The following is a 55354-nucleotide window of genomic DNA, read 5'->3' as shown; positions in this document are numbered from 1 at the left end:
CACGAATGAGGGTGATGTCGCTTTCGCTCACGCCATGGCGAACCAGGGCATCAACGGCACCGCTCACCAGGCTTTCGACAACGAAGCTGTTGAACCGGCCAACTACCAGAGCATAGCGGCCTTTGGGGGCGATGAAGGTACCTTCGATGGTCTTCAGGGTCATTGGCATGTCTCGTATTAAAGAGCCAGGGCGCCCAGTTGGCGCCCTTGAGGGATAGAGTTACCGCGAATCCAGCACTGCAATCGGCAGGGCTTTATTCGGAGGGCACGTATTCTACAACTTCCAGATCGAAACCGGATATCGCATTGAACTTCATCGGCGAGCTCATCAGGCGCATTTTGCGCACGCCCAGGTCACGCAGGATCTGCGAACCGGCACCGACGATGCTGTAGGTGGTCGGTTTTTTCACCGGCGCCTGCTCCGAGGTTTCACGGATATGGGCCAGCACCGAGTCACCATCCAGTGGGTGCCCGAGCAACAGCACCACGCCGCTGCCGGCCTCTGCTACCGCGCTCATCGCCGCGCGCAGGCTCCAGCGCCCGGGCTGCTTGACCATCAGCAGGTCGCGCAACGGGTCCATGTTGTGCACACGCACCAGGGTCGGTTCTTCGGCGCAAATGGTGCCCAGGGTCAGGGCCATGTGCACATCGCCTTCCACCGAGTCACGGTAGGTCACCAGGTTGAAATGGCCCAGTTCGCTGTCCAGTGGCTGCTCGGCAATCCGCTGAACGGTACGTTCGTGGATCATCCGGTAATGGATCAGGTCGGCAATGGTGCCGATCTTGATGTTGTGCTCGGCAGCAAAGGTTTCCAGCTCGGCGCGACGGGACATGGTGCCATCGTCGTTCATCACCTCGCAGATCACCCCGGCCGGCTCGAAACCGGCCATGCGCGCGAGGTCGCAGGCCGCTTCGGTGTGCCCGGCACGCGCCAGGGTTCCGCCCGGCTGGGCCATCAGCGGGAAGATATGCCCCGGGCTGACGATATCTTCAGCCTTGGCGTCCTTGGCCGAGGCGGCCTGAACGGTACGCGCACGGTCGGCCGCGGAAATACCGGTGGTCACGCCTTCGGTGGCTTCGATGGACACGGTGAACTTGGTGCCAAAGCCGGAGCCATTGCGCGGCGCCATCAGCGGCAGCTTGAGCAGCTCGCAGCGCTCGCGGCTCATAGGCATGCAGATCAGGCCACGGGCGTGCTTGGCCATGAAGTTGATGTGCTCGGCCTTGCAGCACTCGGCGGCCATGATGACGTCGCCTTCGTTCTCGCGGTCTTCGTCATCCATCAAGATGACCATCTTGCCTTGGCGAATGTCTTCGACCAGTTCTTCAATCGTGTTGAGCGCCACGGGGCACCCCCTTTGCGTCAGGATTTGAGGTAGCCGTTGGCGGCCAGAAAACTTTCGGTGATGCCGCCCGCGCTCGGCTCCGCGGCCTTGTCACCGAGCAGCAGGCGCTCCAGGTAACGTGCCAGCAGGTCGACTTCGAGGTTCACCTGCCGGCCCGGCCGGTAGTCGGCCATGATGGTTTCGGACAGGGTATGGGGAACGATGGTCAGCTCGAACTCGGCGCCATTGACCGCGTTCACCGTCAGGCTGGTGCCGTCGACGGTGATCGAACCCTTGTGGGCGATGTATTTGGCCAGGTCCTTGGGCGCACGGACGCGGAACTGGATGGCCCGGGCGTTTTCTTCCCGGGCCACGATTTCACCGACACCATCGACATGGCCGCTGACCAGGTGCCCACCCAGGCGGGTAGTCGGCGTCAGGGCTTTTTCCAGGTTGACCCGGCTGCCGGTCTTGAGCTGATGAAAAGCGGTGCAGTCCAGCGTTTCACGGCTGACATCGGCCCAGAAGCCGTCGCCCGGCAACTCCACCGCCGTCAGGCAAACGCCATTGACCGCGATACTGTCACCCAGTTTGACGTCGCCCAGGTCGAGCTTGCCGGTTTCGACATAAACCCGCACATCTCCGCCTTTTGGGGTCAATGCGCGAATCGTGCCGATGGATTCGATAATGCCGGTGAACATAAAGTCCTCCTCGAGAACAGGACCTGCACAGGGTGCAGGCCGCAAATTATAGGCCGGGGGCCGGATCAGGTACCGCGATGACTCGCCAGTCGGCACCCACCGCACGCATCTCGACAATTTTCAAACGCGGTGCTTCGCTCATCTGATTCAACGGCCAGTCGAGCAATGGCCGCGCGCTCGACCCCAGGAACTGGCCGGCGACAAAAATCTGGTACTCGTCCACCAGGCCCTGGCGTGCAAAGGCACCGGCCAGGCGCGGGCCGGCTTCAACCAGCACCTCGTTGATGCCACGCCCCGCCAGCTCGACCAAGAGCTTGCGCAGGTCGACATGACCATTGCTGCCGGACACCGCCAGCAGCTCATGCCCGTCCTCCTGGTAGCGCTCACGGGCGGTCGCCGCGGCGCACGTCGCAACCAGCGCCGGGCCGGCCCGGAAGAACGGTGCATCGAGCGGCACCCGCAGCCGCCCGTCGATCAGCAGGCGCAAGGGCGGACGCTGTTCGGCCAGGGCCGTCAATTCGGCGCCCAGGCCCAACTCGTCGGGACGTACGGTCAGCCGTGCCTGATCCGTCAGCACCGTATCGGCGCCCGTAATCACCACACTGGAGCGGGCGCGCAGGCGCTGCACCGCCGAACGCGCCGCCGGCCCGGTAATCCACTGGCTTTCGCCACTGGCCATGGCCGTGCGTCCATCCAGGCTCATGGCCAGCTTGACCCGGACAAAGGGCAGGCCGTGCTCCATGCGCTTGAGAAAGCCCTGATTGAGCAGGCGCGCTTCGCTTTCCAGCACGCCGCTGTGCACCGCGATCCCCGCATCGAGCAAGCGCAACAGGCCACGTCCGGCCACTTGCGGGTTGGGGTCGCGCATGGCAACCACCACACGCGCCACTCCGGCCTGGACCAGCGCCTCGGCGCACGGCGGCGTACGGCCGAAATGGCTGCAGGGTTCCAGGGTCACGTAGACCGTCGCATCGCGAGCCAACTCACCGGCCTGGCGCAAGGCGTGGACTTCGGCATGGGGTTCGCCGGCGCGCACGTGCCAGCCTTCGCCAATCACCCGGCCATCACGCACGATCACGCAGCCGACACGCGGGTTCGGATGGGTGGAATACAGGCCTTTACGTGCCAGTTCGAGGGCACGGGCCATGTAATGGGCATCAAGCACGAGTTGTTCGTTGGACAGGCTCATTCCTTGGCTGGCTCACGGGCCAGGCGATCGATTTCTTCGCGGAATTCGTTGAGATCCTGGAAGCGCCGGTAGACCGAGGCAAAACGGATATAGGCCACTTCATCGAGTTTTTGCAGCTCGCCCATCACCAATTCGCCAACCACCAGCGACTTGACCTCGCGCTCGCCGGTGGCCCGCAGTTTGTGCTTGATATGCGCCAGCGCCGCTTCCAGGCGCTCGACGCTGACCGGGCGTTTTTCCAGCGCGCGCTGCATGCCCGCACGCAGTTTTTCTTCATCGAAAGGCTGCCGGCTGCCGTCCTGTTTGATCAGGCGTGGCAACACCAGTTCGGCCGTTTCAAAGGTCGTGAAACGTTCGCCGCAGGCCAGGCATTCACGCCGGCGGCGGACCTGTTCGCCCTCGGCGACCAGGCGCGAATCGATGACTTTGGTGTCGTTGGCACCGCAGAAGGGACAGTGCATGGTGGCAGGCAACAAAAAAAGGGAGGGCCATGTTAGCGCATCCCGGTCGCAAGACAAGCCATGGGGTTTGCGGTATACAGTCGCCCGTCTACCTTTTACCCATGCCGACACACCGAATTCTGCCTTGCTGGAGCCGCTTCATGTCCGTACGACCGCTTGTTTTGCTCGGCCTCGCCGGCCTGCTTGGCGCTTGCAGCAGCGAAGCGCCCAAGGCACCCCAGGCACCTGCCACCCAACAGCAATCGAAAAAAACAGCCAGTTCCCAAATCGAACTGGGGCCTCTGCCCGCCTTTCAGCGTGAGCTCAGTGGCAGCCTGGTCGGCGTACCGGCCGGGGCTGAAGCCGAACTGGCACTGCTGGTGATCGACAGCCGGGGCCGTCCGCAGCAACTGCTGGCCAGCAGCAAGCTCAATGGCACGGGGCAGGCCCTACCCATGCGCCTGCGCTTCAACCCCGAAGCCTTCCCCGCCGGCGCGCGGGTAGAACTGCGTGGCCGCGCCAGCCAGTCCGGGCAGTTGATCCTGCATCTGCCGGCCGTGGTCATTACCCAGCCAACGACCCAGGCCCTGGGCCCGCTGCAATTTGAAAAAGCCCCATGAATGCACCGCTCGACCTGCAACACGCCCTGAGCCAACTGCTTGGCGATGCTCAACTGCGCGCCTGCCCATTACCGGGGACCGAGCTGCAGCTCTGGCTGATTGACGCCGACAATATGGACCGCGCCTTCAGCCCGGAAGAAACCCGACGGATCCTCCACGAGCCGCCCTACTGGAGTTTCTGCTGGGCCAGCGGCCTGGCCCTGGCACGCTTTCTGGCCGAGCGACCGCAATGGGTCGCCGGCAAACGCGTCCTGGACTTTGGCGCAGGCTCCGGTGTGGCGGCGATTGCCGCGGCCAAGGCCGGTGCGCTTGAAGTAGTGGCCTGCGACCTCGACCCACTGGCCTTGGACGCTTGCCGGGCGAATGCCCAGCTCAATGCTGTACACCTGGGCTACAGCGCCGACTTCTTTGCCGAGGAGGATCGCTTCGACCTGATCCTGGTGGCTGACGTCCTCTACGACCGCGAAAACCTGCCGCTGCTTGACCGTTTTCTCAGCCGCGGGCGCGAAGCGTTGGTGGCCGACTCCCGGGTCAAGGATTTCCGCCATCCACTGTACCGCCAGCTGGAAACGCTCGAAGCCCTGACCCTGCCCGACCTGGCAGAACCCCATGAATTTCGCCAGGTCAGCCTCTATCACGCCACGCGATAAACCTGCGCCACACGCCGACTCGGCAAAGTGCCTGGCAGCCTTTATAGTTGGCGCATTCAACGCTCTTCGAGATTTCCGATGACTCAGAACACGCCGTATATCTTCGACGCCAGCAGCGCCAATTTCGACCAGTTGGTGATCGAGAACTCTTTCCACAAACCCGTGCTGGTGGACTTCTGGGCCGAGTGGTGCGCGCCGTGCAAGGCGCTGATGCCCCTGCTGCAACAGATCGCCGAGAGCTATCAAGGCGAACTGCTGCTGGCCAAGGTCGATTGCGAGGCTGAACAGGATATCGTCGCGCGCTTCGGCATTCGTAGCCTGCCGACCGTGGTGCTGTTCAAGGACGGCCAGCCGGTCGACGGTTTTGCCGGTGCCCAGCCCGAGTCCGCAATCCGCGCCCTGCTCGAACCCCATGTGCAGATGCCACCACCGGCAGCAGCCGACCCGCTGGAGCAGGCACAGCACCTGTTTGGCGAAGGCCAGATCGCCCAGGCCGAAGCGCTGCTCAAGGCGTTGCTGGGGGAAGACAACAGCAATGCCCAGGCACTGATTCTCTATGCGCGCTGCCTGGCCGAACGCGGCGAACTGGACGAAGCCCAGAGCGTGCTCGAAGCGGTCAAAGGCGACGAACACAAAGCCGCACTGGCCGGTGCCAAGGCCCAACTGACCTTTCTGCGCCTGGCCGGCGAGCTGCCGGACGCCGCCGATCTCAAGAGCCGCCTGGCCCAGGATCCGCAAGACGATGAAGCGGTGTATCAACTGGCGATCCAGCAATTGGCCCGCCAGCAATACGACGCGGCCCTGGACGCCCTGCTCAAGCTGTTTATCCGCAACCGCAGCTACGGCGAAGGCTTGCCGCACAAGACCCTGCTCCAGGTCTTCGAACTGCTGGGCAACGACCATCCGCTGGTGACCACGTACCGGCGCAAGCTGTTCGCCGCGCTCTACTAACGACTCACGCCCCACACCTGCAGGAGCGAACCCGTTCGCACCTGCAACGGGAGGCGCAGGTCTATTCGATCCAGCTGTACAGCGGCGTGTCCCCACCGTTCACGACCTTGACCTCGGCGCTATGGCGCAGGCGCACCAACAAGCGCTTGCCGGCCACCGCATTGCCGGTCAAACCTTCCAACTGCGCCAGCAGCTCCGGACCACTGAGCTGGCCAGCCTGGCGCAACAGATCCTTGGCCAACTGCCACAGCGCATCGTCCTGATTCACCGGACGCACCACCGCAGGCGCACTCACCGGCTTCTCAACCTGTAGCTGGGCACCCAGTCGTGCCCAATCCGCATCGTCAAGCTCCAGGGTCAAATCCACCGGCCAGTCACCAATACTTCCACGAATTCGCAACATTGCTCTGCTCCCGCGATTTTCCGACGAGCATGCTCCCATGCGGCTTGCACAACGCCAAGCAGAGGGGCACACTCTCGCGCCTTACGTTATAAGATTACATAACACTTAATCCCGTATCGGAGTCTCGTCATGCGCCGCCTGCTTCTTGCCTTGCCGTTCACCCTGCTCCCGCTGGCTGCCAGCCAGGCCGCCGAGCCGTCGCAACACGCTCACGATCACGACGCCGAGCACGCCAGCCTGGGGGCTCACGAACACGGCGTGGCGCGCCTGAATGCGGTGCTGGAGGGCGACACCCTGGAGTTGGAGCTGCAAAGCCCGGCGATGAACCTGGTGGGTTTCGAGCATGCCGCCAGCACCCCTGCCGACCAGGCCAAGGTCAGCGCCGTGCGCGCCCAGCTTGAACAACCCTTCAGCCTGTTCGGTCTGCCCAAGGCCGCTGGTTGCACGCTGGCCAACCTGGAACTGGAAAGCCCGCTGTTTGGCGACAAGCCCGAGCCCGACCACGACCACGACCACGACCACGCCAAGGGTGAAGGCGAGCATCACCACCAGCACAGTGAAATCCATGCCCACTATCAGTTCACTTGCGCCACCCCCGAGGCGTTGAAAAATCTGGATATGGGCCCACTGTTCAAGACCTTCCCCGCCACCCAGAAAATTCAGGTACAACTGATCGCCCCCAAGGGTCAGCAAGGGCTCGATGCCACGCCCGCAGCCGCAACGCTGACCTTCTGATCGACGCCGTCGACAGGCTGGACACGGCCCACCGGCCTTCGGGTTCCCATAAACCCGTGAGCGCGGTACGGTCGATCGCAGCCTGACGACAGCGGCTACAACCCTGCTCCTAATTGCGTGAATTCCATGACCCAAGCCCTTATCGAACTCTGCGACCTTGGCTTCAACTGGCCCGGGCATCCACCTCTACTGGATATCCCGGCCTTTGCGCTGGAGCCCGGCGAGACGCTGTTTCTCAAGGGCCCGAGCGGCAGCGGCAAAACCACGCTCCTGGGTCTGCTCGGCGGCGTACAAAAGCCCACCCGAGGCAGTATTCGCCTGCTGGGCCAGGAGTTGAGCGAGCTATCGGCCAGCGCCCGGGATCACTTTCGCGTCGACCACACCGGCTACATCTTCCAGCAATTCAATCTGCTGCCCTTTCTCTCGGTACGGGAGAACGTCACGCTGCCCTGCCACTTTTCCAAGCTGCGCGCCGCCCGGGCGATCCAGCGCCATACCAGCATCGAACAGGCGGCCATCACCCTGCTCGCCCATCTGGGCCTCAAGGACCCGGCGTTGCTGGAGCGACGCGCCGACTCACTGTCCATCGGCCAGCAGCAACGGGTCGCAGCGGCTCGCGCACTCATCGGCCAGCCGGAGCTGGTGATCGCCGACGAACCGACCTCCGCCCTCGATGCCGATGCCCGCGAAGCGTTTATCCAGTTGCTGTTCAGCGAATGCCGCGAGGCTGGCGCCAGCCTGTTGTTTGTCAGCCATGACCAGAGCCTGGCCCCGCTGTTCGACCGCCATGTGTCCCTGGCCGAACTCAACCGCGCGACCGCGCCTGTGGAGGTTTGAGATGTACCTGCTGCGACTGGCCCTCGCCAGCCTGGCCAACCGCCGCTTCACCGCGATGCTCACTGCCCTGGCCATTGCCCTGTCGGTCTGTCTGCTGCTGGCCGTCGAGCGCGTGCGCACCGAAGCCCGCGCCAGTTTCGCCAGCACCGTCAGCGGCACCGATCTGATTGTCGGCGCCCGTGCCGGGTCGGTGAACCTGCTGCTGTATTCGGTCTTTCGGATCGGCAATGCGACCAACAATATTCGCTGGGACAGCTTCGAGCATTTCGCCCAAAACCCGAAGGTGAAATGGGCCATCCCGATTTCCCTCGGCGACTCCCATCGCGGCTACCGCGTGATGGGCACCAGCGCCGCTTACTTCGAGCACTACCGATACGGTCGTCAGCAACCGCTGCACATCGCCAGCGGTCGGGCCTTCGCCAGCGATCCCTTTGAGGTGGTCCTGGGGGCCGAAGTCGCCGATGCCTTGCACTACAAACTGGGCGACAAACTGGTCCTGGCCCATGGCGTGGCGGCGATCAGCCTGGTCAAGCACGACGACAAGCCCTTCACCGTGGTTGGCATTCTCCAGCGCACCGGTACGCCGGTAGACCGCACCCTGCATATCAGCCTGGGCGGCATGGAAGCCATCCATGTCGACTGGCACAACGGTGTACCGGCGCGCGGGGCCGGCCGGGTCAGCGCCGACCAGGCGCGCAATATGGACCTCACGCCCCAGGCCATAACCGCCTTTATGCTGGGCCTGAACAGCAAGATCGCGACCTTCGCCCTGCAGCGCGAGATCAACGAGTTCCGCGGCGAGCCGATGCAGGCGATCCTGCCCGGGGTCGCGCTGCAGGAGCTTTGGAGCCTGATGGGCACGGCAGAGAAAGCCCTGTTCGTGGTCTCGCTGTTTGTCGTGTTGACCGGCCTGATCGGCATGCTCACCGCAATCCTGACCAGCCTCAATGAACGGCGCCGGGAAATGGCGATCCTGCGCTCCGTTGGCGCCCGCCCCTGGCATATCGCGACCCTGCTGATACTCGAAGCCTTTGCCCTGGCCCTGGCCGGAGCAGTGGCAGGGCTGGTGCTGCTGTATCTGGGTATCGCTCTGGCCCAGGGGTATGTCCAGGCAAACTATGGGCTGTACCTGCCACTGAGCTGGCCAAGCGAGTATGAATGGACGCTGCTCGGCGCTATCCTCGGCGCCGCCCTGCTGATGGGCTGCGTGCCCGCTTGGCGCGCCTATCGCCAATCCCTGGCCGATGGTCTGTCGATTCGCCTGTGAGGAAAGCGCTTATGTCGCGCCTGTTGTATGCGTTGTTACTGGTGGTCGCCCTGCCGCTGCAAGCGGCCGAGGCACTGCGGGACCTGGTCTGGCAGGAAATGATTCCGCCGGATGCAGTGGTGCAGGAGCCGCAGATGGCCCCCTTGCACGACCTGTCGAAACTCGGCGACACCCTGAGCGCCGAGTCGGCACCCGCCGCCCAGCAGGACCAGCCCGATGCCCCAGTGGTCAAGAGCCTCGACGGCCAGCGTGTGCGCCTGCCCGGCTATATCGTGCCGCTGGAAGTCAACGAGGCCGGACGCACCACCGAATTTCTGCTGGTGCCCTACTTCGGCGCCTGCATCCACGTACCACCACCGCCCTCCAACCAGATCGTCCATGTCACCAGTGAAGTCGGGGTCAAACTCGAAGAGCTGTACCAGCCGTACTGGATCGAAGGGGCACTGCAGGTCAAGGCCATCAGCAGTGATATCGCCGATGCGGGGTACCAGATGGACGCTGAAAAAATCTATGCCTATGAACTGCCTGACTGAGGTCGTGGCTCGCCAAATAGCCATATTCCAAAAAAGTTCCATTGTTTTAAGGTAGCAATTGGACTTCCATTGAGCTGAGTCAAAGAGAGGGACAAGACGCTCACTAACATTGGACACAGCCAACTTGAACCGTCCTTTGGAGCCTTCCATGCATAAGTCCCTGCTTAGCGCATCCCTCTTCGCGCTCGCACTCGCCGCCCCACTCGCCCAGGCCCACGAAGCCGGCGATATCCTGATCCGGGCCGGTGCCATCACCGTCAACCCGAAAGCTGACAGCTCCCACGTCAAGGTAGACCGCGGCAACCTGGCCGGCATGGACCTGGAAGGCAAGGCGACCATGAGCAGCGACACGCAGCTGGGTCTGAACTTTGCCTACATGCTGACCAACCATATCGGTATCGAACTGCTCGCCGCTACGCCGTTCGAACATGACGTGAAGGTCAAAGGCAGTATCCTGCCTCAGGCCAATGGCAAGCTCGGTACCCTCAAGCACCTGCCGCCAACCCTGAGCGTGGTGTACTACCCTCTGGACGCCAAATCCGCCTTCCAGCCCTACGTCGGCGCCGGCATCAACTACACTTGGATCTTCGACGAACACGTCGGTAGCGAAGCCAAGGCCAACGGCTTCAACAACTTCCGGGCGAAAAACTCCTGGGGTATGGCCTGGCAGATCGGTGCGGACTACATGCTGACCGACAACATCATGGTCAACGCCCAGGCACGCTACATCGATATCGATACCCGCGCCTACGTGGACAACAGCATCGTGGGCACCGGCACCCGTGCCAAGGTCAACGTCGACGTCGATCCATGGGTCTACATGGTCGGCCTGGGCTACAAGTTCTAAGTCCACGCCCACAAAAAAGGCGCCTTTCGAGGCGCCTTTTTCATGTCTGCAAAAAACCTAACGGCCCAGTAGCCGCGCCAGCCCTTCACGCATCGGCGTCTGCCGGGTAAAGCTGAAGCGCTGCAACAGCCGCTGATTATTGGCACGCGAGTGACGGATATCCCCAGCCCGCGGCGGCGCATGGCTGACTGGCGGCAAACTGCCGAGCACAGCTTTGAGCGCGTCCAACATCTGCAGCAGGGTGGTGGCCTGGTTCAGGCCGACATTCACCGCGCCCACTTCCAGTTGCGGTGTTTCGATAGCCTGGATCAGCAGGTCCACCAGGTCTTCGACATAGACAAAATCACGAGTCTGCTCTCCGTCGCCAAATACCGTGATCGGTAGGCCTTGCAGAGCGCGCTCGCAGAAAATGCTGATCACCCCGGAATACGGCGAGGACGGATCCTGGCGCGGACCGAAGATATTGAAGAAGCGAAAGATCGCCGGCTCCAGCCCATGCTCGCGCCGGTAGAAGTCCAGATAGTACTCACTGGCCAGCTTGTCCGATGCGTAGGGCGTCAAGGGTGCCTTGGGCGTGTCTTCATCGATCGACTCGCCTTCGCCGTTGTTGCCGTAGACCGCCGCGCTGGAGGCGAACAATACCCGACGTACGCCGGCCTGGCGCATGGCCTCACAAACATTCAGGGTGCCGATGAAGTTACTTTGATGGGTGCGAACCGGGTCGTCGACCGAAGCCTGCACCGACGCCACCGCTGCCAGATGGGCAACCGCCTGGCAGCCCTGCATGGCGCGTGCAACCAACGCGGCATCGGCTACATCGCCTTCGATCAGTTCGATCCGTGGATTGGCCAGCGGCAAGTTGGCGCGCTGACCGGTGGACAGATCATCCAGCACCCGCACCGCATACCCCTTGGCCAACAGTGCGTCGACCAGGTGGGAACCGATAAAACCGGCGCCGCCGGTCACCAGAATAGGAGCATCAACCATGGCGATAAAATCTATCCAGTAAGCCCGGGAGCGCCGCGCGCCAGGCACGCGGCTTGATCCCGAAGGTATGTAGAATTTTCTTGCAGGCCAGCACCGCATGCTGAGGTTCTTCGCCAGCATCGGGACGAGCCGCATGCGCCTGGGGGGTCGGCGCCTCGACAGCCAGCTCGCGCAGGCTGCGGGCTTCGGTGAGGATCGCCTGGCCGAGTGCCAGCGGCGTGGTCGCCTCGTGTCCTGCGTAGTGGTACGTGCCCCACAGCGGCGCACCGCAATCGAGTTGCTTGAGCACGGAGATAATCACTCGGGCTGCATCGTCGACGGGCGTTGGATTACCCCGCCGGTCATCCGCCAGCAGCAGTTCCTGCGCCTGCTCGGCCCGCGCTAGGAAGCGCCCGAGGGAACCTTCGGCACTCTCATCGAGCAGCCAGCCGAAACGCAGCAGCACGTGTTGTGGACAGATGGCGCGCACACTCTGCTCGATGCGCCATAGCGCCTGCCCCCGCAACCCGAGCGGCACCGGCTCATCCTTCTCGCTGTAGGCGGTCGCGCGCGAACCATCGAAGACCCGATAGCTCGAAGGCTGAAGCAAAATGATGTTGTGGTGCTGGCAGAGTTCGGCAAGCCGTTCAACGGCACGCTCCTGCCCGGCAAGACGGGTTTCGCTGACGGCTTCGGCCTGGAACCAGTCGAAGTAGTAGGCGAGATTGATCAGGGCATCGGGACGGGTGTCGTCGAGCAATTGCGTGAGGCTCGCGGCGTCCCAGCCGTCTTGCGGCGGACGCGGTGCGAGGAAACCGATGTCTTCCTCTGCACCCAGGCGAATCAGCGCCTGCCCGAGGGCATTCCCGCCGCCCAGTAACATAAGGCGCATTCGCATAGATTCAGCAGGCCCAGTCTGTTTGCAACGATGAGTAGTAACGCGAAGACCCGAGGCCTTTGCGGTGGCTAATGCCGGAATCGTTGCATTTTGCGGGTTTAGTGCGCAATCGTCACTTAGAAACTTCACGCCGCCCGCGTAGCCGTGGGGGGGGCGAGGCCCGTTCAGGGCACTGGCCCGCGCGCCGCCTGACGAACCGCCCCTCAAGGCGTGACAGGTCTGGGCGGCGGCGCAGGTTGTGGATAGTTTTGTGCGAACTGCACGTTGTCGTGCCCATCCACCCGTTTTTTCAGGCGTTCATTGAATGCCCGGCCCACTGCATATTGCCCACCGGAGACCGTACGGACCTGCGCCGTCAACAGCACGCCATTGAGGTCCATGCGCTCGACCCCAAAGATCTCGAGCGGTCCCTGCAGACTGTGCTTGAGCAACGCGTCTTCACGAATCGACTGCCCGGTCTCGCGGATCAACAGCAGCGCCTGGTCAATATCGGTTTCATAAGTGAACTGCACCGCGAAATAGGCAAAGGCAAATTGCCGCGACTGGTTGGTGACCGCCTTGATCTGGCCGAACGGTACCGAGTGCACGAAGCCCTTGCCGTCGCGCAGGCGCAGGGTGCGGATGGTCAGGCTCTCGACCGTACCTGCGTGGCCGGAGTCGAGGACCACCCAATCGCCAATGGAAATGGTGTCCTCGATAATGATGAACAACCCGGTAATCACATCCTGGACCAACTGCTGCGACCCAAAGCCGATTGCCAGCCCGACCACCCCGGCACCCGCGAGCAGCGGCCCGACATTGATCCCCAGATTGGCCATGGTGGTGATCACACAGATCACCACCAGCACGATCTTGATCGCGTTGCGCAGCAGCGGCAGGATGGTTTTGGCGCGCAGGCTCGGTTGGCGCAAGCCTCGGCGCGTGGCCGGCGGCTTCAGGGCCTGCTGGATCGCCGTGTCGAGTACCACCCAGAGCAGCCAGGTGGCCAGTAGGATCAGGCCGATGCGGCTGAGCGAATCGCTAATTGCCCGCCCGACCGTATTTTCCAGGGCGAACTGATACAGCGAAAAACCCCAGATGCGCCCCAGTATTTCAATGAATACCAGCGCCAGCACCATGCGCAGCAACCCATGGCACACTCCCAACAAGCGCTCCTTGTACGCACTGCTGCGCTGTACCTCCGCCGCGCTGCGGGACTGGAACACATGCTGGAAAACCGTACTGAGAAACACCGCGGCCACCAGTAATACCGTCGTCAGCAATGCCCCCCTCAAGGCCTTCTGACTGTCTTCGCCCGCGCCGATCAAGCTGACCACCGAGACCAGCACCATCAACAGAATCGGCCAATACCAGAGCCCGGAAAAAACCCGCAGGGACTCCTGCAAAGCCGGCTGCTTCAAACGCTGATCCAGCGAGCGGTTGCGAATCAGGTGCGCCACCGGCCGACGCAGCTTGAACACCAGCACCCCGAACAGCACCGAGGCAAACAAGCCGGCCAGTACCGCCACACTACTGGTGATATTACCGCCCAACTGGCGAGCGATCTGCGGGCTGGTCAGGGCATCACTCAAGGCCGCCAGAAAGCCGATCAGGAACAGCGGCAGCGGGATATAAGCACGAATCAGCCGAATGGCCACGCGCTTGTGCCCCTGGTCGAGCAGCGCACTCAGGCACAACAGCAACGCCGTGGTGAAAATACCGCTGCTGGTGGCATACGCCAGACACAAGGCCAGCGCCCGGCCCACGGAGCTCTGCAAGAACTGGCTGGCATACAGCGTCACCGGCAGACTGATCACCGCCGGCAGCAGATAAGGCAATACATAGCCGACTATCGAGGCGCAACGCGCACGGGAGCGGAGCCAAGAGCCGTGGCAGGCGCGCTTGCCCAGCCACCGCCCCGACAGCATCAACAGCGCAAAACAGCCCGCCCATATGGCCGAGAGCAATAGAAAGTCCCCGGCAACCCGCCACGGCGAGCGCTCGGCGGTCTGGTTGACCAATTGATCGACCTCACTGGCCGCCCGATCGGCGCGTAACCGCCAGGTATCGAGCAGACGCTCGTCGACATCGAGCTGCTGCTGGAGCTGCTCCAGGGTCGAACTCAGCGCCCCCAGCAAGCCGCCCTGCACGATTGGCTCGGCCTTGGCCGGTGCGGTTGCCTCTGCGGCCTGCGCCCCACCGGCCAAGCTGCAGAGCAGCACAAGGGCCGCCATCGCTGTCTTGAGATCGAACAAAACCCTGAACCTCTCTACGCCTACCTGTAAGGCACTGAGTGCCAACAGTTCGACAAAGTTCGCTTTTCACCCTCGCCCTTGCAGGAATGAAGTTGCCCACGCGCCTTGAGAGCAACTGCCGCGCCTGAAAAAAAGGCAAAAAAAACGGAACCTGAGAGGTTCCGTTCTTGATGACACCGTTCGGCCAGGGCCTAGAACGGAATATCGTCGTCGAAGCTGTCGAAGTCAGCGGCTGGCTGTGGAGCCGCCTGCTGTGGTGCCGGGCGCGATTCACGCTGAGGCTGCTGCGAAGGCTGAGGACGCGACTGCTGTGGGCGTGGCGCGGAGTAGGAGTTACCGCCGCCCTGCTGGCCTTGCTGATCGCCCTGTGGACGGCCGCCCAACAACTGCATGGTGCCTTGCATGTCGACCACGATTTCAGTGGTGTAACGCTTGATACCGTCTTTTTCCCATTCGCGGGTCTGCAGCTTGCCTTCGATGTAAACCTGCGAACCTTTGCGCAGATACTCGCCGGCGATTTCCGCAACCTTGCCGAACATCGATACACGGTGCCACTCGGTCTTTTCGACTTTCTGACCAGTTTGCTTGTCAGTCCATTGTTCGCTGGTCGCCAGACTCAGGTTGGTCACGGCGTTGCCGTTAGGCAGGTAGCGAACTTCTGGATCCTGGCCGCATGTACCGACCAATATGACTTTGTTAACCCCACGGGCCATAACGTTCTCCTAGGCTTCGCACGTCTGCGGCGCTGGATTGTTGACCAGCTGCTCGAGCGTCGCGCGATCCAATAGTTCGGTGTCCAATTTGATATAGATGGCGGCCTCCTCGGCCACCACCACTGCATCCGTGACTCCCTCGACTGCCTTCAGGCGCTCGATCAGCCCGGCTTCGCGTATCGCTTCAGGCGACAACGGCAAGCGCAGGCTCGTCACATAGGGAGGTTCACGCATGGTAACAGCAAAGCCCAACCACAGGGCAGCGAGTCCGGCACATCCCAGGAACACAACCGACAAACCGCCATGCTGGAACAGCCATCCGCCCAGAATGCCACCCAATGCCGAACCCAGGAACTGGCTAGTGGAGTACACCCCCATCGCCGTCCCCTTGCCGCCGGCCGGTGAAACCTTGCTGATGAGCGACGGCAGCGAAGCCTCCAGCAGGTTGAACGCAGTGAAGAACACCACGGTACCGATCACCAGCGCTCGCAGGCTGTCGCCGAACTCCCAGAAGAATAGCTCAGTGAGCAGCAGCGTAATGACCGCGCCGAGCAAAACTTGTTTCATCTTGCGTTTCTTCTCGCCATAGATAATGAAAGGAATCATGGCAAAGAAGGAAATCAACAAGGCAGTAAGGTAGACCCACCAGTGCTGCTCTTTCGGCAACCCGGCCTTTTCGACCAGGGCCAACGGCAACGCGACAAAGCTCGACATCAACATCGCATGGAGTACGAAGATCCCCAGGTCCAGACGCAGCAGATCAGGATGCTTGAGTGTCGGCAACAGCGCCTGGCGGGCCACACCGGACTCGCGATGCTGCAAGGGGCCAGTGGCGCGCGGCACCATAAAGGCCACGATCAGGATCCCCACCAGCGCCATCCCCCCGGTCGCCAGAAACAACCCCGACAGGCCAAAGCTGCGGGTCAGCAGCGGCCCTACGACCATGGCCACGGCAAAGGACAAGCCAATGGTCACGCCAATCATGGCCATGGCCTTGGTGCGATGTTGCTCACGCGTCAGATCCGAAAGCAGCGCCATCACCGCGGCGGAAATCGCCCCGGCACCTTGCAGGACTCGCCCGGCGATGACGCCCCAGATCGAGTCGGACTGAGCCGCTAGCAGGCTGCCGGCGGCGAAGATGATCAGGCCCAGATAAATAACCGGGCGCCGGCCGATACGATCGGAGATCATCCCGAATGGAATCTGGAACAGCGCCTGGGTCAGGCCATAAGCGCCAATCGCCAGGCCGATCAGGGCCGGGGTCGCTCCGGCAAGATCCATCCCATAGGTCGCCAGCACCGGCAACACCATGAACATGCCAAGCATACGGAATGCGAACACCAGGGCCAGACCGCTTGCTGCGCGGGTCTCGCCGCTACTCATGCGTTCGCTGTGGGGATCGTGCATGGAAAAACCTCGTGTGAACCGGCGGCGATTCTACCAGTCCCATCGATTGACGGGGTATAGGGTGACGCTTTGCCGCGCAACTGGACGGCAAGGCCATTAACGGCTATTTCGATAGTGTGCATCCATCCAGTATTTAGTCTTATACTCCTACGTTTTACGCCCGCCGAGCGAGGCCGCTGTGGACAAGATCCTGATACGTGGGGCACGGACCCACAACCTGAAGAACATCGACCTGACCCTGCCGCGGGACAAGCTGATCGTCATCACCGGCCTCTCCGGCTCCGGCAAGTCATCGCTGGCCTTCGATACCCTGTATGCAGAAGGCCAGCGACGCTATGTCGAATCCCTTTCGGCCTATGCGCGCCAGTTCCTTTCCATGATGGAAAAGCCCGATGTCGACACCATCGAGGGCCTGTCGCCAGCGATCTCCATCGAACAGAAATCGACCTCGCACAACCCGCGCTCGACCGTCGGCACTATCACCGAAATCTACGACTACCTGCGCCTGCTCTATGCGCGGGTCGGTACGCCGCGCTGCCCAGACCACGATATCCCCCTGGAGGCCCAGACCGTCAGTCAGATGGTCGACCTGGTGCTGGCGCAACCTGAGGGCAGCAAACTGATGCTGCTGGCGCCGGTCATCCGCGAGCGCAAGGGTGAGCACCTGTCGGTATTCGAGGAGCTGCGCGCCCAGGGTTTCGTACGCGCCCGTGTCGACGGCAAGCTGTGCGAGCTCGATGAGTTGCCCAAGCTGGATAAACAGAAGAAGCACTCGATCGATGTCGTGGTCGACCGCTTCAAGGTCCGCGCGGACCTGCAGCAGCGTCTGGCCGAATCCTTCGAGACAGCGCTGAAGCTGGCCGATGGCATTGCCCTGGTTGCACCGATGGACGACGAGCCCGGCGAAGAAATCATCTTCTCCGCGCGCTTTGCCTGTCCAATCTGCGGTCACGCCATCAGCGAGCTGGAACCCAAGCTGTTCTCCTTCAACAATCCGGCCGGCGCCTGTCCGACCTGCGACGGGCTGGGGGTTAAGCAGTTCTTTGATATCAAGCGCCTGGTCAATGGCGAACTGACCCTCGCCGAAGGCGCGATTCGTGGCTGGGACCGGCGCAATGTCTATTACTTCCAGATGCTCGGCTCGCTGGCCGCGCACTACGATTTCAGCCTGGAAGTGCCATTCAACCAACTGCCGGCCGACCAGCAGAAAGTCATTCTCCACGGCAGCGGTAGCCAGAACGTCGACTTCCGCTACCTCAATGACCGCGGCGATATCGTCAAGCGCTCCCATCCCTTCGAAGGGATCGTGCCCAACCTGGAGCGACGCTATCGGGAAACCGAGTCGGCCAGTGTTCGCGAAGAGCTGGCCAAATTCCTCAGCACCCAGCCGTGCCCGGACTGCCGCGGCACGCGTTTGCGTCGCGAGGCCCGGCATGTTTGGGTTGGCGAAAAGACTTTACCCGCGGTTACCAGCCTGCCGATTGGCGATGCGACCCTGTACTTCGGCACGCTGAAACTGACCGGTCGACGCGGCGAAATTGCCGACAAGATCCTCAAGGAAATTCGCGAACGCCTGCAATTCCTGGTCAATGTCGGTCTCGATTACCTGACACTGGATCGCAGTGCGGACACCCTGTCTGGCGGCGAAGCCCAGCGTATTCGCCTGGCCAGCCAGATTGGCGCGGGATTGGTCGGGGTCATGTACATCCTCGACGAACCGTCCATCGGCCTGCACCAGCGGGACAACGACCGCCTGCTGGGCACACTCAAGCACCTGCGCGATATCGGCAATACCGTGATTGTCGTTGAGCACGACGAAGATGCCATTCGCCTGGCCGACTATGTCGTCGACATCGGTCCGGGCGCGGGCGTCCACGGCGGCCGGATCGTTGCCGAAGGCACCGCTGCCGAAGTCATGGCCCACCCTGACTCACTGACTGGCAAGTACCTCTCCGGACGAGTGAAAATCGTCGTGCCGGCCAAGCGCACCCCACGCAACAAGAAACTGTCGCTGACGCTCAAGGGCGCCCGGGGCAACAACCTGCGCAATGTCGACCTGGAGATACCACTTGGCTTGCTGACCTGCGTTACCGGTGTTTCCGGCTCGGGCAAGTCGACGCTGATCAACAACACCCTGTTCCCACTCGCCGCCACCGCCCTCAATGGTGCGACCACACTGGAAGCTGCGACCCACGACAGCATCAATGGCCTGCAGCATTTGGACAAGGTGGTCGATATCGACCAGAGCCCCATCGGCCGCACACCGCGTTCGAACCCGGCGACCTATACAGGGCTGTTCACACCGATCCGTGAGCTGTTCGCTGGCGTACCGGAATCGCGCTCGCGGGGCTACGGGCCAGGGCGTTTCTCGTTCAACGTCAAGGGCGGGCGCTGTGAAGCCTGCCAGGGCGACGGCCTGATCAAGGTCGAGATGCACTTCCTGCCGGATATCTACGTACCCTGCGATGTCTGCAAGAGCAAGCGCTATAACCGCGAAACGCTGGAGATCAAGTACAAGGGCAAGAACATCCACGAAACCCTCGAAATGACGATCGAGGAAGCTCGGGTGTTCTTCGATGCCGTTCCGGCACTGGCGCGCAAACTGCAAACGCTCATGGATGTAGGGCTTTCCTATATCAAGCTGGGTCAATCGGCGACCACCCTGTCAGGTGGTGAAGCGCAACGGGTGAAGCTGTCACGCGAGTTGTCCAAACGCGATACCGGCAAGACCCTGTACATCCTCGATGAGCCCACCACGGGCCTGCACTTCGCCGATATCCAGCAATTGCTCGATGTGCTCCATCGCCTGCGTGATCACGGCAATACCGTGGTGGTGATCGAACACAATCTGGATGTGATCAAGACTGCTGACTGGCTGGTGGATCTGGGCCCTGAAGGCGGCTCCAAGGGCGGCCAGATCATCGCGGTGGGTACACCCGAGCAGGTTGCGGAAATGCCGCAGTCGCATACCGGCCACTACCTCAAGCCGTTGCTGACTCGCGACCGAGCGTAATGCCCAAGAAAAAGCCCCTGCCATTGTAAAATGGCAGGGGCTTTTTCGTAGGTTCTGAAAAGCCTATCGGCAGCTAGCGCCGCCTGGATACGATCAGAACTGCGATTGCAGGTAGTTCTGTAAACCGATCGATTTGATCAATCCCAGCTGTTTTTCCAGCCAGTAGGTGTGATCCTCTTCGGTATCGGCCAGCTGCACACGCAGGATGTCGCGGCTGATGTAGTCCTTATGCAGTTCGCAAAGCTCGATACCCTTGCACAGCGCTGCACGAACCTTGTATTCGAGACGCAAATCCGCAGCGAGCATCTCAGGCACGGTGGTGCCGCTGTCGACATCGTCGGGACGCATGCGCGGCGTGCCTTCGAGCATCAGGATCCGCCGCATCAGGGCATCAGCGTGTTGCGCTTCTTCTTCCATTTCGTGGTTGATACGCTCGTAGAGCTTGCTGAAGCCCCAGTCCTCGTACATCCGCGAATGGATGAAATATTGGTCACGAGCCGCCAGTTCACCAGTCAGCAACGTGTTGAGATATTCGATTACGTCCGGGTGACCTTGCATCGCCCTCACCTCCCTACTTCAAAGTCGATAGTTTGAACCAAGCTGACCGAGAGGTCACCCGCGCAACGCAATAAAAATGAAGAATTTCAGAGAAAAGTGGGTTAAATAACGCAAAAACCGCCCAATTGAGGGCGGTTCTGCTTATCGTTTAGACTTAGTTACGCTGTACACCCAGCGCCTTGGCAACACCCTCACCGTAAGCCGGATCAGCCTTGTAGAAATGCTCCAGTTGACGCTGCACGACCTGCGGCGTCACTCCAGCCATTGCACCGGCAATATTGCCGATCAGCAGGGCTTTTTGCTCGTCAGTCATCAGGCGGAACAACGCCCCGGCATGGCTGTAGTAGTCCGTATCTTCGCGATGATCATAGCGATCAGCCGAGCCACTCAGAGCCAATGCTGGCTCAGCGTACTGCGGCGCCTGCTTGGGAGCATCGGCATAGCTGTTCGGCTCATAGTTGGGCGCAGCGCCGCCGTTGCTGCCAAAGGCCATTGAGCCGTCACGCTGATAGCTGTTAACCGGGCTACGCGGCGCATTGACCGGCAGTTGCTGGTGATTGGTGCCGATACGGTAGCGGTGTGCATCCGCGTAAGCGAAAACCCGCCCTTGCAGCATACGGTCTGGCGACAAGCCCACGCCTGGCACCATATTGCTCGGTCCAAAAGCGGCCTGCTCAACTTCAGCGAAGTAGTTGAGCGGGTTGCGATTAAGCTCCAACTCGCCAATCTCAATCAGTGGAAACTCCTTCTGCGACCAGGTCTTGGTCACGTCAAACGGATTTTCGTAATGAGCCGCGGCCTGGGCCTCGGTCATGATCTGGATGCAGACACGCCATTTCGGAAAATCACCGCGCTCGATCGCCTCGAACAAGTCGCGCTGAGCGTAATCGGGATCAGTGCCAGCCAGACGCGCAGCATCGGCCGGCGCCAGGTTCTTGATGCCCTGCTGGGTCTTGTAGTGCCACTTCACCCAATGCCGCTCGCCCTTGGCGTTGACCAGGCTGTAGGTATGGCTACCGAAGCCGTGCATATGCCGATAGCCATCGGGAATGCCACGGTCGGAAAACAGTATGGTGACCTGGTGCAGCGCCTCTGGTGAGTGCGACCAGAAATCCCACATCATCTGCGCACTTTTCAGGTTGCTCTGGGGCAAACGTTTTTGGGTGTGGATAAAATCCGGAAATTTCAGTGGGTCACGGATAAAAAAGACAGGCGTGTTATTACCCACAATGTCCCAGTTGCCTTCCTCGGTATAGAACTTCAAGGCGAACCCACGGGGATCACGCTCGGTATCTGCCGAGCCGCGCTCGCCGCCGACCGTGGAGAAACGCAGAAAGGTAGGCGTCTGCTTGCCGACCGAATCAAACAGCTTGGCGCTGGAGTAGCCAGTGATGTCCCTGGTGACGGTAAACGTACCGTAGGCCCCCGAACCCTTCGCGTGAACGCGACGCTCCGGAATATTTTCCCGGTTGAAGTGTGCAAGCTTCTCGATCAGGTGGAAATCGTCGAGCAACAACGGACCGCGCGGGCCGGCCGAACGGGAGTTCTGGTTATCAGCGACTGGAGCGCCGCTGGCGGTCGTCAGGGTTTTATTCTCGGTCATATTTTCCTTCCTCTTCAGGCTCTATTCGAAAATGCCGCTTAATCGGCTTGGAAGGAGTATTGGCCAGAATAATTCCATTTAAAAATTCATTAACTATCTTCAACCGATAGAAATTTACTAATGCACAAGACACAAAAAACCGGGCACTAGGCCCGGTTCTTTGTTTCAGACTGACGTCTTACTCAGCGGATACTGCTTCACCGCCGACAGGACGATCAACCAGCTCAACGTACGCCATAGGAGCGTTGTCACCAGCGCGGAAACCGCACTTGAGGATGCGCAGGTAGCCACCCTCACGGGTAGCGTAACGCTTGCCCAGGTCGTTGAAGAGCTTACCAACGATAGCTTTCGAACGAGTACGGTCGAAAGCCAGACGGCGGTTAGCCAGGCTGTCTGTCTTGGCCAAAGTAATCAGCGGCTCAGCAACGCGGCGCAGTTCTTTAGCTTTCGGCAGTGTAGTTTTGATCAGCTCGTGCTCGAACAGCGACACCGCCATGTTCTGGAACATAGCCTTGCGGTGCGAGCTGGTACGGCTCAGGTGACGACCACTTTTACGATGACGCATGGTTCATTCCTTACCAAACTCACGTTCGGTGATTACGACGATCAGGCAGTCGCCTTGTCGTCCTTCTTAAGACTTGCAGGCGGCCAGTTGTCGAGGCGCATGCCGAGGGACAGACCGCGGGAGGCCAGTACGTCCTTGATTTCAGTCAAGGATTTCTTGCCCAGGTTCGGAGTCTTCAACAGTTCTACTTCGGTGCGCTGAATCAGATCGCCGATGTAGTAAATGTTTTCCGCCTTAAGGCAGTTAGCCGAACGTACAGTCAGTTCCAGATCGTCAACCGGGCGAAGCAGGATCGGATCGATCTCGTCTTCCTGCTCGATTACCACAGGCTCGCTATCACCTTTGAGGTCGACGAACGCAGCCAACTGCTGTTGCAGAATGGTTGCAGCACGACGGATGGCCTCTTCAGGATCCAGGGTACCGTTGGTTTCCAGATCAATTACCAGCTTGTCCAGGTTGGTACGCTGCTCGACACGGGCGTTTTCCACCACGTATGCGATACGGCGAACCGGGCTGAACGAAGAGTCGAGCTGCAAGCGACCAATGCTGCGGCTTTCGTCTTCATCGCTCTGACGCGAGTCTGCTGGTTCATAACCACGACCACGAGCTACGGTGAGCTTCATGTTCAAGGCGCCGTTAGACGCCAGGTTAGCGATTACGTGATCGGGATTAACGATCTCGACATCATGATCCAGCTGAATATCGGCAGCGGTAACCACCCCCGAACCCTTCTTCGACAAGGTCAGCGTAACTTCGTCACGGCCGTGCAGCTTGATAGCCAGACCTTTAAGGTTCAACAGGATTTCAATGACGTCTTCCTGTACACCTTCGATGGCGCTGTACTCGTGGAGCACACCGTCAATCTCGGCCTCGACTACTGCACAGCCTGGCATTGAGGACAACAGGATGCGGCGCAGCGCGTTGCCCAGGGTGTGGCCAAAACCACGCTCGAGAGGCTCGAGGGTAATTTTGGCGCGGGTTGGACTGACAACCTGCACATCAATGTGGCGGGGTGTCAGGAACTCATTTACCGAAATCTGCATGGATGCACCTATTTTCTAGCCCTTACTTGGAGTAGAGCTCGACAATCAGGCTTTCGTTGATGTCGGCGGAGAGGTCACTGCGAGCTGGAACGTTCTTGAAAACGCCCGACTTCTTCTCAGTGTCCACTTCTACCCATTCTACGCGGCCACGCTGGGCACACAGATCGAGAGCCTGGACAATGCGCAGTTGATTCTTTGCCTTCTCACGAATAGCAACCACGTCACCAGCACGAACCTGGTAGGACGGGACGTTTACGGTTTTGCCGTTAACGCTGATCGACTTGTGCGATACCAGCTGACGGGATTCGGCACGAGTAGAGCCAAAACCCATACGGTATACAACGTTGTCCAGACGGCATTCGAGCAGTTGCAGCAGGTTTTCACCGGTTGCACCTTTCTTGCCAGCAGCTTCTTTGTAGTAGCCGCTGAACTGACGCTCAAGAACGCCATAAATACGACGGACCTTCTGCTTTTCACGCAGTTGGGTGCCGTAGTCGGATTGGCGACCGCGGCGTTGGCCGTGGATACCAGGGGCAGCTTCGATATTGCACTTCGATTCGATAGCGCGGACGCCACTCTTCAGAAAGAGATCGGTGCCTTCACGACGTGCCAGTTTGCATTTTGGACCAATGTAACGAGCCATTCTTTACAGTCTCCTGGATTACACGCGGCGCTTCTTCGGCGGACGGCACCCGTTGTGCGGGATTGGCGTCACGTCGGTGATGCTGGCGATCTTATAGCCACAGCCGTTCAAAGCACGGACAGCGGACTCACGACCTGGACCTGGGCCCTTGACGTTAACGTCGAGGTTTTTCAGGCCATATTCCAGCGCAGCTTGACCAGCACGTTCAGCAGCTACTTGAGCAGCGAACGGGGTGGACTTGCGGGAACCGCGGAAACCCGAACCACCGGAGGTTGCCCAAGAAAGCGCGTTACCCTGACGGTCGGTGATGGTCACGATGGTGTTGTTGAAAGACGCGTGGATGTGGGCGATGCCATCAACCACTGTCTTTTTAATCTTTTTACGAGGACGAGCAGCAGGTTTTGCCATGACTAAATTCCTGTCGATTCGCTGGTGCGATTACTTGCGGATCGGCTTACGCGGACCTTTACGGGTACGCGCGTTGGTCTTGGTACGCTGACCGCGTACTGGAAGACCACGACGATGGCGGAGACCGCGATAGCAGCCCAGATCCATCAAGCGCTTGATTTTCATGTTGATTTCGCGACGCAGGTCACCTTCAGTGGTGAACTTAGCCACTTCGCTACGCAGCTGTTCAATTTGCTCGTCGCTCAGATCTTTGATCTTCACGGCTGGGTTTACCCCAGTGTCTGCACAGATCTTCTGTGCAGTAGTGCGACCAACACCATAGATGTAGGTCAGCGAGATAACAGTATGCTTGTTATCTGGAATGTTAACGCCTGCAATACGGGCCATTCAGTGGGACTCCAATTGACAGCTACCTACGCCCCGGAAGCCAAGAAATAGGGCGCGAGATAATATCGCTGTAATAACAAATAATCAACCCAGCAGCGCACTAGCTGCTGGGCTTGAAGCACAGATCACACTCAGCCTTGGCGCTGTTTGTGACGCGGTTCCGCGCTGCAAATTACTCGAACAACACCTTCGCGGCGAATAATTTTGCAGTTACGGCACAGCTTTTTCACCGATGCACGAACTTTCATCACCAACTCCTCGAACCTTATGGGAACTTCAGCGCAGCATTCCGCTGCCGTAGCCCTTCAGGTTGGCTTTCTTCATCAGGGATTCGTACTGGTGCGAAACGAGGTGCGATTGTACTTGGGACATGAAGTCCATAACAACCACGACCACGATCAGCAACGAGGTCCCGCCAAGGTAGAACGGAACGTTTGCAGCAACCACCAGGAACTGGGGCAGCAAGCACACGGCCGTCATATAAAGAGCACCGAACATGGTCAAGCGGGTCAGAACGCCATCAATGTAGCGCGCCGACTGCTCACCTGGACGGATGCCCGGAATAAAGGCACCGGACTTCTTCAGGTTTTCCGCTACGTCTTTCGGATTGAACATCAACGCCGTATAGAAGAAGCAGAAGAAAATAATCCCTGCACTAAACAGCAGAATATTCAACGGCTGACCAGGAGCGATCGACTGCGAGAGGTCCTGCAACCAGCCCATACCTTCAGACTGACCAAACCAGGCGCCCAGCGAAGCCGGGAACAGCAAAATGCTGCTCGCGAAAATGGCAGGAATAACGCCCGCCATGTTCACCTTCAACGGCAAGTGGCTAGTCTGCGCAGCAAAAACCTTACGACCCTGCTGACGCTTGGCGTAGTGAACAGCAATACGACGCTGACCACGCTCAATGAACACCACAAAACCGATAATCGCTACTGCCAGCAAACCGATGGCAACCAGGGCGAAGATATTGATATCCCCCTGACGTGCAGACTCGAAAGACTGCCCAATTGCTCTCGGAAGACCGGCGACGATACCTGCGAAAATCAACATCGAGATACCGTTGCCAACACCACGCTCGGTAATCTGCTCACCCAGCCACATCATGAACATCGCGCCCGCCACAAAAGTGGTTACCGCGACGAAATGGAAGCCAAAGTCAGCCACGAACGCAACGCCCTGCCCGGCCAGACCAACGGACATGCCGATAGCCTGAACCAGAGCGAGGACGACAGTGCCGTAGCGGGTGTACTGGCTGATCTTGCGACGGCCAGCTTCACCTTCCTTCTTCAACTGCTCCAGCTGAGGGCTGACGGCGGTCATCAACTGCATGATGATCGATGCCGAAATGTACGGCATGATCCCCAACGCAAAAATGCTCATCCGCTCCAGCGCACCGCCGGAAAACATGTTGAACAAGCTAAGAATGGTCCCCTCATTCTGTCGAAACAGGTCTGCCAATCGGTCTGGGTTGATACCTGGAACCGGAATGTGTGCGCCTATTCGGTAGACGATAATCGCCAAGAACAGAAAACGCAGACGAGCCCAAAGTTCAGACATACCGCCTTTGCCGAGCGCAGAGAGAGCACCTTGCTTAGCCATTTATTCCTCGAACTTGCCGCCAGCTGCTTCGATAGCCGCGCGCGCACCTTTGGTGGCGGCGATACCTTTGAGGGTGACTGCGCGAGTAACGTCGCCGGACAGCATGATTTTCACACGCTGAACGTTTTGGTTAATCACGTTGGCATCCTTCAGGGACTGCAGAGTTACAACGTCGCCTACCACTTTAGCCAGTTCGGAAGTGCGCACTTCTGCGCGATCCATGGCCTTCAGGGAAACGAAGCCGAACTTCGGCAGGCGACGATGCAGCGGCTGTTGACCGCCTTCAAAGCCTGGAGCGATGGTGCCACCGGAGCGGGAGGTTTGACCCTTGTGGCCACGGCCACCGGTCTTACCCAAACCACTACCGATACCACGGCCCGGACGATGCTTTTCGCGACGGGAACCCGGCGCTGGACTCAGATCATTGAGTTTCATCGATTAACCCTCGACACGCAGCATGTAGTAAGCCTTGTTGATCATCCCGCGATTCTCGGGAGTATCCTGGACTTCTACAGTGTGACCGATGCGACGCAGACCCAGACCCTTAACGCACAGTTTGTGGTTAGGGATACGGCCGGTCATGCTTTTGATCAGCGTTACTTTAACGGTAGCCATGATCAGAAGATCTCCTTGACGCTTTTGCCACGCTTGGCGGCAATGGATTCAGGAGACTGCATAGCCTTCAGACCCTTGAAAGTGGCGTGAACCACGTTTACAGGGTTAGTCGAGCCGTAGCACTTGGCCAGAACGTTCTGAACGCCAGCAACTTCGAGGACAGCACGCATAGCGCCGCCAGCGATGATACCGGTACCTTCAGAAGCAGGCTGCATGTACACCTTGGAAGCACCGTGAGCGGACTTCATTGCGTACTGCAGAGTAGTGCCGTTCAGATCAACCTGGATCATGTTGCGGCGAGCAGCTTCCATTGCCTTCTGGATCGCAGCAGGCACTTCACGCGACTTGCCACGGCCGAAGCCAACACGGCCTTTACCATCACCAACCACGGTCAACGCGGTGAAGGTGAAGATACGGCCGCCTTTAACGGTTTTGGCTACGCGGTTAACTTGAACCAGCTTCTCAATGTAGCCTTCGTCGCGCTTTTGGTCGTTATTTGACATAACTTAGAACTCCAGCCCAGCTTCACGAGCAGCATCAGCCAGCGCCTTGACGCGGCCGTGATACTTGAAGCCAGAGCGGTCGAAAGCCACCTGCGAGACGCCAGCGGCTTTTGCACGCGTAGCGACCAGCTGGCCAACCTTAGTGGCCGCGTCGATGTTGCCAGTGGCGCCATCACGCAGTTCTTTATCCAAAGTCGAGGCGCTTGCCAGGACTTTGTTGCCGTCGGCCGAAATGACCTGGGCATAGATGTGCTGCGAAGAGCGGAACACGCAGAGACGCACGACTTCGAGTTCGTGCATTTTCAGGCGTGCTTTGCGAGCGCGACGCAGTCGAGTAACTTTTTTGTCGGTCATTTGCTATGCCCTACTTCTTCTTGGCTTCTTTACGGCGGACGACTTCGTCTGCGTAACGCACACCTTTGCCTTTGTAAGGCTCTGGTGGACGGAAGTCGCGGATCTCAGCGGCCACTTGACCAACCAACTGCTTGTCGATACCTCGGATGAAGATATCGGTCTGGTTGGGAGTCTCAGCGGTGATGCCTTCCGGCAGTTCGTAATCCACTGGGTGCGAGAAGCCGAGAGCCAGGTTCAGCACTGTGCCTTTTGCTTGCGCTTTGTAACCAACACCGACCAGCTGGAGCTTGCGCTCGAAGCCTTGGCTTACGCCCTGGACCATGTTGTTTACCAACGCACGAGTGGTACCGGCCATTGCACGAGTTTGTTGGTCGCCATTGCGAGCAGCGAAACGCAGCTCACCAGCTTCCTCAACAATTTCAACGGACGAGTGTACGTTCAGTTCGAGAGTGCCCTTGGCACCCTTCACCGAAAGCTGTTGGCCGGCGAATTTTACTTCAACGCCTGCTGGCAGCTTAACGGGGTTCTTAGCGACGCGAGACATGCTTATCCCCCCTTAGAACACTGTGCAAAGAACTTCGCCGCCGACACCGGCAGCGCGCGCAGCACGATCAGTCATCACACCTTTGTTGGTGGAGACGATAGACACACCGAGACCGCCACGAACTTTTGGCAGATCATCGACGGACTTGTACTGACGCAGGCCTGGACGGCTAACGCGCTTAACTTCCTCGATGACCGGACGGCCTTCGAAGTACTTCAGCTCGATGGATAGCAACGGCTTAGTTTCGCTGCTGATCTGATAACCCGCGATGTAACCTTCGTCCTTCAGGACCTTGGCTACAGCCACCTTCAACGTGGAAGACGGCATGCTTACGACGGACTTTTCAGCCATCTGGGCATTACGGATTCGAGTTAGCATGTCCGCTAACGGGTCCTGCATACTCATGGGCTAGACGCTCCTGATACAAAAAAAATTAGCCTTCCGGCTACTACTTTCGCCGAGCTGCACGCACACAAAAAGTGCGGGCTCAGGCGAGCCGGTCATTCTAGACATACGCCAGAAATGAATCAAGCCCCAAAAGGGGCTTGATTCAAGTTCAAGGTCACCGACGGTCAGGTTCCTGAGAACCCGAACGCCGAGACTTTGGCGGTATGACTTACCAGCTGGCTTTAACCAGACCTGGAACGTCACCACGCATTGCAGCTTCACGCAGCTTGTTACGGCCAAGGCCGAACTTGCGGTAAACGCCGTGCGGACGACCGGTGATGCGGCAGCGATTGCGCATGCGCGAAGCGCTTGCATCACGTGGCTGCTTCTGCAGGGCAACGGAAGCTTCCCAACGCGCCTCTGGACTTGCGTTCAGATCAACGATGATAGCTTTCAGCTCTGCACGCTTCTTGGCGTACTTAGCGACCGTGAGCTGACGCTTCAGCTCGCGGTTTTTCATGCTCTTCTTGGCCATTTTCCTACTCCAATCAGTTGCGGAACGGGAATTTGAAAGCACGCAGCAATGCGCGACCTTCTTCATCCGTCCGAGCAGTGGTGGTCAGGGTGATGTCCAGACCGCGGAGAGCATCGATCTTGTCGTAGTCGATTTCCGGGAAGATGATCTGCTCTTTAACGCCCATGCTGTAGTTACCACGACCATCGAAGGACTTGGCATTCAGGCCGCGGAAGTCGCGAACCCGAGGCAGGGAGATCGACAGCAGACGATCCAGGAATTCGTACATACGCTCACGGCGCAGGGTCACTTTGACGCCGATCGGCCAACCTTCACGGACTTTAAAGCCAGCGATGGATTTCCGAGCGTAGGTCACGATGACTTTCTGGCCGGTGATCTTTTCCAGGTCAGCAACAGCGTGCTCGATGACTTTTTTGTCGCCGATCGCTTCGCCCAGACCCATGTTCAGGGTGATTTTGGTAACGCGCGGAACTTCCATCACGTTCCCGAGCTTAAGTTCTTCCTTAAGCTTGGGAGCGATTTCCTTCCGGTAAATCTCTTGTAGTCGTGCCATGGTCTTATCTACCTAGCAGTGTTCAAGCATCAACCGCTTTTTGGGTCGACTTGAAGACACGAATTTTCTTGCCGTCTTCTACTTTGAAACCAACGCGGTCAGCCTTGTTGGTTTCGCCGTTGAAAATGGCGACGTTAGAAGCGTGCAGTGGCGCTTCTTTCTCGACGATACCGCCCTGTACGCCCGACATCGGGTTAGGCTTGGTATGACGCTTAACCAGGTTCAAACCACCGACGACCAGACGGTCATCAGCGAGAACCTTAAGCACCTTACCGCGCTTACCCTTGTCCTTGCCGGCGATCACGATGATCTCGTCGTCACGACGAATCTTTTGCATGTCGGATCTCCTTACAGCACTTCTGGGGCGAGCGAGACGATCTTCATGAACTTCTCAGTACGAAGTTCACGGGTCACTGGCCCAAAGATACGGGTGCCGATCGGCTCTTGCTTGTTGTTCAGCAGAACAGCAGCGTTGCCATCAAAGCGGATGATGGAGCCGTCAGCGCGACGAACACCATGGCGAGTGCGGACTACGACAGCAGTCATCACTTGGCCTTTTTTCACCTTACCGCGCGGAATTGCTTCCTTGACGGTAACTTTGATGATGTCACCGATACCAGCGTAACGACGATGGGAGCCACCCAGCACCTTGATGCACATAACGCGGCGAGCGCCGCTGTTATCGGCCACATCGAGCATGGATTGAGTCTGAATCATATAATTTCTCCGACCCCTAGTCCTTAGACTTCCACAGCGCGTTCGAGAACATCAACCAGTGCCCAAGACTTAGTCTTGGCCAACGGACGAGTTTCACGAATAGTGACTTTGTCGCCGATGTGGCACTGATTGGTTTCGTCGTGCGCGTGCAGCTTAGTCGAACGCTTAACGTATTTACCGTAGATCGGGTGCTTAACGCGACGCTCGATCAGAACGGTGATGGTCTTGTCCATCTTGTCGCTGACAACACGGCCAGTCAGCGTACGGACAGTTTTTTCGGCTTCAGCCATGATTACTTACCTGCCTGCTGGTTGAGCACAGTCTTCACGCGAGCGATGTCACGCTTAACTTGCGAGAGCAGATGCGACTGCCCCAACTGGCCAGTTGCTTTCTGCATGCGCAGATTGAACTGGTCGCGCAGCAAGCCGAGCAGTTGCTCGTTCAGCTGCTGTGCGGATTTTTCACGAAGTTCATTCGCTTTCATCACATCACCGTCCGTTTAACAAAGGAGGTGGCGAGCGGCAGCTTTGCAGCAGCCAGGGCGAAAGCCTCACGCGCCAGCTCTTCAGTAACACCCTCGATTTCATACAGGACTTTGCCTGGCTGAATCTGGGCAACCCAATATTCCACGTTACCCTTACCTTTACCCATCCGAACTTCGAGTGGCTTCTTGGAAATAGGCTTGTCCGGGAATACACGGATCCAGATCTTGCCGCCACGTTTTACGTGACGGGTCAGTGCACGACGCGCTGACTCGATCTGACGAGCGGTGAGACGACCACGAGCTACAGACTTCAGCGCATATTCGCCGAAGCTGACTTTGCTACCGCGCAATGCCAGACCACGGTTGTGGCCAGTCATTTGCTTGCGGAACTTCGTACGCTTTGGTTGCAACATTTGGCGTACCCCTTACTTAGCAGCTTTTTTACGAGGCGCTGGTGCTTGTGGCTTCAGCTCTTCTTGGCGACCACCAATTACTTCGCCTTTGAAGATCCAAACCTTTACACCGATCACACCGTAGGTGGTGTGAGCTTCGTAGTTGGCATAGTCGATGTCGGCACGCAGGGTGTGCAGTGGCACACGACCTTCGCGATACCATTCAGTACGTGCGATTTCAGCACCGCCGAGACGACCGCTCACTTGGATTTTGATGCCTTTGGCACCAATGCGCATTGCGTTCTGTACTGCGCGCTTCATAGCGCGACGGAACATTACACGGCGCTCCAGCTGCTGAGCTACGCTCTGCGCAACCAGCATACCGTCGAGCTCCGGCTTACGGATCTCTTCGATATTGATGTGCACAGGCACACCCATTTGCTTGGTCAGGTCCTGACGCAGTTTCTCAACATCTTCACCTTTCTTCCCGATAACGATACCTGGGCGAGCGGTGTGGATGGTGATACGTGCAGTTTGGGCCGGACGATGGATGTCGATACGGCTTACGGACGCGCTTTTTAGTTTGTCTTGGAGATACTCACGCACCTTCAGATCAGCGAACAAGTAGTCCGCATAAGTCCGACCGTCTGCGTACCAGACGGAGGTGTGCTCCTTGACGATTCCCAGGCGAATGCCAATGGGATGTACTTTCTGACCCATCTCTTCGACTCCGTTACTTGTCAGCAACCTTGACAGTGATATGGCAAGACCGCTTGACGATGCGATCAGCACGGCCTTTGGCACGCGGCATGATGCGCTTCAGCGAACGCCCTTCGTTGACGAAAACGGTGCTGACCTTCAGGTCATCAACGTCTGCGCCTTCGTTATGCTCGGCGTTGGCTACGGCCGACTCCAGCACTTTCTTCATGATCTCGGCGGCTTTCTTACTGCTGAAAGCCAACAGGTTGAGCGCTTCGCCCACCTTCTTCCCGCGGATCTGGTCGGCGACCAAGCGGGCTTTCTGGGCGGAGATTCGAGCGCCCGACAACTTAGCGGCTACTTCCATTTCCTAACCCCTTAACGCTTGGCTTTCTTGTCAGCCACGTGCCCACGATAAGTGCGGGTACCGGCGAACTCGCCCAGTTTGTGGCCGACCATGTCTTCGTTAACGAGAACTGGGACGTGTTGACGACCGTTGTGTACTGCGATGGTCAGACCGACCATTTGTGGCAGGATCATCGAACGACGCGACCAGGTCTTAACTGGTTTGCGATCGTTCTTTTCCGCCGCCACTTCGATCTTCTTCAGTAGGTGAAGATCAATAAAAGGACCTTTTTTCAGAGAACGTGGCACTGTCGTATCCCTCTATTTACTTGCGACGACGGACGATCATTTTGTCGGTACGCTTATTACCACGAGTCTTCGCGCCCTTAGTCGGGAAGCCCCATGGCGATACCGGATGACGACCACCAGAGGTACGACCTTCACCACCACCATGTGGGTGGTCAACCGGGTTCATGGCAACACCACGAACGGTTGGGCGAACGCCACGCCAGCGTTTGGCACCAGCTTTACCCAGGGAACGCAGGCTATGCTCGGAGTTCGAGACTTCGCCCAGCGTTGCACGGCATTCCGACAACACTTTACGCATTTCACCGGAACGCAGACGCAGGGTCACATAGACACCTTCACGAGCGATCAACTGAGCCGAAGCACCAGCGGAACGAGCGATCTGAGCGCCTTTACCTGGCTTCAACTCGATGCCATGTACGGTGCTACCCACTGGGATGTTACGCAGTTGCAGAGCGTTACCCGGCTTGATCGGCGCCAAAGCACCTGCGATCAGCTGGTCGCCAGCGCTCACGCCTTTAGGGGCGATGATGTAGCGACGCTCGCCATCTGCGTACAGCAGCAGAGCGATGTGAGCAGTACGGTTTGGATCGTATTCGATGCGCTCGACAGTGGCAGCGATGCCATCTTTGTCATTGCGACGGAAATCGACCAGACGATAGTGCTGCTTATGACCACCACCGATGTGGCGAGTGGTAATACGGCCATTGTTGTTACGACCACCAGACTTCGATTTTTTCTCGAGCAGCGGTGCGTGAGGAGCGCCTTTATGCAGCTCCTGGTTGACCACCTTGACCACAAAACGGCGGCCAGGGGAAGTCGGTTTGCATTTAACGATTGCCATGATGCACCCCTTCCTTACTCAGCACTGCTGCTGAAATCGAGATCTTGGCCTGGCTGAAGGGAGATAACTGCCTTCTTCCAGTCATTACGCTTGCCCAGACCGCGAGCAGTGCGCTTGCTTTTACCCAGAACGTTCAGGGTAGTCACACGCTCTACTTTCACGCTGAACAGGCTTTCGACGGCCTTCTTGATTTCCAGCTTGGTTGCGTCAGTAGCAACCTTGAAAACGAACTGACCTTTCTTATCTGCCAGAACCGTAGCCTTCTCGGAAACGTGCGGGCCAAGCAGAACTTTAAATACGCGTTCCTGGTTCATCCCAGCAGCTCCTCGAATTTCTTCACGGCCGACACGGTGATCAACACCTTGTCGTATGCGATCAGACTAACTGGATCGGAACCCTGTACGTCACGCACGTCGACGTGAGGCAGGTTACGAGCAGCCAGGTACAGGTTCTGATCAACTGCGTCAGACACGATCAGAACGTCGGTCAGACCCATGCCAGTCAGTTTGTTCAGCAGATCTTTGGTTTTTGGAGCTTCAACAGCGAAGTCCTGAACCACGACCAGACGATCAGTACGCACCAGCTCAGCAAGGATGGAACGCATTGCTGCGCGATACATCTTCTTGTTCAGCTTCTGGGAGTGATCCTGTGGACGAGCTGCGAAAGTGGTACCGCCGCCACGCCAGATTGGGCTACGGATAGTACCGGCACGAGCACGGCCAGTACCTTTCTGACGCCAAGGGCGCTTACCGCCACCACGAACGTCGGAACGGGTCTTTTGCTGCTTGCTACCTTGACGGCCGCCGGCCATGTAGGCCACGACTGCTTGGTGAACCAGCGTCTCGTTGAACTCGCCGCCAAATGTCAGTTCGGAAACTTCGATCGCTTGAGCGTCATTTACATTTAATTGCATGTCAGCTTCCCCTTAACCGCGAGCCTTGGCTGCTGGACGTACAACCAAGTTGCCGCCAGTAGCGCCAGGAACAGCGCCCTTGACCAACAACAGATTGCGTTCAGCGTCCACGCGCACTACTTCCAGGGACTGCACGGTCACGCGCTCAGCGCCCATATGACCGGACATTTTTTTGCCCTTGAATACACGACCAGGAGTCTGGCACTGGCCGATAGAGCCTGGGACGCGGTGGGACACGGAGTTACCGTGGGTATTATCTTGCCCGCGGAAGTTCCAGCGCTTGATCGTACCCTGGAAGCCTTTACCTTTGGACTGACCGGTTACATCAACCAGTTGACCTGCAGCGAAGATTTCAGCGTTGATCAGATCGCCTGCCTGGTACTCGCCTTCTTCAAGGCGGAATTCCATTACGGTACGACCAGCAGCTACGTTCGCCTTAGCGAAGTGGCCAGCTTGAGCAGCTGTGACACGCGAAGCACGACGCTCGCCGACAGTGACTTGCACTGCACGATAGCCATCGGTCTCTTCAGTTTTGAACTGGGTGACGCGATTCGGCTCGATCTCAATGACCGTGACCGGAATGGAGACACCTTCTTCGGTGAAAATACGGGTCATACCGCATTTACGACCGACTACACCAATAGTCATGTTGTAAACCTCATGAGTGTACGGGGCTTTCACCCGCTATGGCCGCCCATTTCAGAGCGTTACACGACTAAGACCGAGTCTTAGCCGAGGCTGATCTGCACTTCCACACCGGCCGCAAGATCAAGCTTCATAAGAGCATCAACGGTTTTATCCGTTGGCTGGACGATGTCCAACACGCGCTTATGAGTACGGATTTCGTACTGATCACGCGCGTCTTTGTTGACGTGCGGGGAGACCAGAACGGTGAACCGCTCTTTACGGGTAGGCAGTGGAATTGGACCACGCACTTGGGCACCAGTACGTTTCGCGGTTTCCACGATTTCCTGGGTCGATTGGTCGATCAGGCGATGGTCAAAAGCCTTCAACCTGATACGGATTTGCTGATTTTGCATTGGATTTCAGACTCCGGCTGCTATTCCCACCGGGCGCAATACGCCCGTTAAAAGGAGGCGCAATTCTATAGACGCCCCAGATAGGTGTCAACCCAATAAAAAAGCCCCCGCTAGGCGGAGGCTTTTTCAAACATCTAAGCAAACTCTAAAAAGAGATTACTCGATGATTTTGGCTACGACGCCAGCGCCGACGGTACGACCGCCTTCACGGATAGCGAAACGCAGACCATCTTCCATCGCGATGGTTTTGATCAGAGTGACAGTCATCTGGATGTTGTCACCTGGCATTACCATTTCAACGCCTTCTGGCAGTTCGCAGTTACCAGTCACGTCAGTAGTACGGAAGTAGAACTGTGGACGGTAGCCTTTGAAGAACGGAGTATGACGGCCGCCTTCTTCTTTGCTCAGAACGTATACTTCTGCGGTGAACTTGGTGTGCGGCTTAACCGAACCCGGCTTAACCAGAACCTGACCACGCTCAACGTCGTCACGCTTGGTACCACGCAGCAGAACGCCGCAGTTCTCGCCAGCACGACCTTCGTCGAGCAGTTTGCGGAACATTTCAACACCGGTGCAGGTGGTGACGGTGGTATCACGCAGACCAACGATTTCCAGCGGATCTTGAACGCGAACAATGCCACGCTCGATACGGCCAGTTACAACGGTACCACGACCCGAAATCGAGAACACGTCTTCGATTGGCATCAGGAATGGCTTGTCGGTCAGACGAACTGGCTCAGGGATGTAGGCATCCAGAGTTTCAACCAGCTTACGAACGGCAGTGGTGCCCATTTCGTTGTCGTCTTTACCTTCCAGCGCCATACGCGCGGAACCGATGATGATTGGAGTGTCATCACCTGGGAAGTCGTAAGTGCTCAGCAGATCGCGCACTTCCATCTCAACCAGTTCCAGCAGCTCAGCGTCGTCTACCAGGTCAGCCTTGTTCAGGAAGACCACGATGTACGGAACGCCAACCTGACGGGACAGCAGGATGTGCTCACGGGTTTGTGGCATCGGACCATCAGCGGCCGAGCAAACCAGAATAGCGCCGTCCATCTGGGCAGCACCGGTGATCATGTTCTTCACATAGTCAGCGTGACCTGGGCAGTCGACGTGAGCGTAGTGACGGATCTTCGAGTTGTACTCAACGTGCGCAGTGTTGATGGTGATACCACGAGCTTTTTCTTCTGGCGCGCTGTCGATCTTGTCGAAGTCAACAACAGCCGAACCGAAAACCTCGGAGCAAACACGGGTCAGTGCTGCAGTCAGAGTGGTTTTACCATGGTCAACGTGACCGATAGTGCCAACGTTGACGTGCGGTAGGGAACGATCAAATTTTTCTTTAGCCACGACAATTAACTCCTTGCCTAAAGGGCTGAATCAGCCTTGTTTTTTAACGAGTGCTTCGACGATGTTCGACGGAGCTTCGGCGTACTTGGAGAACTCCATGGAGTAGCTCGCGCGACCCTGGGACATGGAACGGACGTCGGTCGCATAACCGAACATCTCACCCAGCGGAACTTCAGCACGGATAACCTTGCCAGAGACCGAATCTTCCATACCCTGGATCAGACCACGACGACGGTTCAGGTCACCCATCACGTCACCCATGTAGTCCTCAGGGGTTACTACTTCAACCTTCATGATCGGTTCAAGAACTACGCCCTTGCCCTTCTCACGCAGCTGCTTGGTCGCCATGGAGGCCGCTACCTTAAACGCCATCTCGTTGGAGTCGACGTCATGGTAAGAACCATCAAACACGGTCGCCTTCAGGCCGATCAGCGGATAACCGGCAACAACGCCGTTTTTCATCTGCTCTTCGATACCCTTCTGGATTGCCGGGATGTATTCCTTCGGAACCACACCACCAACGACCTCGTTGGCAAACACCAGACCTTCAGTGATATTGCCTTTCTCGTCCACATCAGCCGGAGCAAAGCGGATCCAGCAATGACCAAACTGGCCACGACCGCCGGACTGACGAACGAACTTACCTTCGACTTCGCAGCCGACGGTGATCTTCTCGCGGTAAGAAACCTGCGGCTTACCGATGTTGGCCTCTACGTTGAATTCACGACGCATACGGTCAACAAGGATATCCAGGTGCAACTCACCCATACCCGAGATGATGGTCTGACCAGTTTCTTCGTCAGTCTTGACGCGGAACGAAGGGTCTTCCTGAGCAAGCTTGCCCAGTGCAATACCCATCTTCTCTTGGTCAGCCTTGGTTTTCGGCTCTACAGCCACCGAAATTACCGGCTCAGGGAAGTCCATGCGCTCCAGGATGATCTGCTTGTCCAGATCGCACAGGGTGTCACCGGTAGTGACGTCCTTCATGCCGATCAGAGCAGCGATATCGCCTGCACGCACTTCTTTGATTTCTTCGCGCTGGTTGGCGTGCATCTGCACCATACGACCAACGCGCTCTTTCTTACCCTTGACCGAGTTGATCACGGAGTCGCCAGAGCTCAGGAAACCCGAGTAAACACGAACGAACGTCAGAGTACCAACGAACGGGTCGGTAGCAATCTTGAACGCCAGAGCGGAGAACGGCGAGGCATCATCTGCATGACGCTCGTCAACGCGCTCTTCGTCGTCCGGGTGGGTACCCTTGATCGGCGGGATCTCGGTCGGAGCAGGCAGGTAATCGATAACAGCATCGAGAACCAGTGGTACACCCTTGTTCTTGAACGAAGAACCACAAACAGCCGGAACAATTTCACCAGCCAAAGTACGAGCGCGCAGACCTGCCTTGATTTCTTCGACAGTCAGCTCGCCCTCTTCGAGGTACTTGTTCATCAGCTCTTCGTTGGCTTCGGCAGCGGCTTCAACCATGTTGGAGCGCCACTCTTCAGCCAGGCTCAGCAGCTCAGCAGGGATCTCCTCCTCACGGTAGGTAGTACCCTTGTCGTCGTCGTTCCAGTAGATAGCCTTCATCTTGACCAGATCGATCTGACCCGCGAAGTTCTCTTCCGAACCGATAGCCAGCTGAACCGGAACCGGGGTGTGACCCAGACGATTTTTGATCTGACCAACAACGCGCAGGAAGTTAGCACCGGCACGGTCCATTTTGTTCACGTATACAACACGCGGAACACCGTACTTGTTGGCTTGACGCCATACGGTTTCGGACTGTGGCTCAACGCCGGAAGTACCGCAGAACACCACGACAGCACCGTCGAGTACGCGCAACGAGCGCTCTACTTCAATGGTGAAGTCCACGTGACCCGGGGTATCGATAACGTTGACGCGATAGTTATCGTACTGGCCGCGCGAACCCTTCCAGAAGGTCGTTACAGCAGCGGAGGTAATGGTAATACCACGCTCCTGCTCCTGCACCATCCAGTCAGTGGTCGCAGCGCCATCATGCACTTCACCCAGCTTGTGGCTGAGGCCTGTATAAAACAGGATCCGCTCGGTAGTAGTGGTCTTGCCCGCATCAACGTGCGCACAGATACCAATGTTACGGTAGCGGTTAATCGGTGTAGTACGAGCCATAAAGCCCTCGCAAATTGAGTGACGCTAAAATTAGAAGCGGTAGTGCGAGAAAGCCTTGTTGGCTTCAGCCATACGGTGCACGTCTTCACGCTTCTTAACTGCAGCACCTTTGCCTTCGGCAGCGTCCAGCAGTTCGCCAGCCAAGCGCAGAGCCATAGACTTCTCGCCGCGCTTGCGGGCGTAGTCTACCAACCAGCGCATTGCCAGAGCATTACGACGGGACGGACGCACTTCAACAGGAACCTGGTAAGTAGCACCGCCAACACGGCGCGACTTCACTTCGACCAGCGGAGCGATGGCGTCGAGAGCTTTCTCGAAGAGTTCCAGGGGATCACTGTTCTTGCGTTCTTTAACTTTTTCCAGCGCGCCATAAACGATACGCTCGGCAACGGCTTTCTTGCCGCTTTCCATTACGTGGTTCATGAACTTGGCGAGAATCTGGCTTCCGTATTTCGGATCGTCCAGAATCTCACGTTTGGCTGCTACGCGACGTCTTGGCATGATAAGCCCTCAAGCGGTCTTCAGGTTAGCCCGGGACAGTGACCCAATGGGTTGCGTGCCCGACCTTACTCTTATCGACTCAATAAAATTAATAACTACAAACGGCCGATTACTTCGGACGCTTGGTACCGTATTTCGAACGACCCTGGTTCCGGCCTTTAACGCCCGAAGTATCCAGAGAGCCGCGAACGGTGTGGTAACGAACACCTGGCAAGTCTTTTACACGACCGCCGCGGATCAGTACCACGCTGTGCTCTTGCAGGTTGTGACCTTCACCACCGATGTACGAGGAAACCTCGAAACCGTTGGTCAGGCGCACACGGCATACTTTACGCAGTGCCGAGTTAGGTTTTTTCGGCGTAGTGGTATACACACGGGTGCACACGCCACGACGTTGCGGGCAGTTCTGCAGCGCAGGCACGTCGGATTTCTCGACGATACGCTTACGCGGCTGACGTACCAGCTGGTTGATAGTTGCCATCTACTAGCTCCACTGTTGTCTTGCGACGCTATTGTCTTGCAAGAAAAGCAAAATGGCAGGAACGAGCTCCCGCCAAATTTAGGGGTACAAGAGTCTAAAGAGGATCTTGGCCCCAGTCAAGACAAGGCCCCGGCCTTCCCTTCATCTCCATCCCGACATTGCTGCCAGGACTTCGACTTCAGGAAGGACCAGGGCCTCGCTCTCATTACCGCCGGTCTTAATTACCGCTGGAGTTCAGCGCTTCAGTCAGTGCTGCTTCGACTTCGCTAGCGCTTACACGCAACGGCTTGTCGGCTTCACGACGACGCTTGCGCTCGCTGTGGTAAGCCAAACCGGTACCGGCCGGGATCAGACGACCCACGACCACGTTTTCTTTCAGGCCGCGCAGGTAATCGCGCTTGCCGGTAACGGCCGCTTCGGTCAGTACGCGGGTGGTCTCTTGGAAAGAGGCCGCGGAGATGAACGATTCGGTCGACAACGACGCCTTGGTGATACCCAGCAGCACGCGAGTGAACTTGGAGACGAACTTGTCTTCCGCGCCCAGACGCTCGTTCTCTACCAGTACGTGAGTCAACTCCATCTGGTCGCCCTTGATGAAGCTGGAATCGCCAGACTCGGCGATCTCAACTTTGCGCAGCATCTGACGCAGGATGGTCTCGATGTGCTTATCGTTGATCTTCACGCCTTGCAGGCGGTAAACGTCCTGGATCTCATTGACGATGTACTTGGCCAGTGCGCTTACACCCAGCAAACGCAGGATGTCATGCGGATCGCTTGGGCCGTCGGAGATAACTTCGCCGCGGTTCACTTGTTCGCCTTCGAAGACGTTCAGGTGACGCCACTTCGGAATCAGCTCTTCATACGGATCGCTACCGTCGTTCGGGGTGATGACCAGACGGCGCTTGCCCTTGGTCTCTTTACCGAACGCGATGGTGCCGCTGACTTCAGCCAGAATCGAGGCTTCTTTCGGACGACGAGCTTCGAACAGGTCGGCAACACGCGGCAGACCACCGGTGATGTCACGGGTCTTCGAAGTTTCCTGCGGAATACGCGCGATAACGTCACCGATCGCAATCCGCGCACCATCCGCCACACCGACCAGGGCGTTGGCTGGCAGGAAGTACTGAGCGATAACGTCAGTGCCTGGCAGCAACAGATCCTTGCCGTTGTCATCAACCATCTTCACCGCAGGACGAATGTCCTTGCCGGCTGCCGGACGGTCTTTGGCATCGAGTACTTCAATGTTGGTCATACCGGTCAATTCGTCAGTCTGACGCTTGATCGTGATGCCTTCTTCCATGCCCACGTAGGTCACGGTACCTTTCATTTCGGTAACAATTGGGTGAGTGTGCGGATCCCACTTGGCCACGATGGCACCAGCGTCGACCTTGTCACCCTCTTTCACCGAAATCACAGCACCATACGGCAGCTTGTAGCGCTCACGCTCACGACCGTAGTCATCAGCGATTGCCAGCTCACCGGAACGGGATACCGCTACCAGGTGGCCGTCTACACGCTCAACGTGCTTCAGGTTATGCAGACGGACGGTACCGCCATTCTTCACCTGAACGCTGTCGGCTGCCGAAGTCCGGCTTGCCGCACCACCGATGTGGAACGTACGCATGGTCAGCTGAGTACCCGGCTCACCGATGGACTGGGCAGCGATAACGCCGACCGCTTCACCGATATTCACCTGGTGACCACGAGCCAGGTCACGGCCATAGCACTTGGCGCAGATACCGTAGCGTGTTTCACAGCTGATCGGCGAACGCACGATCACTTCGTCGATGCTGTTCAGCTCGATGAACTCGACCCACTTCTCGTCAACCAGGGTGCCAGCAGGAACGATAACGTCCTCGGTACCCGGCTTGAACACGTCACGGGCAATGACACGACCCAATACGCGCTCACCCAGCGGCTCCACTACGTCACCACCCTCAATGTGCGGTGTCATCAGCAGGCCATGCTCGGTGCCGCAATCGATCTCGGTCACGACCAGATCTTGCGCTACGTCTACCAGACGACGAGTCAGGTAACCGGAGTTCGCGGTTTTCAACGCGGTATCCGCCAGACCTTTACGAGCACCGTGAGTAGAGATGAAGTACTGAAGTACGCTCAAACCTTCACGGAAGTTCGCGGTAATCGGCGTTTCAATGATGGAGCCGTCCGGCTTGGCCATCAGGCCACGCATACCGGCCAGCTGACGGATCTGCGCAGCAGAACCCCGTGCGCCCGAGTCGGCCATCATGTACATCGAGTTGAAGGATTCTTGGTCGACTTCGACGCCATGACGGTCGATGACTTTCTCTTTCGAGAGGTTGGCCATCATCGCCTTGGAAACTTCGTCGTTCGCCTTGGACCAAAGGTCGATCACTTTGTTGTACTTCTCGCCCTGGGTTACCAGGCCGGAGGCGTACTGACTTTCGATTTCTTTCACTTCGTCGGTAGCAGCACCGATGATGTGGGCTTTCTCGTCCGGGATAACGAAGTCGTTAACACCGATGGAAACACCGGAAATAGTCGAGTAAGCGAAACCGGTGTACATCAACTGGTCAGCGAAGATAACGGTTTCTTTCAAGCCAACCACGCGATAGCACTGGTTGATGAGCTTGGAGATCGCCTTTTTCTTCATCGGCAAGTTAACGACATCGAACGACAGACCGGCTGGAACCACCTGGAACAACAGCGCACGGCCAACGGTAGTGTCGACGATACGAGTGTTCTTGATGCTGCCACCGTCACGGTCGTTGACGGTTTCGTTGATACGAACCTTGATCTTCGCGTGCAGCGCTGCTTCGCCGGCGCGGAATACGCGGTCGACTTCTTGCAGGTCCGCAAAGATACGACCTTCGCCCTTGGCGTTGATCGCTTCACGCGTCATGTAGTACAGACCCAATACAACGTCCTGCGACGGAACGATGATTGGCTCACCGTTGGCTGGCGACAGGATGTTGTTGGTCGACATCATCAACGCACGCGCTTCCAGCTGGGCTTCCAGTGTCAGCGGTACGTGCACGGCCATTTGGTCGCCGTCGAAGTCGGCGTTGTACGCCGCACAGACCAGAGGGTGCAGCTGGATAGCCTTACCTTCGATCAGTACCGGCTCAAACGCCTGGATACCCAGACGGTGAAGGGTCGGTGCACGGTTGAGGAGAACCGGGTGTTCGCGGATCACCTCAGCGAGAACGTCCCAAACCTCTGGCAGTTCGCGCTCGACCATTTTCTTGGCCGCTTTGATGGTGGTCGCCAGACCACGCATTTCCAGCTTGCCGAAAATGAACGGCTTGAACAGCTCGAGAGCCATTTTCTTCGGCAGACCGCACTGGTGCAGACGCAGGGTCGGACCTACGGTAATTACCGAACGACCCGAATAGTCAACACGCTTACCGAGCAAGTTCTGACGGAAACGACCCTGCTTACCCTTGATCATGTCAGCCAGGGATTTCAGAGGACGCTTGTTCGAACCGGTGATCGCACGACCGCGACGGCCGTTGTCGAGCAAGGCGTCGACCGCTTCCTGCAACATACGCTTTTCGTTGCGCACGATGATGTCCGGAGCGGAAAGATCCAGCAGGCGCTTCAAACGGTTGTTACGGTTGATCACTCGACGATACAGATCGTTGAGGTCGGAAGTGGCGAAACGACCACCATCCAGAGGAACCAGTGGGCGCAGATCTGGCGGCAGAACCGGCAGAACGGTCAGCACCATCCACTCTGGCAGGTTGCCGGAACCCTGGAAGGCTTCCATCAACTTCAGACGTTTGGACAGCTTCTTGATCTTGGTTTCCGAGTTGGTTTGCGGAATTTCTTCACGCAGGCGGCCAATCTCGTGCTCCAGGTCGATCGCGTGCAGCAGCTCGCGGACCGCTTCAGCACCCATGCGGGCGTCGAAGTCGTCACCGAACTCTTCAAGCGCTTCGAAGTACTGCTCATCGTTCAGCAGCTGGCCTTTTTCAAGGGTGGTCATGCCCGGATCGATAACGACATAGCTCTCGAAGTAGAGAACGCGCTCGATATCACGCAGGGTCATGTCCATCAGCAAGCCGATACGGGACGGCAGGGACTTCAGGAACCAGATGTGGGCAACCGGCGAAGCCAGCTCGATGTGCGCCATGCGCTCACGACGAACCTTGGCCAGCGCGACTTCAACGCCACACTTCTCGCAGATCACACCACGATGCTTCAAGCGCTTGTACTTACCGCACAGGCACTCGTAATCCTTTACCGGGCCAAAGATCTTGGCGCAGAACAGGCCGTCACGCTCAGGTTTGAACGTACGGTAGTTGATGGTTTCCGGCTTTTTAACTTCACCGAACGACCACGAACGGATCATCTCAGGCGAGGCCAATCCAATACGGATAGCGTCGAACTCTTCGACTTGACCCTGGTTTTTCAGCAAATTCAGTAGGTCTTTCAAGGCCTTTCCTCCTGGCGGAGCAGAGAGCGGGCTATCCTGCCCCGCTCTCGATCGCGTCACGTGTTATTCGGTTTCCAGATCGATATCGATGCCGAGGGAACGAATTTCTTTGATCAACACGTTGAAGGACTCGGGCATGCCCGGCTCCATACGGTGATCGCCGTCCACGATGTTTTTGTACATCTTGGTCCGACCGTTCACATCGTCCGACTTCACTGTGAGCATTTCTTGCAGAGTGTATGCCGCGCCGTATGCTTCCAGCGCCCAGACCTCCATCTCCCCGAAACGCTGACCACCGAACTGCGCCTTACCACCCAGCGGCTGCTGGGTAACCAGGCTGTACGAACCAGTAGAACGAGCGTGCATCTTGTCGTCTACCAAGTGGTTCAGCTTCAGCATGTACATGTAGCCAACGGTTACCGGACGCTCGAACTTGTTGCCGGTACGGCCGTCAGTCAGCTGCATCTGGCCGCTTTCTGGCAGGTCAGCCAGTTTCAGCATCGCCTTGATTTCGCTTTCCTTCGCGCCATCGAACACCGGAGTGGCCATAGGTACGCCGCCACGCAGGTTGTGCGCCAGATCCAGGATCTCCTGATCGGAGAAAGTATCCAGCTCTTCGTTGCGACCACCGATCTCGTTGTAGATCTCGTGCAGGAACTTGCGCAGCTCAGCGACTTTGCGCTGCTCTTCGATCATCCGGTTGATCTTCTCGCCCAGACCTTTGGCCGCAAGGCCCAGGTGCGTTTCGAGAATCTGACCAACGTTCATACGCGAAGGTACGCCCAGCGGGTTGAGGACCACGTCGACCGGAGTGCCATTGGCATCGTGCGGCATGTCTTCAACCGGCATGATCACGGAGACCACACCCTTGTTACCGTGACGACCGGCCATCTTGTCGCCCGGCTGGATGCGACGACGGATTGCCAGGTAGACCTTGACGATTTTCAGCACGCCTGGAGCCAGGTCATCGCCCTGCTGCAGCTTGCGCTTCTTGTCTTCGAACTTGTCGTCCAGCAGACGACGACGATCAACGATGTAAGCCTGAGCTTTCTCGAGCTGCTCGTTGAGCGCGTCTTCAGCCATACGCAGTTTGAACCACTGGCCGTGCTCAAGACCGTCGAGCACTTCGTCGGTGATGTCCTGGCCTTTCTTCAGACCAGCACCGCCTTCAACCTTGTGGCCAACCAGTGCAGCGCGCAGACGTTCGAAGGTTGCACCTTCAACGATACGGAACTCTTCGTTCAGGTCCTTGCGGATCTCGTCGAGCTGGCTCTTCTCGATCGACAGGGCACGCGCATCGCGCTCTACGCCGTCACGAGTGAAGACTTGTACGTCAATGACAGTACCTTTGGTGCCGGTTGGCACGCGCAGGGAGGTATCTTTAACGTCGCTGGCTTTCTCACCGAAGATTGCACGCAGCAGCTTCTCTTCTGGAGTCAGCTGAGTCTCGCCTTTCGGAGTGACCTTACCGACCAGAATATCGCCGGCGCCAACTTCAGCACCTACATAAACGATACCGGCTTCGTCCAGCTTGTTCAGTGCAGCCTCACCCACGTTCGGGATGTCTGCAGTGATTTCCTCTGGGCCAAGCTTGGTGTCACGGGCCACACAGGTCAGTTCCTGAATGTGGATCGTGGTAAAGCGGTCTTCTTGAACAACACGCTCGGACAGGCAGATGGAGTCTTCGAAGTTGAAGCCGTTCCATGCCATGAACGCGATACGCATGTTCTGACCCAGTGCCAGTTCACCCATATCGGTGGACGGACCATCGGCCATGATGTCGCTACGTTGAACACGATCACCTTTACGCACCAGCGGACGCTGGTTAATGCAGGTGTTCTGGTTCGAACGGGTGTACTTGGTCAGGTTGTAGATGTCGACACCCGCTTCGCCGGTCTCAACTTCATCATCTGCAACACGCACCACGATACGACTGGCATCGACCGAGTCAATCACGCCGCCACGACGAGCCACGACGCAAACGCCGGAGTCACGGGCTACGTTACGCTCCATCCCGGTGCCGACCAGCGGCTTGTCGGAACGCAGGGTCGGTACAGCCTGACGCTGCATGTTCGAACCCATCAACGCACGGTTGGCGTCATCGTGCTCGAGGAACGGGATCAGCGACGCTGCAACCGAAACTACCTGTTTCGGCGAAACGTCCATCAAGGTGACGTCTTCCGGCGCCTTGACGGTGAACTCGTTCAAGTGACGAACAGCTACCAGTTCGTCGATCAGAACTTTCTTGTCGTTCATCGTGGCCGAAGCCTGGGCGATTACGTGATCGGCCTCTTCGATGGCGGACAGGAAAACGATCTCGTCGGTGACCAGAGCGTCTTTCACCACACGGTACGGGCTTTCCAGGAAGCCGTACTGGTTGGTGCGCGCGTAAGCCGCCAGGGAGTTGATCAGACCAATGTTCGGACCTTCCGGCGTTTCGATCGGGCAAACACGACCGTAGTGCGTCGGGTGTACGTCACGAACTTCGAAGCCTGCACGCTCACGAGTCAGACCGCCCGGGCCGAGTGCGGAGACACGACGCTTGTGGGTGATCTCGGACAGCGGGTTGTTCTGGTCCATAAACTGGGACAGCTGGCTGGAACCGAAGAACTCTTTCACCGCCGCAGCCACTGGCTTGGCGTTGATCAGGTCTTGCGGCATCAGGCCTTCGCTTTCAGCCATCGACAGACGCTCTTTGACCGCACGCTCTACACGTACCAGGCCAACGCGGAACTGGTTCTCGGCCATTTCGCCAACACAGCGAACACGACGGTTACCCAGGTGGTCGATGTCATCGACGATGCCTTTGCCGTTACGGATATCGACCAGCGTCTTCAGGACGGCAACGATATCTTCCTTGCACAACACGCCCGAACCTTCGATCTCGGTACGACCGATACGACGGTTGAACTTCATCCGGCCGACCGCAGACAGGTCATAGCGCTCAGGACTGAAGAACAGGTTGTTGAACAGGGTTTCAGCAGCATCCTTGGTCGGCGGCTCGCCTGGACGCATCATCCGATAGATCTCGACCAGTGCTTCCAGCTGGTTGCTGGTGGAGTCGATTTTCAGCGTATCGGATACGAAAGGACCGCAGTCGATGTCGTTGGTGTACAGCGTCTCGATACGAACAACCTGTGCCTTGGCGATCTTGGCCAGGATTTCAGTGTTCAGCTCGGTGTTGCACTCGGCCAGGATTTCGCCTGTAGCTGGGTGCACGATAGCCTTGGCAGTGGTGCGACCCAGGACATAATCCAGAGGCACATCCAGCTCTTTGATACCGGCTTTTTCCAGCTGGTTGATGTGGCGAGCAGTAATACGACGACCTTGCTCGACAATTACCTTGCCTTTGTCATCCAGGATATCCAGGACGGCAATCTCACCACGCAGGCGCTGAGGCACCAGTTCCAGGCTCAGGGTCTCGCCCTTCACGTGGAACACGTTGGTGGTGTAGAACGCGTCGAGAACTTCCTCGGTGGTATAGCCCAGCGCACGCAGCAATACCGATGCAGGCAGCTTGCGACGACGGTCGATACGCACGAACACGCAGTCTTTCGGGTCGAACTCGAAGTCCAACCACGAACCGCGGTAAGGGATGATACGAGCGGAGTACAGCAGTTTACCGGAGCTGTGCGTCTTGCCACGATCGTGGTCGAAGAACACGCCCGGGGAACGGTGCAGCTGGGAAACGATTACACGCTCGGTACCGTTGATTACGAAGGTACCGTTCTCAGTCATCAGGGGGATTTCACCCATGTAGACTTCTTGCTCTTTGATGTCTTTGATCGCTTTGTTCGACGATTCTTTGTCGAAAATGATCAGACGCACTTTTACCCGCAAAGGTACGGCGTAAGTCACACCGCGCAATACGCATTCTTTGACATCAAATGCCGGTTCGCCCAGGCGATAACCGACGTACTCCAGCGCAGCATTGCCGGAGTAGCTGATGATCGGGAAAACGGATTTGAAGGCCGCATGCAGGCCCACGTCGCGGAACTGATCTTTGGTCGCTCCCGCCTGCAAGAATTCACGATACGAATCCAGCTGGATTGCCAAGAGATACGGCACATCCATGACGTCCGGCAACTTGCTAAAGTCCTTGCGGATACGTTTTTTCTCAGTATATGAGTAAGCCATCAGCGTTCCCCAGCTTGGTCACCTGCTTGTTTGGCCCCTCCCGACGGGAGCAGCCAGAAAATCGTGCAAACCCCTTGGTTTGCGCCACCATATCGGGTGGTTACAGCACGCTATCGACACCGACCTAGTCGGTCGCCAATAACGGAAAAAGGCCGGTGGCAAGAGCCACCAGCCATCAGCCTTCTGCTTAACGCTTGGGCTGGAGACGCAAAGTCGATGCTTACTTCAGCTCGACTTTAGCGCCTGCTTCTTCCAGAGCTGCTTTGGCTTTGTCAGCTGCGTCTTTGGCAACAGCTTCCAGAACCATGGCAGGAGCGCCGTCAACTACAGCCTTGGCTTCTTTCAGGCCCAGACCGGTCAGTTCACGTACAGCCTTGATCACGTTAACTTTCTTCTCGCCAGCTTCCAGCAGCATGACGTTGAATTCAGTTTGTTCTTCAACAACGGCAGCAGCTGCAGCTGGGCCAGCGGAAGCAGCAGCAGCGGAAACGCCGAACTTCTCTTCCATGGCTTTGATCAGCTCAACGATTTCCAGAACGGATTTCTCGCCGATTGCTTCGATGATTTGCTCGTTAGTCAGAGACATGACTATAAATTCCTGTATTGGGGTGACAGCCTACGCGGCCATCGAAATAAACAATAAACGCAAAAGAGGTTGCTGAGCCTTAGGCTGCGGCAGCTTCTTTCTGGTCGCGAAGGGCCGCCAGAGTACGAGCCAATTTGCTGGTAGCGCCTTGAATCACGCTCATCAGCTGGGAAATTGCTTCGTCACGGGTCGGCAGGCTTGCCAGTACGTCGATCTGATTAGCTGCGAGGAACTTGCCCTCGAACGCAGCTGCCTTGATCTCGAACTTATCCTGACCTTTAGCAAACTCTTTGAACAAACGGGCAGCAGCACCAGGATGTTCGTTGGAGAATGCGATCAAGGTCGGGCCAGTGAACACGTCGTTGAGGACACTGTATTCAGTGTCAGCAACAGCGCGCTTCAGCAGGGTGTTACGTACAACACGTACGTATACGCCAGCTTCACGAGCCTCTTTACGGAGTCCGGTCATTGCGCCTACTGTCACACCACGGGCATCAGCCACGACAGCGGACAGAGCGACTTTGGCAGCCTCGTTGACTTCAGCGACGATGGCCTTCTTGTCTTCGAGTTTAATTGCCACGGGTTTAACTCCTGCTTGTTACCGTTTCATCTGGCCGAGGCCGGATGTCGTTTTGGTGTCTGATTCGGTAAGGAACCGGGAGCACCATCTGCGTAGGCTTGAGGTTTAAGACTTGCGTCGCCTACGGTCTTGGACAGCCCCCGCCAGGCAGGGACCCCAATCTTGCAAATTGGCGTGTCGAGCACGCCAACTTTTGTCTTACGCGTCGAGCGAGCCTTGATCAATGATCAGACCTGGACCCATTGTGGTGCTCAGGGTAACGCGCTTGACGTAGATACCTTTCGAAGAAGCTGGCTTGATACGCTTCAGATCAGCGATCAGGGCTTCAACGTTTTCCTTCAGTTTGACAGCGTCGAAACCGACCTTGCCAACGGAAGTGTGGATGATGCCGTTTTTGTCGGTGCGATAACGAACCTGACCAGCCTTCGCGTTCTTAACCGCGGTAGCGACGTCTGGCGTTACGGTACCAACCTTAGGGTTAGGCATCAGGCCACGTGGACCGAGGATTTGACCCAACTGACCAACAACGCGCATGGCATCCGGGGATGCGATAACTACGTCATAGTTCAGGTCGCCGCCTTTCATTTCAGCAGCCAGGTCGTCCATACCTACACGGTCAGCGCCGGCAGCCAGAGCGGCCTCAGCAGCTGGACCTTGGGTGAAGACAGCTACGCGAACGGTCTTGCCAGTGCCGTGTGGCAGCACAGTAGCGCTACGTACAACCTGGTCGGATTTACGCGGGTCAACGCCGAGGTTCACAGCAACGTCAACGGACTCGCTGAACTTAACGGTGGACAGCTCGGTCAGCAGAGCAGCGGCGTCAACGAAGCTGTAGGACTTGCCTGCTTCGATTTTGCCGGCGATTGCCTTTTGACGTTTGGTCAGCTTAGCCATTACACACCCTCCACGTTAAGGCCCATGCTACGAGCAGAACCGGCGATGGTACGCACGGCTGCTTCCATATCAGCTGCAGTCAGATCCGCATTTTTTACTTTTGCGATTTCTTCCAGCTGAGCACGAGTCACGGTGCCAACCTTAACGGTGTTTGGACGAGCGGAACCGCTAGTCAAACCAGCAGCCTTCTTCAGCAGAACCGAAGCAGGGGTGCTCTTAGTTTCGAAAGTGAAGCTACGGTCACTGTAAACAGTGATGATCACGGGAGTCGGCAGACCTGGCTCTTGGCCTTGGGTACGGGCGTTGAACGCCTTGCAGAATTCCATGATGTTCACGCCGTGCTGACCCAGAGCAGGACCTACGGGCGGGCTTGGGTTGGCCTGTGCGGCCTTCACTTGAAGCTTGATGTAAGCTGTAATCTTCTTAGCCATGAGGCACTCCAATTACGGGTTCAAACGCCTATTCAGGCTCCCCGGTTACTTGCGCGTTTATCCCAGTGACGACAAAACCCCACAGCCTAGGACTGTGGGGTTGGGATGCTTGTTCAGCTAGACCTTTTCGACCTGGCTAAACTCAAGCTCTACCGGAGTAGAGCGACCGAAAATAAGCACAGCCACCTGGATGCGACTTTTTTCGTAGTTAACTTCTTCAACAGTGCCATTGAAATCAGCGAACGGACCGTCAGTAACACGAACCACCTCACCCGGCTCGAACAGAGTCTTGGGCTTAGGTTTATCGCTACCATCAGCAACGCGACGCAGAATGGCTTCTGCCTCTTTATCAGTGATCGGTGCCGGCTTGTCGGCAGTACCGCCGATAAAACCCATCACCCGAGGAGTATCCTTGACCAAGTGCCAAGTACCCTCATTCATATCCATTTGGACAAGCACGTAACCCGGGAAGAATTTACGCTCGCTTTTGCGTTTCTGGCCATTACGCATTTCCACCACTTCTTCAGTGGGGACCAGAATTTCACCAAAGCCATCTTCCATGCCTGCCAGCTTTACACGCTCAATCAAGGAGCGCATAACATGCTTCTCGTAACCCGAGTAAGCATGCACAACATACCAACGCTTAGCCACGGGACACCCTTAGCCAACAATCAAGGAAACAAGCCAGCCCAGGAGGGAATCGAGCCCCCACAAGAGCAGCGCCATAACCAGAACTACAGCCACGACTATCAGCGTGGTCTGCGTTGTTTCTTGGCGAGTAGGCCATACAACTTTACGGATCTCGGCACGGGCTTCCTTGGCGAGCACGAAGAACGACTTGCCTTTGGCTGTCTGCAAACCGACAAAAGCGGCCACAGCAGCGATAGCAAGCAGAGCGAGCACGCGATACAGGATTGGCGAACCAGAGTAATAATGATTCCCAACAACGCCAACAACAACCAAAGCAACTACTACAAGCCACTTGAGCACATCGAAGCGAGAATCTTGGGCTTCTGCTTTTGGAGTCATCTAAGGAGATCCTGTGAAAAGAAAGCCAGATACACCGAGTGAATCTGGCAGGTCAGGAGGGAATCGAACCCCCAACCTACGGTTTTGGAGACCGTCGCTCTGCCAATTGAGCTACTGACCTAAAACAAAATTAGGCCGACCATTATGTCGGCCTAGAAGAGCTATTTCAACAACTTATTCGCCTAACTCAGCTACTAGCCTATGCACCAGCAGCCTACGCGACCAATGAAGCATGCAACACCTTCACTGCCACCTAAAACAAAGGCAGATATTTTCATATCTGCCTTGTTATATGGAGCTCTTGAGCGGATTTGAACCGCTGACCTCACCCTTACCAAGGGTGTGCTCTACCAACTGAGCTACAAGAGCGAAACACTTTGCACGAACAGCAAATCTGGAGCGGGTGGCGGGAATCGAACCCGCATCATCAGCTTGGAAGGCTGAGGTTCTACCACTAAACTACACCCGCACAACTTGCTATTCACGCTTAAATATGGTGGAGGGAGAAGGATTCGAACCTTCGAAGTCGTAGACGTCAGATTTACAGTCTGATCCCTTTGGCCGCTCGGGAACCCCTCCTAAGCGAGGCAGAATTCTACAGCATTCCACCCTTCTGTCAAGCGCTTTTCTCATTAAAAACCTGAACTTAGCTGCATGACTATCGCTTCACTGCCCACCTTCCGAAGAGAGGATCACTGCGAAGCGGGCGCCATTCTATGCAAACTATTCGTCACTTGCAATGCCCTCGCAAGGCATTATTTTATGTTTTAACTCATTGAATTCTTTAGAAAGGTCTTCCAGATCCAACGTCCCGAGCAAATCCCGGCTTTCGGGGTGCACCCTCAACCAGTAACCTTGATTTTCGCCACCCTCGAAATGCTCCCGCAGCCCCCTAACGCCCAGGGCCGCAAGACGAGTTTCCAGGGGCGCGAGCCGCGCTTCATTGACCACGCCACCTATGTACATGCAATTCGGCGCAGCCCATCCAGCAACACCCGAGCTCCCGGCAGGCCGCTTAACTCCCCCCCCAGACTCACTTAGGAGGCGTATATCCTGTTGAGTGCCGCGATAGAGCGCCAGAGGCGTTACATCCTTGGCCTTTAGAGGCGCCTCCTGCTGGTGCCACACGTAATAGAAAACATTCAGGACAATCAGCAGCAGAAACAGCCAGCGCATAGACACCTCTTTAAAGGGGACAAGCTATCCCCAACCCCACAAACACAAGATCAGGCACAACACAGGCATCTGGTACCAGGTCACGCACCAAGCCAGCATCCCCGCCTGTCAGGAAGACCGTAAAGTCCTCCCCCCAGCGAGCCCGAGCAATCTCCAGCTGAGTGTGAACGAACCCTCTGATCATCAGAGCACAACCTCTTTCCACAGCCTCGGCGGTTACACGCCCTGGAACGAGGTCAAGGAGCGCAAGCTCTGCGGCATTGTCGTCATAGCGAATGCGCCGCGTATGAGTCCGCAACTGGCTGCGCATCAGCGGCATACCAGGACAGATGAACCCCCCTAAATGCTCACCATCCACAGCCACAAAGTCAGATGTCGCTGCCGTACCAAAATCCAGAACCAAACACGGGCGGCTCGCCAGATGGAACGCCCCCAGCAGCGCCAACCAGCGGTCCAGCCCTAATAGCCTGTAGTCTTCATAGCCATTGCGCACACCCGCCACTTCTCTCGCGGAACGGGCACGCACTACCGCGATCCGATACTCAGCCTCTAGAGAGAGCACCAGAGACTCGGTCTCTTCATCCGTCCTGACACTGACCAGTCGGGAATGAGTGATGCAAATATCAGCCAGCCCCTTTAACTCATCTATAACTGCCGCACCAGAGTCAGCAACACCTCCTGCAACAACCTGTGCCGACTCGGTGGTAATAACCCGCCATTTGATAAAACTATTTCCACAGTCAAGCTCAAGTATCATTACGCAACCTCAGGCTGAGCTCACCACCACTAAATACAGCTTCCTGCCCATCGACCAGCAGGCGTAGCGCCCCGCGCTGATCAACGCCCAAAACCACACCACTGATCACATTTTCCCCTGCAATCAATGACACTTCCCGCCCTTGCCATAGATGATTTTCATCCCACTCTTGCTGCAGAGATGAGAAACCAAGGGCATGAAAACGCTTCAAATACGATTGCAAAGCCTCATTGAGCGCGAGTATCAGCTGGTTTCGATCGATGTCCGAACCCGTCTCAAGGCGTACAGAACTCCACTGCTGATCTACCCCCTCGACGCTCACCATATTAACGTTGATTCCAACGCCTACTACCACGTGGCAAACGTCTGCGGGATCGCCCACAAGCTCCAACAGGATTCCCGCTATTTTTCGCCCTTGCACCAACACATCATTTGGCCACTTAAGCCCCGCCTGGCGAATGCCTAGACCGCGCAAGATCCGCAACACCGCGAGACCTACCACCAAACTTAAGCCTTCAAGCTGACGCATTCCTCCGTCGATCCTCAACACAGCGCTGTAATAGAGGTTCTGCCCATAAGGACTAGACCACACTCTCCCACGGCGCCCTCTTCCGGCAACCTGGCGCTCTGCAACCACTACAAAAGGCGCTACAACACCGCGCTCGATCAAGCGCAACGCTTCAGCATTGGTCGAATCGACCGTATCCAGGACATGAACCGGCCAACCAGCCCCATCGACCTCACACAGCGACAAGATCGGCGCAGCCAGCCGATAACCCCGGCCTGGAACTTTGTGCACACTCAGGCCCAGCTCCAGCTCAAGCTGCTTGAGCCGCTTCCAAACAGCGCTACGGCTCACACCCAGTATTTCGCCGAGCACCTGTCCCGAGTGAAACTGGCCATCTTTGAGCAGCTCTAACAACCTCGACATGTTGGCCTCGTTTCACAGTAAGGCAGGCATCATAGCGATGGCTTTCTCTGTTGCATAGAAAGGCACGACCAGGTCAACCCAAGCAATTAGATGTTTTTTTTGCGCGCAAAAACAAAACCCCAACTGCTTTCGCAATTGGGGTTTCGGAATTTAATCTTGACGAT

65 protein-coding genes and 4 tRNA genes (1 of these 69 cut by a window edge) are annotated in these 55354 nt (G+C 57.6%); 9 read left to right on the top strand and 60 right to left on the bottom strand.

Translation table 11 applies throughout. The features are described from left to right. The 5 genes from ribH to nrdR form a co-directional block, all read right to left on the bottom strand. Window positions 1-163: the start of a 6,7-dimethyl-8-ribityllumazine synthase gene (ribH, locus tag NPS46_RS24035; protein ID WP_274111665.1), read on the bottom strand. The gene continues 314 nt to the left of window position 1, outside the view; 163 of the gene's 477 nt are visible here — the first part of the coding sequence; it begins with the start codon at window positions 161-163; the stop codon falls past the left edge of the window. Between the two features lie 91 nt (window positions 164-254). Next, window positions 255-1346 carry a bifunctional 3,4-dihydroxy-2-butanone-4-phosphate synthase/GTP cyclohydrolase II gene (ribBA, locus tag NPS46_RS24030; RefSeq protein WP_274111664.1) on the bottom strand — a complete coding sequence of 364 codons (1092 nt, stop codon included), beginning with the start codon at window positions 1344-1346 and terminating at the stop codon, window positions 255-257. A 17-nt stretch (window positions 1347-1363) separates the two neighbouring features. Beyond that, complete coding sequence (locus NPS46_RS24025) at window positions 1364-2026, bottom strand: riboflavin synthase (RefSeq protein ID WP_274111662.1); 663 nt, start codon at window positions 2024-2026, stop codon at window positions 1364-1366. A 46-nt stretch (window positions 2027-2072) separates the two neighbouring features. After that, the gene (ribD, locus tag NPS46_RS24020; RefSeq protein ID WP_274111660.1) at window positions 2073-3215 is read right to left on the bottom strand and encodes a bifunctional diaminohydroxyphosphoribosylaminopyrimidine deaminase/5-amino-6-(5-phosphoribosylamino)uracil reductase RibD; all 1143 of its coding nucleotides are present in this window, start codon (window positions 3213-3215) and stop codon (window positions 2073-2075) included. Continuing rightward, window positions 3212-3676: a transcriptional regulator NrdR gene (nrdR, locus tag NPS46_RS24015; RefSeq protein ID WP_274111658.1), complete on the bottom strand. Its 465-nt coding sequence runs from the start codon at window positions 3674-3676 to the stop codon at window positions 3212-3214. The genes ribD and nrdR overlap by 4 nt, the downstream gene beginning before the upstream one ends. A gap of 140 nt (window positions 3677-3816) precedes the next feature. On the opposite strand from nrdR, the gene NPS46_RS24010 reads away from it, so the two are divergent. The 3 genes from NPS46_RS24010 to trxA all read left to right on the top strand — a co-directional run bounded on the left by NPS46_RS24010 (window position 3817) and on the right by trxA (window position 5876). Next, entirely contained in the window at window positions 3817-4275 is a 459-nt protein-coding gene (locus NPS46_RS24010; protein WP_274111656.1) for a hypothetical protein, read from the top strand. After that, complete coding sequence (locus tag NPS46_RS24005; protein ID WP_274111654.1) at window positions 4272-4925, top strand: class I SAM-dependent methyltransferase; 654 nt, start codon at window positions 4272-4274, stop codon at window positions 4923-4925. The genes NPS46_RS24010 and NPS46_RS24005 overlap by 4 nt, the downstream gene beginning before the upstream one ends. Before the next feature lie 78 nt (window positions 4926-5003). Next, window positions 5004-5876, top strand: coding sequence for a thioredoxin (gene trxA, locus NPS46_RS24000; protein ID WP_274111652.1), 873 nt, complete (start codon window positions 5004-5006; stop codon window positions 5874-5876). A gap of 61 nt (window positions 5877-5937) precedes the next feature. Here trxA and NPS46_RS23995 read toward each other — a convergent pair whose 3' ends face one another. Then, entirely contained in the window at window positions 5938-6279 is a 342-nt protein-coding gene (locus NPS46_RS23995) for a hypothetical protein (protein WP_274111650.1), read from the bottom strand. A gap of 129 nt (window positions 6280-6408) precedes the next feature. Between NPS46_RS23995 and NPS46_RS23990 the strand changes: the two genes are divergently transcribed. The 5 genes from NPS46_RS23990 (at window position 6409) to NPS46_RS23970 (ending at window position 10498) form a co-directional block, all read left to right on the top strand. After that, entirely contained in the window at window positions 6409-7014 is a 606-nt protein-coding gene (locus NPS46_RS23990; protein WP_274111648.1) for a DUF2796 domain-containing protein, read from the top strand. Window positions 7015-7140: 126 nt separating this feature from the next. Next, window positions 7141-7851 carry an ABC transporter ATP-binding protein gene (locus NPS46_RS23985; protein ID WP_274111646.1) on the top strand — a complete coding sequence of 237 codons (711 nt, stop codon included), beginning with the start codon at window positions 7141-7143 and terminating at the stop codon, window positions 7849-7851. Between the two features lies 1 nt (window position 7852). Beyond that, complete coding sequence (locus tag NPS46_RS23980; RefSeq protein WP_274111644.1) at window positions 7853-9118, top strand: ABC transporter permease; 1266 nt, start codon at window positions 7853-7855, stop codon at window positions 9116-9118. Between the two features lie 11 nt (window positions 9119-9129). Further along, window positions 9130-9651: a DUF3299 domain-containing protein gene (locus NPS46_RS23975; RefSeq protein WP_274111642.1), complete on the top strand. Its 522-nt coding sequence runs from the start codon at window positions 9130-9132 to the stop codon at window positions 9649-9651. 148 nt (window positions 9652-9799) lie between these two features. Then, window positions 9800-10498 carry an OmpW/AlkL family protein gene (locus NPS46_RS23970; protein ID WP_274111640.1) on the top strand — a complete coding sequence of 233 codons (699 nt, stop codon included), beginning with the start codon at window positions 9800-9802 and terminating at the stop codon, window positions 10496-10498. Between the two features lie 57 nt (window positions 10499-10555). Here NPS46_RS23970 and NPS46_RS23965 read toward each other — a convergent pair whose 3' ends face one another. The 5 genes from NPS46_RS23965 to NPS46_RS23945 form a co-directional block, all read right to left on the bottom strand. Then, entirely contained in the window at window positions 10556-11485 is a 930-nt protein-coding gene (locus NPS46_RS23965) for an NAD-dependent epimerase/dehydratase family protein (protein WP_274111638.1), read from the bottom strand. Beyond that, window positions 11478-12362, bottom strand: coding sequence for a sugar nucleotide-binding protein (locus tag NPS46_RS23960; protein ID WP_274111636.1), 885 nt, complete (start codon window positions 12360-12362; stop codon window positions 11478-11480). The genes NPS46_RS23965 and NPS46_RS23960 overlap by 8 nt, the downstream gene beginning before the upstream one ends. 203 nt (window positions 12363-12565) lie before the next feature. Then, a complete protein-coding gene (locus NPS46_RS23955; RefSeq protein WP_274111634.1) occupies window positions 12566-14596 on the bottom strand; it encodes a mechanosensitive ion channel family protein in 2031 nt (676 codons plus the stop codon). A 191-nt stretch (window positions 14597-14787) separates the two neighbouring features. Then, window positions 14788-15309: a single-stranded DNA-binding protein gene (locus tag NPS46_RS23950; protein WP_274111632.1), complete on the bottom strand. Its 522-nt coding sequence runs from the start codon at window positions 15307-15309 to the stop codon at window positions 14788-14790. A gap of 9 nt (window positions 15310-15318) precedes the next feature. Then, the gene (locus tag NPS46_RS23945) at window positions 15319-16716 is read right to left on the bottom strand and encodes an MFS transporter (protein WP_274111630.1); all 1398 of its coding nucleotides are present in this window, start codon (window positions 16714-16716) and stop codon (window positions 15319-15321) included. A gap of 178 nt (window positions 16717-16894) precedes the next feature. Between NPS46_RS23945 and uvrA the strand changes: the two genes are divergently transcribed. Then, window positions 16895-19729, top strand: a complete 2835-nt coding sequence (gene uvrA, locus NPS46_RS23940; RefSeq protein ID WP_274111628.1) for an excinuclease ABC subunit UvrA — start codon at window positions 16895-16897, stop codon at window positions 19727-19729. Between the two features lie 93 nt (window positions 19730-19822). Here uvrA and bfr read toward each other — a convergent pair whose 3' ends face one another. The 49 genes from bfr to birA all read right to left on the bottom strand — a co-directional run bounded on the left by bfr (window position 19823) and on the right by birA (window position 55190). Further along, entirely contained in the window at window positions 19823-20287 is a 465-nt protein-coding gene (gene bfr, locus NPS46_RS23935; protein ID WP_274111626.1) for a bacterioferritin, read from the bottom strand. A gap of 154 nt (window positions 20288-20441) precedes the next feature. After that, window positions 20442-21890: a catalase gene (locus NPS46_RS23930; RefSeq protein ID WP_274111624.1), complete on the bottom strand. Its 1449-nt coding sequence runs from the start codon at window positions 21888-21890 to the stop codon at window positions 20442-20444. Between the two features lie 178 nt (window positions 21891-22068). Beyond that, window positions 22069-22455 carry a 50S ribosomal protein L17 gene (rplQ, locus tag NPS46_RS23925; protein WP_095630588.1) on the bottom strand — a complete coding sequence of 129 codons (387 nt, stop codon included), beginning with the start codon at window positions 22453-22455 and terminating at the stop codon, window positions 22069-22071. A 41-nt stretch (window positions 22456-22496) separates the two neighbouring features. Next, entirely contained in the window at window positions 22497-23498 is a 1002-nt protein-coding gene (locus NPS46_RS23920; RefSeq protein WP_003176403.1) for a DNA-directed RNA polymerase subunit alpha, read from the bottom strand. Window positions 23499-23520: 22 nt separating this feature from the next. Beyond that, complete coding sequence (rpsD, locus tag NPS46_RS23915; protein WP_025262045.1) at window positions 23521-24141, bottom strand: 30S ribosomal protein S4; 621 nt, start codon at window positions 24139-24141, stop codon at window positions 23521-23523. 18 nt (window positions 24142-24159) lie between these two features. Further along, window positions 24160-24549 (bottom strand): 30S ribosomal protein S11, encoded by a 390-nt coding sequence (rpsK, locus tag NPS46_RS23910; protein WP_007924177.1) that lies wholly within the window; start codon window positions 24547-24549, stop codon window positions 24160-24162. Window positions 24550-24579: 30 nt separating this feature from the next. After that, complete coding sequence (gene rpsM / locus NPS46_RS23905) at window positions 24580-24936, bottom strand: 30S ribosomal protein S13 (RefSeq protein ID WP_274111618.1); 357 nt, start codon at window positions 24934-24936, stop codon at window positions 24580-24582. A 131-nt stretch (window positions 24937-25067) separates the two neighbouring features. Continuing rightward, the gene (rpmJ, locus tag NPS46_RS23900) at window positions 25068-25184 is read right to left on the bottom strand and encodes a 50S ribosomal protein L36 (protein WP_002555468.1); all 117 of its coding nucleotides are present in this window, start codon (window positions 25182-25184) and stop codon (window positions 25068-25070) included. 28 nt (window positions 25185-25212) lie between these two features. Next, on the bottom strand, window positions 25213-26541 hold the full coding sequence (secY, locus tag NPS46_RS23895; RefSeq protein WP_274111616.1) for a preprotein translocase subunit SecY: 1329 nt from the start codon (window positions 26539-26541) through the stop codon (window positions 25213-25215). Next, window positions 26542-26976 carry a 50S ribosomal protein L15 gene (rplO, locus tag NPS46_RS23890; RefSeq protein WP_274111614.1) on the bottom strand — a complete coding sequence of 145 codons (435 nt, stop codon included), beginning with the start codon at window positions 26974-26976 and terminating at the stop codon, window positions 26542-26544. Window positions 26977-26979: 3 nt separating this feature from the next. After that, complete coding sequence (gene rpmD, locus NPS46_RS23885) at window positions 26980-27156, bottom strand: 50S ribosomal protein L30 (RefSeq protein ID WP_003176408.1); 177 nt, start codon at window positions 27154-27156, stop codon at window positions 26980-26982. A 2-nt stretch (window positions 27157-27158) separates the two neighbouring features. After that, complete coding sequence (rpsE, locus tag NPS46_RS23880; RefSeq protein WP_003186035.1) at window positions 27159-27659, bottom strand: 30S ribosomal protein S5; 501 nt, start codon at window positions 27657-27659, stop codon at window positions 27159-27161. 3 nt (window positions 27660-27662) lie between these two features. After that, window positions 27663-28013, bottom strand: a complete 351-nt coding sequence (gene rplR, locus NPS46_RS23875; protein ID WP_003186037.1) for a 50S ribosomal protein L18 — start codon at window positions 28011-28013, stop codon at window positions 27663-27665. 10 nt (window positions 28014-28023) lie between these two features. Then, window positions 28024-28557, bottom strand: coding sequence for a 50S ribosomal protein L6 (gene rplF, locus NPS46_RS23870; protein WP_274111612.1), 534 nt, complete (start codon window positions 28555-28557; stop codon window positions 28024-28026). Between the two features lie 12 nt (window positions 28558-28569). Then, complete coding sequence (gene rpsH / locus NPS46_RS23865) at window positions 28570-28962, bottom strand: 30S ribosomal protein S8 (RefSeq protein WP_008065722.1); 393 nt, start codon at window positions 28960-28962, stop codon at window positions 28570-28572. Window positions 28963-29173: 211 nt separating this feature from the next. Beyond that, complete coding sequence (rpsN, locus tag NPS46_RS23860) at window positions 29174-29479, bottom strand: 30S ribosomal protein S14 (protein WP_166363239.1); 306 nt, start codon at window positions 29477-29479, stop codon at window positions 29174-29176. Window positions 29480-29492: 13 nt separating this feature from the next. After that, the gene (gene rplE / locus NPS46_RS23855; RefSeq protein ID WP_274111609.1) at window positions 29493-30032 is read right to left on the bottom strand and encodes a 50S ribosomal protein L5; all 540 of its coding nucleotides are present in this window, start codon (window positions 30030-30032) and stop codon (window positions 29493-29495) included. Window positions 30033-30054: 22 nt separating this feature from the next. Continuing rightward, window positions 30055-30369 (bottom strand): 50S ribosomal protein L24, encoded by a 315-nt coding sequence (gene rplX / locus NPS46_RS23850; RefSeq protein ID WP_007896770.1) that lies wholly within the window; start codon window positions 30367-30369, stop codon window positions 30055-30057. An 11-nt stretch (window positions 30370-30380) separates the two neighbouring features. Continuing rightward, window positions 30381-30749, bottom strand: a complete 369-nt coding sequence (rplN, locus tag NPS46_RS23845) for a 50S ribosomal protein L14 (RefSeq protein WP_002555479.1) — start codon at window positions 30747-30749, stop codon at window positions 30381-30383. A 23-nt stretch (window positions 30750-30772) separates the two neighbouring features. After that, on the bottom strand, window positions 30773-31039 hold the full coding sequence (gene rpsQ, locus NPS46_RS23840; RefSeq protein WP_003176419.1) for a 30S ribosomal protein S17: 267 nt from the start codon (window positions 31037-31039) through the stop codon (window positions 30773-30775). Between the two features lie 2 nt (window positions 31040-31041). Beyond that, window positions 31042-31233, bottom strand: coding sequence for a 50S ribosomal protein L29 (rpmC, locus tag NPS46_RS23835; protein ID WP_002555481.1), 192 nt, complete (start codon window positions 31231-31233; stop codon window positions 31042-31044). Then, entirely contained in the window at window positions 31233-31646 is a 414-nt protein-coding gene (gene rplP / locus NPS46_RS23830; RefSeq protein WP_016779178.1) for a 50S ribosomal protein L16, read from the bottom strand. Before rplP ends, rpmC begins: the two co-directional genes overlap by 1 nt. A gap of 12 nt (window positions 31647-31658) precedes the next feature. Next, on the bottom strand, window positions 31659-32345 hold the full coding sequence (rpsC, locus tag NPS46_RS23825) for a 30S ribosomal protein S3 (protein ID WP_003176422.1): 687 nt from the start codon (window positions 32343-32345) through the stop codon (window positions 31659-31661). Window positions 32346-32358: 13 nt separating this feature from the next. Then, window positions 32359-32691, bottom strand: a complete 333-nt coding sequence (rplV, locus tag NPS46_RS23820) for a 50S ribosomal protein L22 (protein ID WP_003103908.1) — start codon at window positions 32689-32691, stop codon at window positions 32359-32361. Window positions 32692-32702: 11 nt separating this feature from the next. After that, on the bottom strand, window positions 32703-32978 hold the full coding sequence (gene rpsS, locus NPS46_RS23815) for a 30S ribosomal protein S19 (RefSeq protein WP_002555486.1): 276 nt from the start codon (window positions 32976-32978) through the stop codon (window positions 32703-32705). A 16-nt stretch (window positions 32979-32994) separates the two neighbouring features. Next, window positions 32995-33819, bottom strand: a complete 825-nt coding sequence (gene rplB / locus NPS46_RS23810) for a 50S ribosomal protein L2 (RefSeq protein WP_003317104.1) — start codon at window positions 33817-33819, stop codon at window positions 32995-32997. 14 nt (window positions 33820-33833) lie between these two features. Continuing rightward, window positions 33834-34133, bottom strand: coding sequence for a 50S ribosomal protein L23 (rplW, locus tag NPS46_RS23805; RefSeq protein WP_002555488.1), 300 nt, complete (start codon window positions 34131-34133; stop codon window positions 33834-33836). Then, on the bottom strand, window positions 34130-34732 hold the full coding sequence (rplD, locus tag NPS46_RS23800) for a 50S ribosomal protein L4 (protein WP_274111603.1): 603 nt from the start codon (window positions 34730-34732) through the stop codon (window positions 34130-34132). The genes rplW and rplD overlap by 4 nt, the downstream gene beginning before the upstream one ends. A 12-nt stretch (window positions 34733-34744) precedes the next feature. Continuing rightward, window positions 34745-35380 (bottom strand): 50S ribosomal protein L3, encoded by a 636-nt coding sequence (rplC, locus tag NPS46_RS23795; RefSeq protein ID WP_003186059.1) that lies wholly within the window; start codon window positions 35378-35380, stop codon window positions 34745-34747. 80 nt (window positions 35381-35460) lie between these two features. Beyond that, window positions 35461-35772 carry a 30S ribosomal protein S10 gene (gene rpsJ, locus NPS46_RS23790; RefSeq protein ID WP_003186070.1) on the bottom strand — a complete coding sequence of 104 codons (312 nt, stop codon included), beginning with the start codon at window positions 35770-35772 and terminating at the stop codon, window positions 35461-35463. A 156-nt stretch (window positions 35773-35928) separates the two neighbouring features. Next, complete coding sequence (tuf, locus tag NPS46_RS23785; protein ID WP_274111601.1) at window positions 35929-37122, bottom strand: elongation factor Tu; 1194 nt, start codon at window positions 37120-37122, stop codon at window positions 35929-35931. A 30-nt stretch (window positions 37123-37152) separates the two neighbouring features. Beyond that, a complete protein-coding gene (gene fusA / locus NPS46_RS23780; RefSeq protein WP_274111599.1) occupies window positions 37153-39270 on the bottom strand; it encodes an elongation factor G in 2118 nt (705 codons plus the stop codon). Window positions 39271-39300: 30 nt separating this feature from the next. After that, complete coding sequence (gene rpsG, locus NPS46_RS23775; protein WP_274111597.1) at window positions 39301-39771, bottom strand: 30S ribosomal protein S7; 471 nt, start codon at window positions 39769-39771, stop codon at window positions 39301-39303. Window positions 39772-39880: 109 nt separating this feature from the next. Continuing rightward, window positions 39881-40252, bottom strand: a complete 372-nt coding sequence (gene rpsL, locus NPS46_RS23770; protein ID WP_003186084.1) for a 30S ribosomal protein S12 — start codon at window positions 40250-40252, stop codon at window positions 39881-39883. A 217-nt stretch (window positions 40253-40469) separates the two neighbouring features. Then, window positions 40470-44669 (bottom strand): DNA-directed RNA polymerase subunit beta', encoded by a 4200-nt coding sequence (gene rpoC / locus NPS46_RS23765; protein WP_274111595.1) that lies wholly within the window; start codon window positions 44667-44669, stop codon window positions 40470-40472. Window positions 44670-44732: 63 nt separating this feature from the next. After that, window positions 44733-48806 (bottom strand): DNA-directed RNA polymerase subunit beta, encoded by a 4074-nt coding sequence (gene rpoB / locus NPS46_RS23760; RefSeq protein WP_274111593.1) that lies wholly within the window; start codon window positions 48804-48806, stop codon window positions 44733-44735. Window positions 48807-49026: 220 nt separating this feature from the next. Continuing rightward, window positions 49027-49392, bottom strand: coding sequence for a 50S ribosomal protein L7/L12 (gene rplL, locus NPS46_RS23755; protein WP_274111591.1), 366 nt, complete (start codon window positions 49390-49392; stop codon window positions 49027-49029). A gap of 79 nt (window positions 49393-49471) precedes the next feature. Beyond that, entirely contained in the window at window positions 49472-49972 is a 501-nt protein-coding gene (gene rplJ, locus NPS46_RS23750) for a 50S ribosomal protein L10 (protein ID WP_003444392.1), read from the bottom strand. A 198-nt stretch (window positions 49973-50170) separates the two neighbouring features. Beyond that, window positions 50171-50866 (bottom strand): 50S ribosomal protein L1, encoded by a 696-nt coding sequence (gene rplA, locus NPS46_RS23745; RefSeq protein WP_274111589.1) that lies wholly within the window; start codon window positions 50864-50866, stop codon window positions 50171-50173. Further along, on the bottom strand, window positions 50866-51297 hold the full coding sequence (gene rplK, locus NPS46_RS23740; protein WP_274111587.1) for a 50S ribosomal protein L11: 432 nt from the start codon (window positions 51295-51297) through the stop codon (window positions 50866-50868). Before rplK ends, rplA begins: the two co-directional genes overlap by 1 nt. A 117-nt stretch (window positions 51298-51414) precedes the next feature. Next, window positions 51415-51948: a transcription termination/antitermination protein NusG gene (gene nusG / locus NPS46_RS23735; protein WP_010443972.1), complete on the bottom strand. Its 534-nt coding sequence runs from the start codon at window positions 51946-51948 to the stop codon at window positions 51415-51417. Between the two features lie 9 nt (window positions 51949-51957). Further along, complete coding sequence (gene secE, locus NPS46_RS23730; protein WP_274111583.1) at window positions 51958-52326, bottom strand: preprotein translocase subunit SecE; 369 nt, start codon at window positions 52324-52326, stop codon at window positions 51958-51960. Window positions 52327-52371: 45 nt separating this feature from the next. After that, a tRNA-Trp gene (locus NPS46_RS23725) sits at window positions 52372-52447 on the bottom strand. 172 nt (window positions 52448-52619) lie between these two features. Then, a tRNA-Thr gene (locus NPS46_RS23720) sits at window positions 52620-52695 on the bottom strand. 26 nt (window positions 52696-52721) lie between these two features. Continuing rightward, window positions 52722-52795 (bottom strand) — tRNA-Gly (locus NPS46_RS23715). A gap of 25 nt (window positions 52796-52820) precedes the next feature. After that, window positions 52821-52905 (bottom strand) — tRNA-Tyr (locus NPS46_RS23710). Between the two features lie 144 nt (window positions 52906-53049). Further along, window positions 53050-53502, bottom strand: a complete 453-nt coding sequence (locus NPS46_RS23705; protein WP_274111581.1) for a hypothetical protein — start codon at window positions 53500-53502, stop codon at window positions 53050-53052. Between the two features lie 10 nt (window positions 53503-53512). Then, the gene (locus NPS46_RS23700) at window positions 53513-54259 is read right to left on the bottom strand and encodes a pantothenate kinase (RefSeq protein ID WP_274111579.1); all 747 of its coding nucleotides are present in this window, start codon (window positions 54257-54259) and stop codon (window positions 53513-53515) included. Then, window positions 54249-55190, bottom strand: coding sequence for a bifunctional biotin--[acetyl-CoA-carboxylase] ligase/biotin operon repressor BirA (birA, locus tag NPS46_RS23695; RefSeq protein WP_274111578.1), 942 nt, complete (start codon window positions 55188-55190; stop codon window positions 54249-54251). The genes NPS46_RS23700 and birA overlap by 11 nt, the downstream gene beginning before the upstream one ends. Window positions 55191-55354: the final 164 nt, after the last annotated feature.

Origin of the sequence: Pseudomonas putida (assembly GCF_028682395.1) — a bacterium.
Taxonomy (GTDB): Bacteria; Pseudomonadota; Gammaproteobacteria; order Pseudomonadales; family Pseudomonadaceae; genus Aquipseudomonas; species Aquipseudomonas putida_AB.
Note: the sequence above shows the minus strand (reverse complement) of the source record. Positions and strands in the feature narration are given on the sequence as shown.

What these genes read in the sequence shown, in the direction of transcription:
- NPS46_RS24010 (WP_274111656.1), top strand. Translation starts at nt 3,817, where the DNA reads ATGTCCGTACGACCGCTTGTTTTGCTCGGCCTCGCCGGCCTGCTTGGC.
- rplR (WP_003186037.1), bottom strand. Translation starts at nt 28,013, where the DNA reads ATGACCGACAAAAAAGTTACTCGACTGCGTCGCGCTCGCAAAGCACGC.
- ribD (WP_274111660.1), bottom strand. Translation starts at nt 3,215, where the DNA reads ATGAGCCTGTCCAACGAACAACTCGTGCTTGATGCCCATTACATGGCC.
- rplD (WP_274111603.1), bottom strand. Translation starts at nt 34,732, where the DNA reads ATGCAATTAAATGTAAATGACGCTCAAGCGATCGAAGTTTCCGAACTG.
- NPS46_RS24025 (WP_274111662.1), bottom strand. Translation starts at nt 2,026, where the DNA reads ATGTTCACCGGCATTATCGAATCCATCGGCACGATTCGCGCATTGACC.
- rplK (WP_274111587.1), bottom strand. Translation starts at nt 51,297, where the DNA reads ATGGCTAAGAAGATTACAGCTTACATCAAGCTTCAAGTGAAGGCCGCA.
- NPS46_RS23990 (WP_274111648.1), top strand. Translation starts at nt 6,409, where the DNA reads ATGCGCCGCCTGCTTCTTGCCTTGCCGTTCACCCTGCTCCCGCTGGCT.
- rpmC (WP_002555481.1), bottom strand. Translation starts at nt 31,233, where the DNA reads ATGAAAGCGAATGAACTTCGTGAAAAATCCGCACAGCAGCTGAACGAG.
- bfr (WP_274111626.1), bottom strand. Translation starts at nt 20,287, where the DNA reads ATGCAAGGTCACCCGGACGTAATCGAATATCTCAACACGTTGCTGACT.
- NPS46_RS23980 (WP_274111644.1), top strand. Translation starts at nt 7,853, where the DNA reads ATGTACCTGCTGCGACTGGCCCTCGCCAGCCTGGCCAACCGCCGCTTC.
- rpsG (WP_274111597.1), bottom strand. Translation starts at nt 39,771, where the DNA reads ATGCCAAGACGTCGCGTAGCAGCCAAACGTGAGATTCTGGACGATCCG.
- NPS46_RS23920 (WP_003176403.1), bottom strand. Translation starts at nt 23,498, where the DNA reads ATGCAGATTTCGGTAAATGAGTTCCTGACACCCCGCCACATTGATGTG.
- rpsC (WP_003176422.1), bottom strand. Translation starts at nt 32,345, where the DNA reads ATGGGTCAGAAAGTACATCCCATTGGCATTCGCCTGGGAATCGTCAAG.
- NPS46_RS23970 (WP_274111640.1), top strand. Translation starts at nt 9,800, where the DNA reads ATGCATAAGTCCCTGCTTAGCGCATCCCTCTTCGCGCTCGCACTCGCC.
- NPS46_RS23960 (WP_274111636.1), bottom strand. Translation starts at nt 12,362, where the DNA reads ATGCGAATGCGCCTTATGTTACTGGGCGGCGGGAATGCCCTCGGGCAG.
- secY (WP_274111616.1), bottom strand. Translation starts at nt 26,541, where the DNA reads ATGGCTAAGCAAGGTGCTCTCTCTGCGCTCGGCAAAGGCGGTATGTCT.
- rpsL (WP_003186084.1), bottom strand. Translation starts at nt 40,252, where the DNA reads ATGGCAACTATCAACCAGCTGGTACGTCAGCCGCGTAAGCGTATCGTC.
- rplA (WP_274111589.1), bottom strand. Translation starts at nt 50,866, where the DNA reads ATGGCTAAGCTGACCAAACGTCAAAAGGCAATCGCCGGCAAAATCGAA.
- rplV (WP_003103908.1), bottom strand. Translation starts at nt 32,691, where the DNA reads ATGGAAGTAGCCGCTAAGTTGTCGGGCGCTCGAATCTCCGCCCAGAAA.
- rplB (WP_003317104.1), bottom strand. Translation starts at nt 33,819, where the DNA reads ATGGCAATCGTTAAATGCAAACCGACTTCCCCTGGCCGCCGTTTTGTG.
- NPS46_RS23950 (WP_274111632.1), bottom strand. Translation starts at nt 15,309, where the DNA reads ATGGCCCGTGGGGTTAACAAAGTCATATTGGTCGGTACATGCGGCCAG.
- NPS46_RS23995 (WP_274111650.1), bottom strand. Translation starts at nt 6,279, where the DNA reads ATGTTGCGAATTCGTGGAAGTATTGGTGACTGGCCGGTGGATTTGACC.
- NPS46_RS23985 (WP_274111646.1), top strand. Translation starts at nt 7,141, where the DNA reads ATGACCCAAGCCCTTATCGAACTCTGCGACCTTGGCTTCAACTGGCCC.
- rplL (WP_274111591.1), bottom strand. Translation starts at nt 49,392, where the DNA reads ATGTCTCTGACTAACGAGCAAATCATCGAAGCAATCGGCGAGAAATCC.
- rplW (WP_002555488.1), bottom strand. Translation starts at nt 34,133, where the DNA reads ATGAACCAGGAACGCGTATTTAAAGTTCTGCTTGGCCCGCACGTTTCC.
- rpsH (WP_008065722.1), bottom strand. Translation starts at nt 28,962, where the DNA reads ATGAGTATGCAGGACCCGTTAGCGGACATGCTAACTCGAATCCGTAAT.
- rplO (WP_274111614.1), bottom strand. Translation starts at nt 26,976, where the DNA reads ATGAAACTCAATGATCTGAGTCCAGCGCCGGGTTCCCGTCGCGAAAAG.
- NPS46_RS23700 (WP_274111579.1), bottom strand. Translation starts at nt 54,259, where the DNA reads ATGATACTTGAGCTTGACTGTGGAAATAGTTTTATCAAATGGCGGGTT.
- rplC (WP_003186059.1), bottom strand. Translation starts at nt 35,380, where the DNA reads ATGACTATTGGTGTAGTCGGTCGTAAATGCGGTATGACCCGTATTTTC.
- NPS46_RS23965 (WP_274111638.1), bottom strand. Translation starts at nt 11,485, where the DNA reads ATGGTTGATGCTCCTATTCTGGTGACCGGCGGCGCCGGTTTTATCGGT.
- NPS46_RS24005 (WP_274111654.1), top strand. Translation starts at nt 4,272, where the DNA reads ATGAATGCACCGCTCGACCTGCAACACGCCCTGAGCCAACTGCTTGGC.
- rpsK (WP_007924177.1), bottom strand. Translation starts at nt 24,549, where the DNA reads ATGGCAAAACCTGCTGCTCGTCCTCGTAAAAAGATTAAAAAGACAGTG.
- rpoB (WP_274111593.1), bottom strand. Translation starts at nt 48,806, where the DNA reads ATGGCTTACTCATATACTGAGAAAAAACGTATCCGCAAGGACTTTAGC.
- NPS46_RS23930 (WP_274111624.1), bottom strand. Translation starts at nt 21,890, where the DNA reads ATGACCGAGAATAAAACCCTGACGACCGCCAGCGGCGCTCCAGTCGCT.
- fusA (WP_274111599.1), bottom strand. Translation starts at nt 39,270, where the DNA reads ATGGCTCGTACTACACCGATTAACCGCTACCGTAACATTGGTATCTGT.
- rpsQ (WP_003176419.1), bottom strand. Translation starts at nt 31,039, where the DNA reads ATGGCTGAAGCCGAAAAAACTGTCCGTACGCTGACTGGCCGTGTTGTC.
- NPS46_RS23705 (WP_274111581.1), bottom strand. Translation starts at nt 53,502, where the DNA reads ATGCGCTGGCTGTTTCTGCTGCTGATTGTCCTGAATGTTTTCTATTAC.
- NPS46_RS23945 (WP_274111630.1), bottom strand. Translation starts at nt 16,716, where the DNA reads ATGCACGATCCCCACAGCGAACGCATGAGTAGCGGCGAGACCCGCGCA.
- rplF (WP_274111612.1), bottom strand. Translation starts at nt 28,557, where the DNA reads ATGTCTCGCGTCGCTAAGAACCCCGTTAAGCTGCCAGCAGGCGTTGAA.
- rpsE (WP_003186035.1), bottom strand. Translation starts at nt 27,659, where the DNA reads ATGTCAAATAACGACCAAAAGCGCGACGAAGGCTACATTGAGAAGCTG.
- rplN (WP_002555479.1), bottom strand. Translation starts at nt 30,749, where the DNA reads ATGATTCAGACTCAATCCATGCTCGATGTGGCCGATAACAGCGGCGCT.
- rplP (WP_016779178.1), bottom strand. Translation starts at nt 31,646, where the DNA reads ATGTTGCAACCAAAGCGTACGAAGTTCCGCAAGCAAATGACTGGCCAC.
- rplE (WP_274111609.1), bottom strand. Translation starts at nt 30,032, where the DNA reads ATGGCACGACTACAAGAGATTTACCGGAAGGAAATCGCTCCCAAGCTT.
- nrdR (WP_274111658.1), bottom strand. Translation starts at nt 3,676, where the DNA reads ATGCACTGTCCCTTCTGCGGTGCCAACGACACCAAAGTCATCGATTCG.
- trxA (WP_274111652.1), top strand. Translation starts at nt 5,004, where the DNA reads ATGACTCAGAACACGCCGTATATCTTCGACGCCAGCAGCGCCAATTTC.
- rplX (WP_007896770.1), bottom strand. Translation starts at nt 30,369, where the DNA reads ATGCAAAAGATTCGTCGTGACGACGAGATCATCGTGATCGCCGGCAAG.
- rpsN (WP_166363239.1), bottom strand. Translation starts at nt 29,479, where the DNA reads ATGGCCAAGAAGAGCATGAAAAACCGCGAGCTGAAGCGTCAGCTCACG.
- rpsD (WP_025262045.1), bottom strand. Translation starts at nt 24,141, where the DNA reads ATGGCTCGTTACATTGGTCCAAAATGCAAACTGGCACGTCGTGAAGGC.
- NPS46_RS23975 (WP_274111642.1), top strand. Translation starts at nt 9,130, where the DNA reads ATGTCGCGCCTGTTGTATGCGTTGTTACTGGTGGTCGCCCTGCCGCTG.
- rpsJ (WP_003186070.1), bottom strand. Translation starts at nt 35,772, where the DNA reads ATGCAAAATCAGCAAATCCGTATCAGGTTGAAGGCTTTTGACCATCGC.
- rpmD (WP_003176408.1), bottom strand. Translation starts at nt 27,156, where the DNA reads ATGGCTACCGTTAAAGTAACGCTGATCAAAAGCATGACCGGCCGTATC.
- rplQ (WP_095630588.1), bottom strand. Translation starts at nt 22,455, where the DNA reads ATGCGTCATCGTAAAAGTGGTCGTCACCTGAGCCGTACCAGCTCGCAC.
- rpsM (WP_274111618.1), bottom strand. Translation starts at nt 24,936, where the DNA reads ATGGCCCGTATTGCAGGCGTTAACATTCCAGATAACAAGCATACTGTT.
- rpmJ (WP_002555468.1), bottom strand. Translation starts at nt 25,184, where the DNA reads ATGAAAGTTCGTGCATCGGTGAAAAAGCTGTGCCGTAACTGCAAAATT.
- birA (WP_274111578.1), bottom strand. Translation starts at nt 55,190, where the DNA reads ATGTCGAGGTTGTTAGAGCTGCTCAAAGATGGCCAGTTTCACTCGGGA.
- secE (WP_274111583.1), bottom strand. Translation starts at nt 52,326, where the DNA reads ATGACTCCAAAAGCAGAAGCCCAAGATTCTCGCTTCGATGTGCTCAAG.